The sequence below is a fragment of the Spirosoma daeguense genome (genome assembly GCF_054776875.1).
The window spans coordinates 245182-302852 of sequence record NZ_BAAHBF010000007.1 but is presented as its reverse complement, the minus strand read 5'-3'; the positions used below and the strand labels follow the sequence as shown (position 1 = coordinate 302852).

The window sequence follows — 57671 nt, the reverse complement described above, 5'->3', positions numbered from 1 at the left end:
GAGAAATTTATGTAAATGGAACCTTACGGGCTATTGGTACTGCCAACGCTCCTATACGCCTTTCCCGTTTACAAAGTACAACGGCATCCGTTGCGGGAGGTAGAGTCTATTTGTCGGCTTCCAGTACTAACTCAACTCTCAACTTTGTTACGTTCGACAAGTTGGGCAATACCCAAAATAGCTACGCAGCCTTAGACATAGCTACGGCTAACTTTTCGGCGGGAAACATCACTATATCCAACTCACAAAGTCGGGGACTTCAGTTAGCTAATGTTGGTCAGGCCGCCATTGCGGGGTCTAACTTTTTTGGTAATAAAACGGGGGTCTACGTCAGTAGTGGGCGACCCATTTTTGCGAATTGTAATATTTATTCAAATACTGACTTTGGCATTAACAATGTCAGTAGTGCGGTTGCCGATACAGTCAATGCTCGCAATAGCTACTGGGGAAGTAGTTCAGGCCCGCTGCATCCAACGCGCAACCCGAACGGCACAGGAAACAAAGTGTCTGATAAAGTGCTGTTTACGCCGTGGGTTGAACAGGTAGTCCAGGTAGATCAAACGATTAATTTCGCCGAAATTCAGAATAAGTATGTGGATGATACGTTGGTACTCGCTGCCACCGCTACGTCCTCGCTTCCGGTAAGCTTTTCGATCAATACGCAACCCGTTTCCAACGTAGCACTACTTACTGGTAATACGATCACTTTCCCCGGTGCAGTTGGTCAGGTAACGATTACGGCTTATCAGCCCGGAAATGAATCGTTCAAACCGGCACAGTTGCAGCGAACGTTTACCGTATCGAAGCGGAATCAGAGCATTACGGTCAACGCTATTCCGGCCAAAAAAGTCGGGGATGCACCGTTTAGCCTGACAGCTACCGCCACGTCGGGTCTGCCAGTTAGCTTCAGCATCGTGTCGGGGCCAGCCACGTTGAACGGCAACACCCTCACATTAACGGGGGCCGGGACAGTCGTTATAGAAGCCCGACAAACTGGCGACAGGGTTTACAATCAAGCGTCTTCCGTTCAACAAAGCTTTGGAGTTACGCTACCTACGCTTTCCATCACCAATCTTCCAAGCAGCACCTCGGAAGGGCAGACGGTAACGTTCAACGTAGCGACCAACGTTGCTCCAACCAGCCCATTGACCGTTTTCCTACAATCCAGTAATCCCACGCGTTTCCCCGTCCCGGCATCCGTCACGATTGCAGCGGGTAATCTTTCTACCGCTGTGTCGGTTACGCTGGTACAGAACAACATTCCTCAGATCGACCAGGCTGTTACGATTACGGCAGGGGCTTCAAATAATAACCAGAGTACGGCTACAATTCTGGTAAAAGATGACGATTTGCCCAATCTTGAATTGGTAATTCTACCGACAACAATTTCCGAATCGGCGGGCGCAAATGCTACGCAAGCCATACTTCGGCGAACCTCATCCAGTACTATTGCATTTACAGCCAATCTGTCGGCTAGTAGGCCCAATACGCTCGTGTTACCGAGCACCATTTCGCTGGCGGAAGGTGAAAACGAGAAAACGTTTACCATTGGCGTAGTAGATAATTCTCTACTGGACGGCCAGCGTTTAGTGACGGTTACTGCTTCATTATACGTAGCATCGTGCGGCTGTAATGCGCCTGCTACATCGTCGGGTTCGGTTTCTGCAACGGTCATCGTAAACGATGATGATGGGCCATCTCTTTCATTAACCGGAATCCCACAAACGTTACGTGAGGGATTGGCGAATGCAGGAACGCTACGTATCACCCGGAACGGGCCTACTACATCAGCACTTTCAGTAACGCTTACGTCGTCTGATTTAACCGAAGCTACGTTACCCACAACCACAGTCATACCTGCCGGGCAAACCTTTGTTGATATTGCCATTACCACGCTTGATGATGGGATAACCGATGGTAATCAGACTGTTTATTTCACAGCAACTGCCACTGGACTCGCTGCAGGATCAACATTTGTGATCGTTACTGATTTGAATCTGCCTGATTTACAAATTCCGCTGGTTCAGCTCAGTAGCAACAAAATACAGGCAAGCACTACTGTCAATTATCAGGTTTCGGTTAAAAATAGCGGCTGGACTACCGCACCGGGCGGAACGGTAGTACGAGGGTATCTGTCAACAGACAACGTCATTGACGCATCGGATATCCTGCTTTCGGAAGACACCCTCAGTGAAGCTATTCCGGCCGGTCAAACAAAAATACTCGCTAAGTCGGTGAAGACGCCGATCAAACAGGGGACGTTTAAATTGCTTTACTGGGCGAACCCGAACGAAACACTGAACGAACTCCTGTTTACCAACAACGTATCGGCACCGGTTAGCATCACAATTGACCCGGCCTATACGGTCACAGCCTCGGTGGCTCCCCTGTATTTCCTAAAAAGCACAACTGTTCCCATTACCGGTTCGGCAACAAAAATTGGTGGTTCCCCAGCGGCCAACGTACCAGTTGAAATATACGTCATTACAAATGGTATCAGACGAACGCTTTCCGATACGACGGATGCATCTGGGAATTTTTCTGTACCGTTTATACCGCTACCGAGCGAAGCAGGCCACTACGTTGTCGGAGGCAGTTTCCCCGGATTAAATCAAACAACCGCACAGGATGGATTTGATATTCTCGGGGTTCGCATCAATTCAGGAAATAACGTACTGTTCACCACTACCCAAAACGAACCATTAAGCGGGTACGTAACAGTAGAAAACCTGAGTGGTAAGAGCCTGAGCAACTTCACGCTGGCACCCGTTACGTTGCCCACAGGGGCCACCGTCCAATTCGCGGTGCTGCCAAACGTAGCCGGTACTACGTCCGTTAATCTTGGCTACACGGTTAGCGGGACTGCGCTGACGGGCGGAAATAATTATGAAGAAGCCATTCTCCAGGCAAAATCAGACGAAGGCGTTATCCAGAACGTAAAAACCTACTACTATTGCCAGGCGGCCCGTGCGTTTGTTGTTGCTGACGTAGCGAACATTCAGGCCAGTGTTGCGCAGAGTTCGGGCGAGCGCCGGATCGACGTTAAATTGATTAATAAGGGCAAAGCCGCAACGGGCATTATTACCATTAATCTGCCTACTGTAAACTGGCTGACCAGCGTTACGTCTAAAACATTGACATCACTGGCACCGGGCGATACGGCTGTCGTTGTTCTGAAATTTAGTGCCCTGAGTGAAGTTCCTGTTAACAATCCCATCAATGGAACCATTGGCATCAACGTAGTGAATGGAAACTCCTTCTCCCTTCCCTTCACTTTCAGGAAAGTTTCTGAAGCAACAGGAACTGCACGGATTGTGGTTACCAATCAATACACCTACAACACGAATAATGGAAATGGCCCGAACGTAAAAGACGCGCAGGTTAAAATTACGAATTACTATACTGGTGAGGTATACGCACAGGGGAATACTACTGAACAAGGAGTTTTTATTGGCGCCAACATTCCAGAGGGAAAACATCGCATTAAGGTCGAAAAAGACAAGCACCTACCTTACGAAGATGTCCTGGAGATTAATCCTGGCGCCACAACAGAGTCAACCGTGTTTCTGAATTATCAGGCCATAACCTTTAGCTGGAACGTAGTACCCACAACCGTAGAGGATCAATATGAGACAGTTCTTGAGGCCAAATTTGAGACGAATGTGCCGATGCCGGTCGTTACGATCGAAATGCCTAAAACAATGCCTGAACTGTCGGCGGGGCAATCGTATCAATTCATGATCACACTTACTAACCACGGACTCATCACAGCCGAGGAAGTAACCTTAAACCTACCGACGACGGATAGTGAATATGAATTCATAACCAATTATCTACCGGGTGACCTTTTGGCGAAGCAGAGCATCCAAATTCCGGTTGTGATGCGTAGACGAATTGGATCAGCGGGTGGCCGGTCAAGCGCTCTAGTATGTATAGATTTCGCGGGTGCGGCCTATAAGTACAAGTGTAGTACAATTACCGGCTTATATGATAAGGTTGGTACTCTATTTTCTTACTCAGGCCGCATTTGTCTTGCCGGATCAGGAGGACCATGTTACAACTGCTATCCATTGGGTGGAGGTACAGGAGCAGGATCGGTCACGATACCGAATACGCAGGAGAAAACAAAATGCGAGCCGTGTGCCAAAGAAATAGGGGATGCACTATTTGGCTGTGTACCCGGCTCTACAATACCTCAATTGCTCGTATGTTACGCCACTACACTAATCGATGAATCTAACCTCAATAAAGGATATAGCTTAATAGAGTGCGCGGTTGAGGGAGCAATTAGTCTGATTCCAGTTGTAGGCTGTTTATATGGCGTAGAGAAAGCGTTAAAATGTAAGAGAAAAACAAGCAGTGGTGGAAGATTGGCTGCTGGTGAATTACCTAACGCTGTGCTTGATGAAATATCAGGAAACGTGCAAGTCGTGATAAAAGGATATACTGCACTAAATAGCTGGATGACTGAGTATTTTGGAGATATAGTCAATAAAGAAGGCAGGACCGTTTTATTTCCACTAATAAAAACTTACTTGGGTACACTAACTTCTATCCCTGGCAATGTTCAAAGCAACATCATTGCCGCTATGGAGGGATACGACATACCCTCAGCTACCTTATCGGCATTCTTTACCCGCTGGAATACCTCACTGGAAGCCAAGGCTAATAATGTCCTTGCCCCTAATGCTGCTTACCCCAATATCATCAACTGGAATAAGGTTGATAGTAACGTGGTTGCCTTAATTCAGGCGCACAACTATTCGGTTAACAGAGGGTTTAAAACCATCGATGGGATGCACAAGGAATCAATAAAGTCGCTCAATGAAATTATTGATGGTGAACAAAATGGCGTTTGCGCATCGGTGACGGTTCAGTTCAACCAGCAACTGACCATGACACGGGAAGCATTTGAGGGTACGCTGGAAATCTTTAACGGCCACCCAACAGATGCTATGAAGACGATTTCTGTCAATATTCAGATCAACGACGAAAACGGAACGCCGAGCAACGGACTTTTTGAAATTCAGCCCCAAAACCCGGCAAACCCGGCCGACATCAATGCGCAACAAAAAGGCACAGCCAAGTTCCTGTTTATTCCACGCATAGATGCAGCCCCACAAACGGCAAAGGTGTATAAATTTGGTGGTTCCGTAACCTACTGGGACCCTTACGTGGAAGCTATGGTCACGATGCCGTTAACCCCAGTCCCAATTACGGTTAACCCCAGTCCAAACCTGATGCTCCACTATTTTATGGAGCGGAATATTTTGGGGGATGATGCGCTTACGTCTCAGGAGGTAGAACCTTCGTTACCGGCCGAGTTAGCGGTCATGATCGAAAACAAAGGATACGGCCCCGCCCGCGACATGGTCATCTCATCGGCCCAGCCCAAAATTGTTGATAATGAGAAAGGGTTAGCTGTCGATTTCAAATTGATTGGTTCGAATATACAGGGGCAACCAGTACAATTGGGGCTGACAAATATCAATTTCGGCACGATCGATCCGTTAAAAACGAAAATTGGGCAGTGGTATTTTACGAGTTCGCTACTTGGGAAATTTGTCAGTTACGACGCCAAGGTCGTTCACAAAAGCAGTTTTGGAAACAAAGACCTGAGCCTTATACAAGGTGTTCAGCTCCACGAGTTGACAAAAAGTATCCGGCTTTATGGCGAACTGGAAGATGGCATAACTGACTTTCTGGTCAATGATATTTTCGACGTCAATGACGTACCCGATATCGTTTATTTCTCACAGGGTAACAGAACCGCTAAAGTGAGTCCGGCTACCAGCGGCAGTTTCAATGCACCCGTATCTGGCCCGACGTTTACCAATACCTTAACAGTGACTCCATCCGAAGCTGGATTTAACTACATCAAGCTGCCCGATCCTGGTAATAGGCTTTACGAACTGGTCAGCGTAACACGTAGCGATGGGCAGGTCATTCCTCTGAATAATGCCTGGCTTACATTTGTTACATTGCCCGTACTCCGGTCACCGATTTACGAAAACAAATTCCACATTGTAGACAACTTTGCAACTGCGGCTTCAACGAGTTATACTGTTGTCTGGAAGCCGAAGAATACCAATGGGCCAAAGGTTGATAGCATTGCCGGGGCGCCTACTCAGGTATCGTCAACGCAGATAAAAAATCTCCGGGTTTATTTTAATAAGCGAATTGACCCAGCCACTTTTACCTACGAAGATATGACACTCTCGTTACAGGGTGGTCCTAATATCATGAGTCCGTCAGTTGTCATTACCCAACTCGATTCGGCTTCGTTCAACATAGATCTTACGGCGATTACTACCGGAAGCGGCCAGTATGTATTTACGGCACAGGCAGCGAATGTTAAAGATGTGCAGGGTAGTTCTGGTACGTCGGGTAAGCAGGTCAGTTGGTCACAATTCATTAGTCCGATAAGCTTTACCGGCCTAAATGGCACATATTGTAGCAATGCTACGTCGCAAACACTCGTTGGTACTCCTACCGGGGGAACCTTTAGCGGACCGGGTGTTACAGGTAATGTTTTTAATCCTGCCGTAGCCGGAGTGGGTTCCCACACAATTACGTATAGTAAAGATGGTCAGTCTTTCTTTCAAACGACCGTAATAAGCCCCGTACCTAATCTGGTTATTAGCCCTGCTTCTACTACGTTGACCTGTGCACAGCCCACAGCCAGCCTGACTGCCATTTCGTCGACCACTGGGGTAAGTTACCGCTGGAGTGGGCCGAATAGTTTTACGGCTTCGAGTGCCAACCCAACGATCAATACGCCAGGCATATACTCCGTGACGGCAATGGCGACTGGCGGTTGTAGTAACGTAGCATCCATCACAATCGCATCGAATACAACGACTCCCACTGCAACCCTGACAGCCAGTGGTACGTTGACTTGCGCCCAGACCAGCGTTACGTTGACAGCGGGTGGAGGTACAGCTTATCGGTTCAGTAGCTCGGGGGTGGTAAGTACATCCGCCAACGTAGCAATAGTTAACGCAGCAGGGACTTACTCGGTCACGGTTACCGCTGCTAACGGCTGTACGGCCAGCCAAACTACAACAGTCTTTTCCAATACCAGCGTACCTACCGCTACGTTGTCGGCCAGTGGTACGTTAACCTGCGCTCAAACCAGCGTAACGCTCACCGCTGGAGGGGGTAGTAGTTACCGATTTGCCGGACCAAGTGTAGTCACTATGTCGGGTAACGTAGCGGTGGTGAATGTGGGAGGCCCCTATTCGGTGACGGTGACAGGGGCTAATGGCTGCACAGCTAGCCAAACCACTACCGTCTTCGCCAGCACGACAGCTACCCCGGTTAGTTTAACAACCAGCGGACCATTAAGCTGCTCTACAACCCGTGTTACGCTGACGGCTACCGCCGGTTTCACTACGTACTACTTTAGCCCGGGAGCGACTCAATCCGCAGGGACATCCAGTAATACTGCTCTGGTTAATACCAGTGGCACCTATTCAGTAACAGCCATCAACGCGTCAGGTTGTTCCTCCACGTCTGTCGTGAGTGTCACCTACCAAAACTGCCCGCCTACTGTAGCCAATACCGTCAACCCTCAGTCGGCGACCGTGGGCCAGGCATTTTCGCTGAATATCCCGGCTAATACATTTACCGATGCAGAAACGCCCAACAGCTTGACCCTATCCGTCAGTGGGCTACCAGCGGGGCTGATTTTCACGGCCCCAACTACCATCTCAGGTACTCCCTCCACCACCGTAGGCTCACCCTTCTCGGTGACAGTGAGTGCCACTGATTCAGGAGGACTGACTGTCCGCATCAGTTTTAACCTAACCGTGAATCCGGCTGCCACGGCTCCCACTGGTTTCACAATTACAAGCGTCAGTCTGGTTAGTTGTTCGGCCATCTCGTCTACTCAACGTAGGGTCGTATTCAATCCAGTGTATAGTGGTTTGACAGGACAGCCCATCAGTTTCTCAGTGGTTAATGAACAATTAGTTACCATTAATCCTGGCCCATATACACTGAATCTATTCACAGACAATCCAGTGATTCAACTGCGAGCGGTTCAGCAGGGTAGTCCTCAGCCAGCTATGTATAACTTTAGTTGGTTAGCGGCTTGTACAAATTGCAGCCAGATGGTCACGGTGAAGGCTGGAAGTTGGAACGATCCAAGTGTGTGGTCGTGTGGTCGAGTTCCAGTCAGCACGGATGTCGTAACAATAAGCCATGCGGTGAGCTTACCGGCCAGTTATCAAGGGCAAGCCTTGCGGGTAATCTACAATGCTACCGGGAAGTTATCGGTCAACACAGGGAGTAGTTTAAGACTAAATGGTAACTGATAAAAGCCTGGGCTAGAACACCAGGTTTTCAAATCTGATAGTATAGCCCAAGGTTTTGTTATAGAATCCAGAACTCATAAAATACGATAGATCTCCCCCTAGATACGCTATCGGTTTCATAACACAGAAGCCGTAACTTAAATCAAGTTACGGCTTCTGTGTTATCCGGACTATTATAGAAAACTGACTAGTCTAAAGCAGCTACACCGGGTAGAGTTTTTCCTTCCATGTATTCGAGCAATGCACCACCGCCCGTCGATACGTAACTAACCCGGTCGCCATAGCCAGCTTGGTTGATAGCTGAAGCCGAGTCACCTCCGCCGATCAGCGAAAACGCACCGTTTTCTTCAGTAGCTTTTACGACCGCTTCAGCAATAGCATCGGTACCTTTCGCAAAATTTTCGAATTCGAATACACCCATTGGGCCATTCCACAGAATCGTTTTCGAAGAAGACACTACGTCCGTAAACAACTTAATGGTTTCAGGGCCAATGTCGAGACCTTCCCAACCATCAAGAATCTGACCAGTTTTAACAGTCTGCTTATTGGCATCGTTTGAGAAATCGTCGGCAATTACATTATCGAGAGGCATATATATTTTTACGCCCTTTTCTTCTGCTTTTTTCAGCAACTCGAGTGCCAGATCCTGTTTGTCGGCTTCAAGCAATGATTTACCAATTTGACCGCCCTGTGCTTTCGTGAAGGTATAGGTCATACCACCACCGATGATGAGGTTATCGACCTTATCAAGCAGTTTTTCGATAATCAGAATTTTGTCGGAAATCTTGGCACCACCCATGATAGCCGTGAAAGGGCGTTCCGCGTTTTCCAGAATTTTTTTGGCATTATCGAGTTCGGCCTGCATCACGTAACCCGCTAGGCGATCTTCGAAGAATTGGCCCATTACGGCGGTGCTGGCGTGTGCGCGGTGTGCTGTTCCGAACGCGTCATTTACCCAAACATCGCCCAATTTGGCGAGCTTTTCGGCAAACGCTACGTCACCTTTTTCTTCTTCTTTGTAAAAACGTAAGTTTTCGAGCAGAAGAATTTCGCCGTCCTGTAAGCTGGCAGCCAGATCACTAGCGGATTGACCGATGCAATCGTCCGCAAATTTCACCTCCCGACCAAAAGCTTCTTTAAGTGCAGGCAGCAGGTGTTTTAACGAATATTTTTCTTCAGGCCCACCTTTAGGACGACCCAAATGCGACATCAGAATAGCCGCTCCCCCATCGTTCACGATTTTCATGACGGTCGGGATGGTTGCCTTGATACGTGTATCGTCGGTGATGTTGTATTGCTTGTCGAGTGGTACGTTGAAGTCTACGCGAACGAGAGCTTTCTTTCCGGAAAAATTGTAGGAATCTACGGTTTTCATGCGACTACGTTTGGTCGTTGGTTTGCGGGGCCAAACTTAGCAGTTTTATGTTAAACACCAGCAGTCTACGTGATGAAGAATCGAAGTAATGTGATCATTTCGTCGGCTTCTTCATCATTTCAGTAGCATTAGGATATTTCACGACAGACAAGGTAACCCGGCGATTTTGCTGCCGGTTTTCTGGATTATCTGAACCATCAGGATTCTCGTTAGGCACTAGCGGTTCCTGCTCTCCCCTACCAATTGACATCACAAGACCTTTCATTTTTACATTCTTTTTTAACCAGTCGGCAACGGCAATGGCCCTGCGTTGGCTCAATTTAAAATTATATTGATCATTGCCTTTGGAATCCGTGTGCCCCCAAACATGAAGCTGGTCAACGCCGTGCGTCGTAAAATGCTGTTTCACTTTCTGGAGTAACCCAAGTCCTTCTGGCCGTAAAGTTGCTTTGTCAAAATCGAAAAGAATGTCGGTCGGGAGTAAAATATCGTACTGGTTTTCCTCACCTTTTATCAGAAGGCCGTCCCTTTGGCCCAAACCTGTACCGCGCTGTTGGCTTGAGTCGGAAGGCGTAGCGTCACTCGTATCTGTCTGCGATAATTCAGTAGATACATTTACGGTATCGGTAATAGCTGTTTTCTTTTGTTCCTGCTGACTTTTAGTATCACAGGCGTAAAACATACCGCCCAGTAAACCAATCAGATAGGTCTTTATCCACAAAGTTTTCATACGTTAGCTGTTTTAGATCTCATAACCTCCTCAAAATCAACTTTGTTTTCTGTACCCTCCAGCAGATACTGGTGCTACGTACCTGTATTGTTTTAGACGACCAACCATCAGTACGAGTAATCATTCGTTAGCCATGCTTTTCCCTGGCTATTAACAAACGTTGATGAAAATCAGGACCGTATGAAAAGTTAATCAGCTATTTCGGAGCAGAACTGAGCGGTAGTACGTTTACTTTTGAGAAACATTTGAGTCTCATGTACTCAACCTGCTAATGCCTGTTATTCTGCCAATTACAAGCCCAGAACAAGCCGTTTCGGTCATTCAGTCGGGCAATCGTGTTTTTATTCATAGTGTTGCACAAACACCTCATACGCTCATCAATGCAATGGTTGATCGGGCCGATGAGCTACGTAACGTAGAAATCTGTCATATTCACACAGAAGGCCCGTTGCCGTATCTGGACAAAAAATACCAGTCGTCGTTCCGGCCGAATTCGTTTTTTATCGGTGCCAACATGCGCAAACAGCTCAATCAAGGCATCGGCGATTACGTGCCTGTTTTTTTGAGCGAAGTGCCACTGCTCTTTCGCCGAAAAATTCTGCCTATCGACGTAGCGTTGATTCAGGTTTCTCCCCCCGACGCACACGGTTTCTGTTCACTCGGCCCTTCGGTCGACGTATCACTGGCAGCCATTCAATCGGCAAAGTACGTAGTAGCACAAATTAATCCGAGGGTGCCTCGTACGCATGGCGATGGACTGATCCCGGCATCTATGTTTCATGCTGCGATTGAAGTCGATGAGCCGATTTACGAAGTTTTGCCCGGAGAGATTAGTGCTGAAGACCGTAAAATTGGTCAGTACGTTGCCAGTTTGGTTGAAGATGGCGCTACGCTGCAATTGGGTATCGGCGGCATTCCGAACGCTACGTTGGCGGAGCTAATTCATCACAAAGGATTAGGCATTCACACCGAAATGTTTTCGGATGGCGTCATTGATCTGGTAGAACGGGGCGTTATTACGGGCGAGCATAAAACAGTGCTCCCGCATCGCATTGTATCGGCATTTGTGATGGGTAGTCAGCGGGTTTACGATTTCATTGACGACAATCCTGGAGTGGCTATGAAACAGGCCAGCTACACCAACGATACAGCTATTATTCGACGAAACCCGAAAGTAACGGCCATTAACTCAGCCATCGAAATCGATTTAACGGGTCAGGTCTGCGCCGATACGATTGGTACGTATCAATACTCAGGAGTGGGCGGGCAGATGGATTTTGTGCGGGGCGCTACGTTGTCGGAAGGCGGAAAACCCATCATTGCGTTACCATCGACAACGAGTAAAGGGCTGAGTAAGATTGTTCCATTTCTGAAGGAAGGTGCGGGTGTTACCACCACGCGGGCTCACGTGCATTACATCGTAACCGAATACGGCATTGCTGATCTATACGGCCAGAATTTACGTCAACGAGCGCGTGCCCTCATCAACATCGCCCATCCCGACCATCGTGAAGAACTGGAACGGCAGGCGTTTGAGCGGTTTGGGACGATTTGAGCAAAGGGTTTGGGGTAAAGGGTAAAGCATTGTTTATTTTTCACCCTTTACCCTTAGCCCCAAACACTTTGCTATATTACACCTTCAATTTTTCTACGTTTTTGTAGCTGATGGCAATCGATTCGAGTGGCGGTAATTTGCAAACATCCTGCTCCACAAAATAGTGTTTCAGTCCAGCCGTACTCTTAGCATCGAAAATCCGCTGGAAATTTATCGAGCCCGTACCAACTGGTGCAAAAGCGCGTTCGGCGGTTTTTTCCATGTCTTTGATGTGCCAAAGCGGAAAACGTCCGGGATGTTTTTTGAACAAGGCTACCGGGTCTTGTTCGGCGAAAGTTGCCCAGTATAAATCGAGTTCGAGTTTAACCAGATTTTTGTCGGTTTCGCTCAGCAATACGTCGTAGGGTATTTTTCCATCCATCGCCTTAAATTCAAAGTCGTGGTTATGGTAACAGAACTGAATACCAGCCGCTTTACAGACTTCGGCCGACTTGTTAAAAAGTTCGGCAAACTGTTTGTAATCATCTAGTTTAGTACGTTCGTCGGGAAACAGATACGCGCAAACCATATATTTCTGACCAATAGCAGCGGCATCGTCAACGGCCCGTTTCCAATCTTTTAGCAGCGTTCCTTTGGCATTCGGCATCGTCTTCCCAGTGACGTAGTGGCCGCTTGGTGCCGATAAACCGAGGCTTTTCAGGAAATCACTGTATTCTTTTGGTGTTTTACCAAAGAATTTTCCATCGCCATATCCAAACGATTCAACTTCTTTATAACCAATCTGGGCTACTTTTTTCAACGTACCATCGGGGTCTTTTGCCATCAGGTCACGTAGCGTATAGAGCTGAAGACCAACCGTTTTGGCCGATGCGGCAAATGTATCGAATGAGGGTAGTAAGGCTGCCGATGTAGCCAATGCACCCAATTTGAGAAATTGTTTCCGAGTGATTTTGTCAGAATAATTCATAGACATAGGTTACAGATAAATAACTATGGGCAATATGCTCATGCTAGTAATGGCAAAAGATAAGTGTGGTTTGGGTTTACTGTTTACCGATATTCCGTAGCATCCTGATTACACTATGCTACGTATCAAAACAGCACCCTGCCACATATTTATCTGCCTTACCTGCTATAGATTGTCTTCGCTATGATAGGTTTATTTTTCATCTTTTTTCGGTTCAATTGTGATATTCCCGGCTTTCGTGCGAATAATTAAGCAGCAATCAACCAGAACGTTAACCAGCACACCAATCACTTGACTAAGCAGGATCACTTTATTGCCATGATCAGCGCCAACAAAGGCATCATTTACAAGGTGGCCAATGTCTATTGCGAGAACGCGGAGAATAGAAAAGATCTGATACAGGAAATAATGGTGCAGTTATGGCTCTCTTTCGACCGATATGACAACCAGTTCAGACATTCCACCTGGATTTATCGAATCGCCCTGAATACAGCCATTTCGTTTTATCGGAAAGACCACCGCCGAAAAACCATTTCGCTACCCGTGTCAGACGACAGTCTACTATTCTTTGCCGATAACGACTCGGACGAAACCGAACCAAACCTTGCTTTATTACACCAATTCCTGACAGAACTTCATGAATTGGATCGGGCACTCATGTTGCTTTATCTGGAAGAAAAAACCCATCTACAAATCGCCGAAATTCTGGGAATTACAACAACAAACGTAGCGACTAAAATTGGTCGGATTAAAGAACGACTGAAACGTAAATTTTCAAGCAAAAACAACTAAAATGGACGATAAACAACTCATTGCCCTCTGGCAATCGTATGACAAAAAGCTAGACGAAAGTCTGGTGCTGAATCAGAAAAACGCGGAAGATATTACTACGATAAAAGTTCAGCATCTAATTAAATCCATGAACACTACTAAACTGATTACAATAGCGATAGGCGTTATTTGGGTCAGTGCAGGTACGCTGCTTGTTGGCAACCTTTTCCTTTTCGCGTTTGACCAAGTCAGCAAGTTCTTCCTGTTTTCAGCAGCTATTCAACTGTTGCTAACGCTAATCGCTATAGTTGTTTATCTATATCAACTTATCCTCATTCATAAGGTAAATAGTGATGAGCCTATTATACATACACAGGAAAAATTGGCCCGCTTAAAGGTATCTACGCTGTGGGTTACGCGCATTCTTTTTTTGCAATTGCCCGTCTGGACTACGTTCTATCTGAGTGAACGAATGTTTATAAACGTCGGCGCAGTATTTTACGTAATACAGATTTTTATTACGTTAGTGTTCTCCTACGTAGCGGTCTGGCTTTTCCTGAATATCAAGTATGAGAATCGCCACAAAAAGTGGTTTCGTCTGATTTTTGACGGCAAGGAATGGACGCCCCTCATGAAGTCGATGGAGCTATTGAGTCAGCTTCACGATTATCGGAACGTAACGGATAGTAAGCTCAGTCAATAGTTTATCTGTCTTATGATACATCAGTTATTCTTTGTGATAGAAATGGCCTTCCCAATCGGTTATCTACCTGATTAGTAAGGCCATTTCTATCAATCCAAAAAGTAAGCTTTATTTCTTTTTCGAAGCGGTAGCTGATTTTTTAGCCTGCGCTGAGCCGTTATAACTGATTTTGAACAACGTACCATTCAGGTCGTCGGTTACGTATAGTGAGCCATCGGGACTTTGTGCCAATCCGCAGGGGCGGTGCTGAACAGGGCCAGTCGGTTTTTCCAGATCAATACCGGCAAAGTTATCGGCGAAGATTTCCCATGGTCCAGATGGTTTCCCATTTTTAAATGGTACGAAACCAACCAGATAGCCTTTTTTCAACTCCTGTGATTGACCGTGAAAGGCGATGAACGCACCATTCCGATAGCGCTCAGGAAAAGCGGTTCCCGTGTAAAATAACAATGCATTTGGGCCCATGTGTGCCGGGAAAGCAGATACAGGATTGATAGCTTTTTCGCCACCCGTTTTCTTTCCATCACCACCATATTCGGGAGCCAGAATTTTCTTTTTCTGGATATGGTCGTAATACACATATGGCCAGCCAGCATCATCTCCCTGATGCAATTCATACATCGTTTCGGCAGGCAACGTAGCACTTTGTTGTGGTGTATAATATTGCGGATAAAAATCATCGAACTTGCCCCGACCATGCTGTAGCACGAACAATGTATTGTTTTTGCTGTTCCAGTCCAGCCCCACTACGTTCTTTAATCCTTTGCCGTAGTGAACACCGTCGGAAGGCTTCTGATTAGGTACATCCGCTTTAAACTTCCAGATACCAACTGTATCGAGTAGAGGGCAGGGCATCATACCTTTTCCGGTTCCGGGTTGGCGGCACGGGTCGTTGTCGGATGCTACATTGACGTACAGATTCCCCTGATTATCCAGTGCAATAGACTTCGATTTATCGCGATCTTTTTCACGCAGTCCCGACACAAGCAGTTCTGGTTTTTCAGCGTCGATAACTTCCTGTTTATCATTGAGTTTATACCGATACACGCTGCTATTCGACGAGGTATAGAGGTAATCTTTCTGGATTAAAATACCTGTTCCGGGATAATCGCCAAAGCCAACCCGTTCGTCAATCTTGCCGTCGTTATCGGTATCGCGTAAACGATAAACACCTTTACCATCTTTCAATTTATTGAGTTTCACGTAAATATCACCAGTCTTCGAAATGGCGATATGCCGTGGATTGCCCAACTCTTCAGCCACAATCTTGCCGGAAAATCCAGCGGGTAATTTTAAAGCAAGGGGCGGAACATCTTTTTTGGGCAAATGAGTAGAGGGTTTACCGGGATTTCCACCAAAACCATGTACAGTTACGAGTAGAGCCAGAAGGCTTGTCAGACCAGAAAGCGGTTTATTCATTGTTTGTCAGTAGAGTATACGTTTTCGCAGGCATTTGCAATACGTAGCGTTTGCCGACAAAAGCGTAATAGATGCTTCAGATACTTACAACCTACGTAGCATCTGTGAATCAGTAATTTTCAGTAACTCCTGACTCTTTACTACGCTAAACCTTACCGAATCATGAAACGACTCAAACGGTACGTACTGCTTTTGCTGGCAGTTGCTGGTTTTCTGGTTGCCTTTCGGCAGGATACCCTACCCGAACCAACGCCGGATGAACACCGATTTCGAAAGGTTTTTCTGACCGGAAATATGCCTGATTTGATTGAAATGGACATTGCACCCAATGGCGATGTGTATTTCATCACAATGACCGGGGGTGTATGGGTCTATAACATTCGGCAGAAAGACGCCCGATTGCTAACAAAAATACCCGTCAGCATGTCGACCGAAGCGCGTATGCAGGGCATTGTGCTCGACCCGAATTTTAGCCAGAATCGTCGGTTGTATTTGTATTATGCTCCTTTAAATCAGGGGAAAGTGAATCGGGTATCGCGTTTTACGTTGCAGGGCGATTCACTGGCTCGATCAACAGAAAAGGTAGTTATCGAAATTCCTGATTCGCAACATTGCTGCCATGCCGGTGGCGGTATGGCGTTCGATAAACACGGTAATTTGTACATTGCTACGGGTGATAACACGAATCCATTCGGCACCAATTATTCACCCAGCGATGAGCGAACCGGCCGGGAAGAATATGACGCGCAACGCTCGTCGGCAAACACGAATGACTTACGCGGGAAAGTGCTACGTATTCACCCCGAAGATGATGGTTCATATACCATTCCGCAGGGTAATCTCTTCGCGAAAACCGACAAAACCAAACCCGAAATCTACATCATGGGGTGCCGCAATCCATACCGCGTAACCGTTGACCGCGACACCGATTTGTTGTACTGGAGCGAAGTAGGCCCTGATGCCAGCGATACCGATGCTCGTGGACCGCGCGGTTACGACGAAATCAATCAGACGTCGAAACCGGGTTTTCATGGCTGGCCGCTGGTGATTGGTGACAACGAACCTTATGCCAAAGTCAATTTCGATACGGATTCGATCCGTGAACGTATCGACCCAGCACACCCGATAAATTCGTCGCCCAACAATACGGGATTGCGCGAACTGCCACCGGCTCAGAAACCAATGATCTGGTACCCTTACGATAATTCGACCCAATTCCCAGAACTCGGTGCCGGTGGACGTACCGCTATTATGGGGCCGATTTATTACTACGATGCCAAAAATCCGTCGTCCAGCAAGTTTCCGGCTTATTTCGACCGTAAACTATTTATTGCCGACTGGATGCGGAATTGGCTAAAAGTGGTATCGCTCGATGAGCAGAAGAAGCTGAGTCGCATCGATGCGTTTATGCCTTCTGCTACGTTCCGCAAACCGATGAGCATGAAATTTGGCCCCGATGGTGCGTTCTACGTTATCGAGCATGGTTCGCTTTGGGGTGGTAATAAAGATTCTCGCTTGGTACGTATCGACTACATTTCGGGCAATCGCCCGCCAATTGCCAAAATCACTACGTCGGCCGATGCGGGACCATCGCCGATGCGCGTTCATCTGTCGGCCCGACAATCGCTTGATTACGATCAAAATGACGCTTTAACGTATCGGTGGTTTGTCGATGGAAAAGCATTAACCCAGCAATCGTCTGACTTGAACCACGTACTAACCAAGCCGGGAAAACATCGTATCAAATTGGTTGTTCGCGACAAATCTGGTGCTACGTCTTCCTCTGAAACCGATATTCTGGTAGGCAATACGCCCCCAACGGTGCAGATCGACGTAGCAAATACGGGATTGCTCAAGAGTACGCAGGTAACGTATCGGGTTCGCGTAACAGACCCGGAAGACAAGCAGATAGACCCTAAAAACGTAGCGGTAAAATTGACGTATTTACCGACCAGCCGAGCGTTGAAGCAATCGTCAACCGGATCTATTCTTTCTGAACATCAGCGCGGACTGACGTGGATTGAAGAAAGTGATTGTAAAGCCTGCCACGCCCTGATGTCGAAATCAGTGGGACCGAGTTTTCAGATGATTGCCGAACGATATAGTGATCAGAAAAAAGCGCCTGAGTTGGTGGCAAGTCTCGGTCAGAAAATTATCAAAGGTGGACATGGCGTTTGGGGCGAATCGAACATGAGTGCCCATCCGCAACTCGCTCCGGACGTTACCGACGAAATGGTGCGATACATTCTTTCGCTGACAGACGATAAACCCGTTGAAAAAAAGCTGAGTCCAGAAGGTCAATTTGCCGTAGATCTTGCTCAACCGGGTACGTATGTGCTGACCGCCAGCTATACCGATCTAGGCACAAAATCGACAAAACCGCTTTCGCGCCAAACGACGAAAGTGCTACGTTCTCCCGTTTTTCAGGGACAGGATTTTGACAAAGGAATTGAGTTACACCGTGGCGCTACGTTGCAGGGTATCAATAACTTATCGTATGCGATGGCGCAACAGGTAGATATGACAGGAGTTCGTGAGTTAGTTTTCCAGTTCATCACCGAAACACCGGGAACCACCATTCACATAAAACGCGATAGCCCTACGGGCGAAACACTGGCCGACGTAGCAGTGCCTGTTGGCAAATGGAAAAACTGGCAGGAACGTAGCGTCGCCATCAAACCCGTTACCGGTCGACACGATATTTACCTCTGCTTCGAAAACCGAAACAACATTTTCAATCTGGCCGAAGTAAAATCCGTTACGTTCAAGTAAATGAAAAATGGATAATGATTTGGCTGACTTAACTGCCTTCATTATCCATTCTTCATTGTACATTGTACATTTTGCATTTAAACCAGACCTTTCTTCATCGCTTTCACGGCATAATCGGCTGCGCGAGCGGAGAGAGCCATATAGGTTAACGACGGGTTTTGTGTGGACGTTGATGTCATACAGGCACCGTCGGTGACGAATACGTTTTTGCAGTGGTGCATCTGATTCCATTTGTTCAGAATCGACGTTTTAGGATCTTTTCCCATCCGAGCACCACCCATTTCGTGAATATCCAGGCCGGGGTTCCGGTTGTCGTCGCGAAGGCGGATATTTTTGAAACCAGCTTCGGTAAACATTTCGGTCATCTGCTCCTGATAATCCTTCACCATTTTATCGTCGTTGTCGTCGTAGGCAACCGAGATTTTTAATTGAGGAATACCGAACGGATCTTTCAGCGATGAATCGAGTGCTACGTAGTTGGTTTCTTTCGGGATGGTTTCGCCCATCATGTGCGAGCCAACATGCCAGCCGCCCAGTTTGGGATTCAGCAAACTCTCTTTCAAATCGGCCCCTACTCCACTCTGATCAGATCGGGAAATTCGGCCAGCCGAAAAACCAGCCGCATAACCTCGCAGGAAATTGGTTTCCTGCTTCAATACGTTGCGGAACCGGGGAATGTAAGGGCCATTTGGCCGACGCCCATCTGTTGTCGAATCGAGAAAGCCGTCAAATTCACCCGTAATACCCGCCCTATAATTGTGAAATGCTACGTATTTACCCAATACACCACTATCGTTGCCAAGACCGTTCGGGAACCGATTCGAGGTTGAGTTCAACAGAACGAGGTTGGAATTCAGCGCGGCTGCATTGAGGAAAATAATACGGGCGTAGAATTCCTGCATTTGTTTAGTTTCGGTATCAACCACACGTACGCCCGTAGCGCGACCTTTCTTCTCGTCGTAAATAATCGAATGCACCACCGAGTTCGGACGTAGCGTCATCTTCCCAGTTTTAGCCGCCCACGGAATTGTAGATGAATTACTACTAAAATAGCCCCCAAACGGACATCCCCGCTCGCAAATAGTCCGATGCTGACACTGAGCTCTACCCTGCTGATAATGAATGGGCTGAGGTTGTGTAATGTGAGCAGCACGACCCATAATAACGGGCCGATCTTTGTAACGAGCGGCTATTTTCTGCTGAAAATGTTTCTCCACGCAGTTCCACTCGTGTGGGGGTAAAAACTCGCCGTCGGGTAACGTAGCAATGCCGTCTTTATTCCCGGTAATACCCGCGAATTTCTCTACGTAGCTATACCACGGAGCAATATCCGCGTAGCGAATTGGCCAGTCGACAGCAAATCCATCGCGGGCGGGGCCTTGATAATCGAAGTCGCTCCAGCGTTGGGTTTGCCGTGCCCACATCAGCGATTTTCCACCCACCTGATAGCCACGAATCCAGTCGAACGGTTTTTCCTGAACGTACGGGTGTTCGGCGTCTTTCACGAAAAACTGTTCGGTACCTTCATAGAAAGCATAACACTTACTGATAATCGGGTTGGCTTCCTTCACCTCACGCCGAAGCTGATTTCGGTGTTCAAACTCCCACGGCTGCTTGTTGGTAGTCGGATAGTCTGTTACGTGCCGAACATCACGTCCACGCTCGAGAACCAGCGTACGTAACCCCTTTCCCGTCAGCTCTTTGGCAGCCCAGCCTCCGCTTATACCCGAACCAACTACAATGGCATCGTAGGTATTAAGCGCCTGAGCATCAATATTTAGATAAGACATAGGTTTGATAATCGGGAGTCAAAAGTTAGTAGTCGCTACGTTGTTACGTCCGACCGGAGGCTAATGACTAACGACTCTTAACTTGTTTGGATTGATCAACAGTTTTTTTCTTCACAGGCACACAGCCGTTGTAATGACCGGGAATGAACTGGTAATTCGTCAGGTTGGTCATTACATATTCCGAGGTCATATACCCCCGAACAGTAAGCGCTTTCACCACCGAATAAAAATCTTTCTGAGCCGCATCGTCCGACTTCGACAGTTGTGCCAACAAGCCCGTCCGTTGTGCTACGTCTCCCTCACGAAACGACTTACCAAACGATTTCTGCGCCCAGCTATCTAACGAATCAAGACCGCTTCGGAATGTATCCTGCGCTTTCGGTTCGTAGCAGTCGGCTATCATTTTCTGAACAAACTGATGAATATTCAGCGCTTTAGCTCCCGGCGTATCGGTAGCCGGAATAATTGTTTCGACCATTTCGGTCAGGACTTCGGCCTGAGCGCTGGATAAAATTTGTCGGCCCAAACGAACCGTTTCAGTTGTCCAGCAATTGGCCCAGGCAGGCAGACTTATCAATCCGCCAACGGTACCGACCATCGCTTTCAGCGCGTTACGTCTTTCCACCGATTGCTTGTTTTAGTTATGTTTATTCTGCCAAATATACTCACAAACAGTCATATTTTAGCGCGTTTACCCTGCTATGAAGACAGAAATACCACCGATATGTGAGCAACGTAGCGTCTGTTTTCCATAGAAATCGGGCAAAATTTTTGAGTTGATTTTGGTAAGCGATTTATTCATATAAAGCATCAATATTTCGGCAAAAAAACGAACGTTCAGCCTTATCCGTGTGTTTTACTTGTGTGCAACAACTCACGCATTTCATTTCCTGCAAATCAGTGAGTTATCTATTCACCGAGCGCTTATTTCCTACTGCTACTCTCACGTTTTCAGGCGTATTTCCCAACCATTCCGGAAACCTTAACAGGCTGCCTCGGTCTGTTAAATAGGTATTAAATCACAACCGACGTAACCAGTACATGCAACAAACCGTCTACTAACTACGTAAGAGTGTATAAGTTCACCGATTTAATTATTCGATTAACTCTATGGAACAACCAGTTATGAAACGTATGCGCACAAACCTCAATTGTCATCGATCGATAAAATCATTGCTCGGAATGGTTCTGGCCGGGTTTATAATTTCTCTTTCTTCCTGCCAAAAGCCCGTAGCCGATGACGTTCCTCCGCAAACGAATACCAGTACATCAACGTCAGATAATCAGACGATAAACGACTGGATTCTGGAAAACATGAAGGAGGTGTATTACTGGAACGATAAAATTCCGGCCAATCCAGATAAGACGCTGACGCCAGATGCATTCTTCGAGTCACTCCTTAACAAATACGACGTAACAACGAACCCCAATGGCGACCGTTTTTCGTGGATACAGGAAAGTGCCAGTGATCTTCAGGCCAGTCTGAGTGGACAAACCACAACTACGGGCATGGAGTATAATCTTTACCTTCGGTCGTCGGGCAGTTCAGATGTGATTGCACAGGTATTGTACGTATTACCGGGCTCACCAGCCGAAAAGGCCGGCATAAAACGGGGCGACATTATTTCGAAAGTGAACGGACAAGGGCTGAATACGACAAATTATGGGAATCTGTTGTTTTCGGGTACTACGTATACATTTGGGTTCGCTACGATGAGCGGACAATCGCTCGTCGATTCAGATCAGACCCGGACGGTAACGGCTACGGTTTTTCAGGAAAATCCGGTCTTTCTTGATTCGGTTTACACTGTGGGCAGCAAAAGAGTCGGTTATCTGGTCTATAATCAGTTTGTGCCGGGCGCCAATGGCAGCAGTGCTGACGAATACGATGCACAGGTAGATGCCGTTTTTAGTGATTTCAAGGCCAAAGGTGTTAACGAGCTTGTGCTGGATTTACGGTATAATCCGGGCGGTTATACATCGTCGTCGGCTAATCTGGCCAGTCTGATTGGCAAAGGCGTTAGTTCTAATACGTTGTATTTTCGGGAAGAATGGAATGCTACGTTAATGCCTCAACTGCAACGCGAATACGGCAGCAGCTTTTTCACCCAGAATTTTCTCACGAAAGCCCAGAATATCGGTGGTAGTCTCTCCCGCGTGTTTGTGCTGACGACCGATCATACTGCTTCAGCCAGCGAGCTAATCATTAATGGACTACGTCCGTACATGACAGTTACTACGATTGGTAGCACTACGTATGGTAAAAATGTGGGTTCTATTACCATAAGCGACGATTCGGGTAAGATCAAGTGGGGTATGCAACCCATAGTCTTTAAATCGTATAACAGTCTGGGGCAGTCGGATTATGCTACAGGCTTCAAACCTTCTATAGAAGTAGACGAGCCCCTCAACTTATTACAATTGGGCGATACCAACGAAGCTATGCTACGTACTGCCCTGAATCAGATAACGGGTAGTGCTACGACAGGACGGCAGGGAATTGCATCAGGCAATACGTTACCGTCGGTGGGTTCTTCGATTCAGCGCAAAGCCGGTAATCATTCCATGGTTCGGGCACTTAAAACGTTGAATCTGTAAGTTTTTCAATAACGGAACATTTTCCAACGACTACGGCACAAAGAGGGTCTTTGTGTTGTAGTCGTTCCGGTTTTTCGGTCTAATTCATACAATGACAACAACAATTAAGAATTTTTATGACACCAACACGTTATTAACTAACAGGCATTTGGCGTAATTTTGCCAGACGAGATTACTTAATCAGGTGCATCCTGCCAGCATCTGAAGCCAATAAATTCAGTTTGCTACGTGGCTTCTTCAACGCAGTGGTTTCGGGCAGGAAGAGTAAAAACATCGTTCTTAACGCAAATTGGTATAACTTTACGTTTCAGTTTTTTTTGTACACGCTAACTTTCATGATTCATTTCCCATTTCGATTTTTTTCGGCAACTGAATCTACGCCGAAATCTATATCCTCAGAGACAGCTCTCTTACCCACCGGTCAAACACCTCAAAATCATCGCCGGAACCAACGTATCAACTGGGCATTGGGCGTGCTCTGCCTGGGCTGGGCTAGCGTACTAGTTGGTTGTAATGGCTCAAGCAGTACTGTATCGACACTCGGCGACTGGGTAAAACGGTCGGACCTTGAAGGAGTTGCACGATATCAAGCCAGTGGATTTGTGATTAATAACATTGCCTATATGGGCACGGGTACTAATACCAGCAACGAACGCTTACAGGATTTCTGGGCCTACGATCCAGCTCGTAATGCCTGGACTCAAAAAGCTAACTATGGTGGTGGAGCCCGTTATGCAGCCGTTGGTTTTTCAGTAGGTTCTAAAGGATATCTCGGAACGGGTGTTGATGTAAACAGCAATCGCAAAGCTGATTTCTGGGAATACGATCCAACTGCCAATACGTGGAAAAAAATAGCTGATTTCACGGGCACAGCTCGTCAGGCAGCAACAGCCTTTACAATTGGCAACAAAGGCTACGTAACAACAGGCTTTGACGGTAATTACCTGAAAGACATGTATTCGTACGATCCGGCCACTAATGCCTGGACTAAAGTAGCCAGCTACGGTGGTGCGAAACGAATTGGTGCCATTGCGTTTGTTATCGACAATAAAGCCTATGTCGGCACAGGTAATAACAACGGGGTTCCTCAGAAAGACTGGTATGTATACGATCCTGCTCAGGATTTGTGGACTCAAAAAGCTGACTTTATTACCGACCAATCGGCCATTGCCCGGAGTTATGGTGTTGGCTTTTCTATTGGCAGCTACGGCTATCTAACCTTAGGTGATAGCAACGTGAAAGATGTATGGCAGTATAATCCTGCTACAGATACCTGGGCTACTTTAGGTACATTTGAAGGTAGTGCCCGCGCTTACGCCGTTGGTTTTTCGATCAGCGGAAAAGGGTACGTAACAACAGGTGGCAGCGGCTCGGCTCGTTATGACGACATCTGGGCGTTTGATCCTACTATCGAGCAGGTAACTGAATAATACGGATGTCTGCAGTGGCAAACAATAACGGGCCTCGGTCGAAGACTAAACTTGTCCGAATCGGATTATTGCTACTGCTGACAGTTCTGGCTATTCTGACCGCTATTTTTATCTATCAGCGCCAACCGCACTATGCAGTTCAGGTGATAAAAACACCGGGGGGCTGGGGATACGACATTTTAAATAACGGTACGCTATTCATTCATCAGCCGACGATACCGGGGCAATCGGGTATCGTCGGTTTTAGTAGTAAGGAACAAGCGCGCCGGGTTGGCGAACGGGTAGTAGAGAAAATAGAACAGACGCAGGCCATGCCTACGTTAACGAATGATGAATTACGCCAGTTAGGCGTCCAGATTCCCTGAATTATTTGCTTATGCGTACTTGCTGGTACGCCGGTTTGCTTTTGCTCACCGGTATATTTTTATCTGCCTGTCAATCGGGGTCACTCGATATTGGACAGTCAGTCATTAATCCTCAGCAAATGCTGATCCAATCCGTTGATTCTGTGACGGTTCAATCCGCTACGGTAATGCGGTCGGATTCGTTTCCGACTTGGGGTGATGCGGATTTGGTTGTAGGAGGCTGGTCTGACCCACAAACGGGAAAACTGACAGCACGAACCTTTACGACACTCGATTTCAACAACAATCCACTGGCCGACCAGACGGTCTTTCAGTTCGATTCGCTGGTACTTGAGTTAGGCTATTCATTTGCTTTCGGCGATACAACTTCGGCTTTTACAGTTAATGTACATCGCTTAAATAAAGTACTTCCAAGTCAGGTTTATTATAACACGAGTTCGGTAGATTACGAAGCCACGCCATTTTTGCAGGCAACCGTTATTCCTCAACCGAATAGCCGTACGAAACAAATTCGACTCCGTTTGCCCGATGCACTTTCCCGTACATTTTTCGACAAACTGATTAAAAACGAAATCTCCGATGCGAATACGCTAAACAATTTCCTGACTGGATTCGCTTTTACAGGTTCTTCCAGAACAAATGCCTTTGTTGGATTTGCAGCGGCTGCTACAGGCAGTGGGCTACGTCTGTATTACCACAATACGTCTGGCACCGACGTAAGTACATCGTCTAGCTCAATTCAGTTTCCATTTGGTGCTATGCACTTCACACAGTTACAGCGTGACTTTACTGGAAGCCCACTGAGCGGTTTAAAAAATAAATCGGATGCTATAAGTAGCCAACAAACAGGCAATTCTACATTCGTTATTCCAGGTGCTGGCATCCAGACACGTATTGAGTTACCGTATCTGAACGACTTTCCCCGGCCTGACAAATTTGCTGATTTAAACAGTGCTGTACTTGTGTTGGGGCCTATCCGTCGTGATTTCCGCGATAATTATGCACCACCAACACAGCTTTCTCTTTATTTCGGTAATAACCAGAACGAAATCTTGTCAGGCGTACCCGGTGGAACAACGGGTGGCACTCAGGCTGTGAGTACGTATGTGTATGACCCAAACGCCCTAACGCAGGCCAATTATTACGCCTTCGATCTAACCTATTACATCGGTCAGATTATTAAGCGTAAAACATCGAATCGTTCGATGCTTCTTACCCTGCCAATTGATGCCAATGGAGCAGCTCCTTCGCTACGTTCGCTGATTCAGCGTGTTGCTATCGGCGACCGTTTTAAGGCAAACGAGCGGCTACAGTTGAAATTATTCATTACGTCGGGAATCTAACGTAGTGCTTTTTCGGAATAAACAGGAAATGAAAACGGGCAGCCAATAGGTCTGCCCGTTTTCATTTTTATAACCCTGTCACTACGTATGCTTTTCCTTTTTGGGTTGGGAACGACGTAACGTAGCCAGTTTCCGTTTGTTTCGATTGCACCTTTACGTCTTTAACTTCAATGGGTCTGCTTGTTCGGATTCGGCAAACATCGCCCGTCAATGAGCTAACTTTTGCGGATGTTAGCCGACGGTTTTTCCAGCTCATATCCACAGTAAATCCGCCACGTGCTTTCAGTCCTGTTACGTTCCCATCTTTCCAGGCATCGGGCAAAGCTGCCAGCAAATGAATATCATTTAAATGGCTCTGAATCAGCATTTCAGCAATACCAGCAGTTCCACCAAAGTTGCCATCAATTTGAAATGGTGGGTGCGCGTCGAAGAAATTTGGATACGTACCGCCCCCCTGACTCATATTCACACCTGACTGGCTTGTGTAAGTCAGTAATTCACGTAACAGTCGGTAAGCATGGTTTCCATCGAGCAATCTTGCCCAGAAATTGATTTTCCAGGCGCGGCTCCAGCCAGTTCCGGCATCACCTCGCATTTCGAGCGTTTTTTTGGCCGCAGCCGCAAAATCTGGCGTAGTGATTGGCGCTATTTGTCGACCCGGGTGTAGCCCGAACAAGTGCGATACGTGCCGATGTTGCGGGTCAACATCTTCCCAATCTTTATTCCATTCCTGCAAATTCCCTTTACGACCAATATGAAGCGGATACATTTTTTTGCGTTTCTCGGTCAATAGTTGTCGAAAATCCGGCTCTAAATTTAATACGGCCGACGCATCGATCAGGTTGGTGAATAAATCCCAGATAATCGACATGTCCATCGTCGTAGCTACCGAAATCGGTGATGGTTTTCCTTTTGCGTCGATAAAATCATTTTCGGGCGATACCGATGGCGATACAATCAGGTAACCTTCTTTATCTTCGATCAGCCAGTCAAGGTAAAATTCGGCGGCACCTTTCATGAGCGGATAAGCCGTTTCCTTCAGAAATTTTTTATCACCCGTAAACCGATAATGCTCCCACAAGTGCTGACATAACCAGCCTGCGCCCTGATTCCAGTTCGCCCATTTCGGGTCGCCCTGCCCTTTGTCTCCTACAGGATTTGCTATTGCCCAGATATCGGTGTTATGGTGGGCAACCCATCCACGCATATTGTAAAACTCCTTAGCGGTCATTTTGCCGTTTTTCGCCAGAGAGCCAAGGAAACTCAGCAACGGCCAGTGCATTTCCGACAGATTTGTAACTTCTACCGGCCAGTAGTTCATCTGCGTATTGATATTGATGGTATAATTAGAACTCCAGGGTGCTCGCAGTTCTTTGTTCCAGATTCCCTGAAGATTAGCCGGAACGCCCGGCACCCGCGAGCTTGAAATCAACAGATAACGACCATATTGCCCATAAAGCGTCTCAAGACCCGGATCATAAGCACCTTTCGTATAACCGAGCAAGCGTTGATCTGAAGGCAGCGCTGCGTTTGAATTATTCGCAATTGTATCGGTAATCTGAAGCGAAAAACGGTTAAAATATTTCTGATAATCTGCTACGTGTCGATTCAATAACGTTTGAAAATCACTACCAATGGCTCTACGTATTATCTCTTCAGCGAGTTTGTTTTCATCTTTCCCGTCTTTATCAGGGCATTTGTCATACCCGTTGAAACTGGTTGTGGCCGTCACTAGTAACAGCACTTCCGATGCATTCCGAACGTGAATTCCCGACGTATCGCTTTGTAACGTACCGCCTTTGTTTATGGCTTTCATTCGCAGTTGAAAACGCATGCCTTTACAACCCGCTACGTCCTCATAAATTACGTGTTCGCGATCTTTCGGATTGTAATAATTAGGATCAACCTGCGCCGGGGCTTTTCCTTTCATTATCCATTCAGCACTGTTACTTGCTACGTTCTGGAAACGTAACTGACTCCGGGTTGTGGCATCGAAACTTAGTTGCCCCGGTTTGCTGGCTCTCAGACGAATAACCATGAGCTGATCAGGAGCGGATGTAAAGATTTCGCGAGTAAATTCGGTTCCGTTTGCCGTGAAGCGCGTAGTAGCAATCGCTTTCTGAATATCGAGGTCGCGGTGATACGTAGTGGGAGTTGCTCCTTTTAGGTTATGTCTGATAATCAGGTCACCTAACGGCAGATATGACTGTGTATATAGCCCCTGCATGTTCTTTACAAGTGCTACAGCCTCACTATATTCTTCCCGTTCCAGTGCCTGACGTACTTGAGGCAGATAGGTTGGAGATTCGGGATTTACGGGACCGCTTACAGGCCCCCCCGACCATAATGTACATTCATTTAGTTGAATCAATTCTTCCTCGACGCCCCCAAAAACCATTGCCCCGATACGTCCATTTCCAACGGGTAACGCTTCGGTCCAGATGGAAGCAGGTTGCTTATACCATAGTTTCAGATTCGACGGGGAAAACCCTATTCGTGAACAAGTAAGCGCGAAAACAAGTAAACAAAATTGTTTCATAAAAACGGTACGTATCAATTGCCATAAAACATAACTAAGGCAACGTAACGATAAAGAAAAAATGGCTGAATTTATCATCAGTCAGCCCGTATTTCTCTTCCAATAAATAGTATGTAAATTTCATTCGTTACGGTAATATCTAATTTCTCCGATTATTCTCCGGCACTTTCTGGCAATTCACCGCACGTAGTTAGGCCATTGCAACGTATCAGTACACTATAGCGTATTAGCAGAAAAGCCACGAATCAGGCTACGACACCACTATGCATCTGATCAAGTTTTCCTGCATCGCAGCTTTGCTGTGGATAGGATTTTCATGCCAACCCAAAAGCCCTGACCCCGATGGTACCGGCAGTACTACAAATGCCGACTGGACAGCCGAATCGCACGGGGGCGATGCGGAACCGAACTATGCCGTAGCTTTCTCACAAACCGAAGTTAAGACTCTAGAAATAACTATGACCGCTACCCAATGGCAGTCGATTCAGACTGATATGGCGGCCAAATCGTGGGGCAATTTTGGCACTAACAGTGGCAGCAACGGTAATCCAGGTGGGAATCCGGGTGGTGGCGGTGGTTTCGGGCAAGATCCAGCTTACGTAGCACTTCCCGTTCGTATCAATGGGAAACTATGGGAAAATGTCGGTTTCCGGCTTAAAGGTAATTCGAGCCTTTCATCAGCCTGGCGTTCGGGTACGTACAAATTGCCGTTTCGACTGAAAATGGACGAATTCGAAGATACACATCCAGAGATTGACAACCAGCGCTATTACGGTTTTAAAGAGTTGAGTATGTCGCCAGGCTATAGCGACAATTCACTGTTACGTGAGAAAATTGTTGCCGACATTTTCCGGCAGGCAGGCGTACCAGCCGCTCAGACGGCTTTCTATCGAGTATATATTGACTTCGGAGCGGGCAAAAAATACTGCGGAGTGTATACCATGGTTGAGGTGATTGATGATACGATGGTGAAAACGCAGTATGGGGAGAAGAAGGGAAATATCTATAAGCCCGAATCATCTTTCCAAAGCTTCATTCAGAGTCAATTCGAGAAGAAAAACAACGAAACGAAAGCCGATTATTCTGACGTACAGGCTTTTATCAACGCTCTTAATGCCACTAACCGAACCACCGATGCAACCAACTGGCGCAGCAATCTGGAGCAGACATTTAACGTAGACCATTTTCTGAAATATCTGGCTGTCAACAACACGATTGTCAATTGGGATTCGTATGGGGCGATGGCGCACAATTATTACCTATACAACTCCCCCACCAGCAAACTAACCTGGATTCCATGGGACCATAATATGTCGATGACCAATACGTCGGGAGGTGGTGGTAATATGGGCGGAAATAACGGCGGTATGAGCAACCGGGCCGTATCGCTCGAAATGACCGAAGTTGGCACAGGCTGGCCGTTGATTCGCTACGTAGCACAGGACCCGGTTTACTACGCCAAATACAAGCAGTACGTTAAAAAATTTACGGAAATGGTGTTTACAACGGCCAATATGAATAACCTCATCGACCAGAATTACAACCTGATTGCACCTTACGTAACCGGGGCCGAATCAGAACAGAAACCGTATTCGTATCTGAACAGCACTACCGACTTCACCACAGCTATTACCGCACTCAAAAGTCATGTAATAACTCGTAATCAGGCCGTTAATGCTTTTCTAAGATAATCCTATGCTCTTTCTGCAAGTTCCTGTTACGCCCGATATTATTCATCATTTCGGAGGGCTGGATTCGTTTTCCAGCGATTTTCTGATACGTATCGTTCTCGACGTAGTGGCAGTCGGGTTATTGATTCGTCTAGTCTACTACCCTATTTACCGTCGGTCGGACCTGTTTCTGACGTTCTTCGGCTTCAACTTCGTCATCTTCCTGATTACGTACCTGCTCAATCAGGTGCAGATGTCGATTGGAGCCGCTTTCGGGTTGTTCGCTGTCTTTTCAATGCTACGTTACCGAACGCAGGGAATTTCGGCTAAGGATATGACGTATCTGTTTATGGTGATTTCGATTGGGCTGATTTCGGCAATCAGTCAGGGCGGCTGGTTTGCGCTGGTATGCATCGATGTACTGATCCTGGGAAGCGTTCAACTGCTCGAAAGTAATTTGTTGTTTCAACGGGAACTGAGTAAGGTCATCAATTACGACCGTATCGATCACATCCGTCCTGAAAAGCTCACAGCGCTACTAACGGAATTACAGCTTCGTACAGGACTTCCTGTTCACCGGATCGAAATTCAAAGCATCGACTTCGTGAAAGAATCGGTACAACTCATCATGTATTACTACGCTAATCAAATCATTCATGCTACGTCTACCACTCCCCCAAAAGCAGCAATTCAGCAGGCTATTGTGGCCGAATAAATGGCTGTTATCGCTAGGCTTTTTCTCTCTGATAATTTCTTCAGGTTGGGCGCAGACGGGCACAATGGGTCTCTGGACGGGCGTTAGTGCCGAGCTAAAACTCTCGAAAGCGTTTTCGATACAGGGAAATAGTCAGCTACGGTTCAGCAACAATATTTCTGTTACTAATGCTTATCTGAGCGAGCTGGGCCTATCGTATAACTTAAACAAACACTGGCAATTGAGTGGCTATTATCGCTACGTTGGTCGGCGCAGGTTCGATAAGAGTATCGATGAATATTATTATCGCCCTTATCATCGGTTCTATGGCGAGCTTTCGTATGACCATAAGCTGGGCAAACTTGTAAAATTTGAGTATCGACTTCGGTACCAGAACCAGTTTAAAGATGATGCAGAAGGGATAGTAGCCGACAAAAGTTACCTACGTAACAAAGTCGAATTGTTGCTGAACACCCGTTCGCGTTTCAGTCCGTTTGTGTCGGGTGATCTATTTTATCGCCTTGGCGACGAAACAAATCAAGGCTTGTTCGATCAGGTACGTTTGAAGGCGGGCCTAGGCACCGACTTAAGTCGAAGTGGTTCGCCAATTCGTCATAGTATTGATTTAAGCGTGTTTAACGACGTACCACTCAACGGCAACGAAGCCAGCGAAATTATTGTCGGTGTTACGTATAAGCTGAAAATAGATGCTCGCCAAAAGAAGAATTAACAGATTTTTATTCAGCGTGTATCACGTTCTGGCAAAATTTAACGGGTCTTTCGGTTGATATAAGCAAGCTGGTTGCACTTACTGCTTACTACGTATGGCACCCGAATTACAAGTAAAACATGCCCAAACGAACCACATTATTGGGTTTAGTCTGAACGTCGAATTGAAGTTGGGTTCTCAGGCTAGAAAAGAGAAGAAGCAGCATACTATTCCGCCGTTTTGAGTATAAATTAGTAAGTCGTAAGTTCTTAGCTTACTGTAAGTTGAGTCAGATTGTTTAGTATAAATTAAGTTCAGTTTAGTGCATAGTCGTAGTGAGTAACCGAGTGATGATTTTAGAACGACAAATTTATGCGCATTTCTACCTTTCAGAGTCTATTATGGTTCCTGGTGTTAGCTATACCACTATCATCACAAGCTACTCATCAGGTTGGTGGGCAGATTGAAATGAAGGCGGTTGGTGATGTGCCCGGCCATTTTCGAATTATTGTTACCAATTATCTAGAAGACGGAACCCGTGGAGCCGCTAGTCAGGCCACGTCCGGTACGGTAGGAATATACCGAAAGCGCGATAATTCACTGATGATCAGTTTTGTCGTTCGCCAAACCAGCGGCCGGGAAAAAGTTATTTATGCCAATGAATTTTGTGCCTCCCAGCAAAAACTGAACTTTATTGCGCTGACCTACGAAGCTGATATTCAGTTAGCTCCTAATACGTATAGCGATGATCTGGGTTATTATATGTCCTATCAGACGCGTAACCGGAATGCGGCCATTTCCAACATTAATTCACCCGATCAAACTGGCTTTACGTTTTACCTAGAATTTCCGTCGCTTCTGAAAAACGGTTTATATTTTCAAAATTCATCCCCTCATTTTGGAGCCATCAATGGCGAATATATTTGCATGGGTGCTCCCTTTACGTTTCCGTTTGGTGGCACTGATGCCGACGGTGATGAACTTCGGTATTCAATGGTTACACCCTTGAATCAAAAAGGAGCGACAAATGGGAATGGCAACGGAAATGGGAACACGCAGAGTATTCTTTCGGGCGGCCCCTACCCCGAAGTAAACTGGCTTTCAGGCTTTAGTGCCACAAATGCGATTCCGGGAAGTCCTACGCTAGAGGTAGATGCGCAGACAGGTCAGTTGTCGGTAACGGCTACTAAATTAGGATTATTTGTATTTGGGGTAAAGGTAGAAGAGTATCGTAACGGGGTGAAAATTGGCGAAGTTCGGCGGGATTTTCAGTTTCTGGTTATCGAATGTCCCCCTCAAACGGTTCCAGACCCAGTCGCCCAATTTAGAAGCACGCCAACTGAGCAAACTACCACTATATGTCTTGGAGAAGCGACCACATTGCAGGCAACGATTAATGACGCATGGAATTACCAATGGCGTCGGGATGGAATCAATATATCAGGTGCGACGAGTTCGTCAATGGTCGTACGCGAACCCGGCGAGTACATGGTTGTGGTTTCGCAGAAAGCAGCCTGTAGCAAGACCGGGAATTCAGAAAATTTGCGGGTTAATGTTATTGGCTCAGCCGCCCGTCTGAGCCAAAGTGGTCATTTATGTGCTACAACCGGTTCAGTGCAACTCCTTGCTAAAGGCGATGTCGACGTAACATATCAATGGTTTCGGGATGGGAAGGCAATAGCCGGTCAAACGGCAGATTCGATACGTACCGAACAACCGGGCCGATACTGGGCCGTTTTAACTTACAATACGTATGGTTGTAAAGCCAATACTGATACGTCATCGCTTGAACGGTCAGCAGCAGTACAGGCCGTTATTAAGTCATCGACAGGACAGAATCGAATCTGTCCACAAGATTCTCTTCAGTTACTTGGCAGTGGCGGCACAAGTTATAGCTGGCAACGCGATGAAAACGTAGTGGCAGGCGGAAGTGCTGGTCAATACGTAACCAGCCAACCGGGTAGCTTTGTGGTAACGGCCACCGATCTGTTTGGCTGTACGGGAACCTCGGCACCAGTAGTCATTACGCAATTGGCGCCAATTACGGTGACAATGGACTCCATTCCTGATGTTTGTGGAGCTAACACCCCTGTTTATACACTAGTAGGAAACCCATCTGAAGGTATTTTTGCGGGGCCGGGTGTACTTGACAATCAGTTTGATCCAAAATCAGCTGGTGTTGGCAATCACCAGATAACCTACACCGTAAAAGTGGCTCCCGAATGTCGAGGAACGGTTGCAACGCGTATGGCTATCGTAGCGCCTATTCCAACAATAGAGATGAAGGACTCGCTTACTACGTATACCGGCAATACGTTCACCCTTGATCCTGTTTATACAGGCAGCCCAAACCAGTTTCAATGGGCATCCGCTACGTATCTCGATAATCCGGCCTCAGATAATCCGTCGATCATGAAAATCGAGAGCGACATTACGTATACCTTAACTGTACAAAACAAATCGGGTTGCGTAACAAAGGACACAATTCATATTACGGTTTACGCGCGCGTGTGGGTGCCCGACGCTTTTTCTCCCAATGGCGATGGGCTTAATGATATCTGGGATCTCCCTGGTATCGAGGCATTTCCCGACGCAATCGTTACGGTTTTTAATCGGTGGGGAGAAATCGTTTATTCGTCAGATAAGGGATATCATAATCCATTCGACGGTACGTTGAACGGTACGTCTTTACCAGCCGGTCTGTATGCTTATACAGTACGTACCGTTCCGGAAAAGCCTATTCTGAGAGGCAGTTTGATGTTGGTTCGCTGAAGCGATTTCAAATAAAAACTCCCTGAGAAGGTGATCCTCAGGGAATTCTGTACATCAAATTTCTTAATTTATGGGCAATCGATAACGTTTAGCAGATTTGTTAACCAAACAGATTGGTTCAATGCTTTTTAAGCCTGCTTCGTTACCTGAATATTCAATACGAGTTTTACGTCGTCACTAACAACAACGCCACCTGCTTCGGTTACTCCATCCCACGTAAGACCAAATTCTTTCCGTTTGATGGTACCGCTTATTTCAAAGCCAGCTTTTGTTTGACCGTAGAAATCCTGCATCTGTCCGCCGTATTCAACGTTCAACGTAACAGGTTTGGTTGTTCCGCGAATGGTTAGATCGCCAGCAAGTTTATAGGTCTCATCGCCGGTTTTGGTCATGCTGGTCGATACGAACGTCAGTTTAGGATGCGTAGCAGCATCAAAAAAGTCAGCTGATTTGAGGTGACCATCTCGTTGTTCGCTACCTGTATTGATGCTGTCGATATCGGCAGAGAATGAAACTTCTGCGTTCGAGAAATCGTCGCCCGTCGATTTAATTGTTCCCTCATACGTACCAAACGAACCCGTTACGGTTGAGATAACAAGGTGTTTCACTTTGAATTGTACTTCTGAGTGCATTGGGTCAATTACCCAGGTAGTATCGACGGTTGTTTGCGTTGCCATGATTATGTATGTGTTTTAAATTTCGTACGTTAACATTTTATGTATATACATTTAATTTTTCAAAAATGTTCACCGCCTTCTAATTTTTTTCATTCTGCCTGATCTATTTCAGAAATCAACTACCGTAAAACTTACCAGATTTACTGACACAAACGCCACCCTGCATAAGCTCACGCAGAAAACGGCGGGGCGTCATTCCTAAAAAATACTGAAAGTCTTTAATTAGATGGCTATGGTCGTGATAACCAAACTCCTGCACAATTGCCAGCCAGTCAATTGAGTCTGTAGTTTGTTGGCTGAGATGGTTAATTACTTTCTTGAAGCGCAGAAATCGAATAAGCTCTTTAGCTGAATACCCCAAATACGTTTGAAAACGAGCCTGAATACGTCGCGCCGAAACCTGATGCCGTTCAGCCAACGCTTTGACAGGATCGATCTGCATCTGGTTGAAATACGGAATACTATCGAGCAACGAATACGCTCCTTCATCAACAGGCGACAGATTGGCTGCAATGTGTTGACTAATCCGTTGTAATCGTTCTTCCTGCCCATCGATTGAGGCAATCTGCTGCCATAACCACTCAAAGCCAGTGGCATCCAGCAATACATCGGCATTTGCCCAATCGGTTGCTTTAAACTGATTCATGGGAACACCGAGAAGACGATAAAAGCCGTTTAGGGTAAAATTTACGACAATCAGATCGGCGGCCGGTGGTACTACGTAACGTAGCAGATTTTGTAAAGGCCCTACCACTGCCGTCCGCTGAAGTACATACTGATTATCTCCCAACGAAAAAGATATTTCTGCGCCAAAATTCAGCACCAATAACATCTCGTAATTCGGCAATAGTTGCTGAATAACAGGAGCTGCGTGGCGTGGCTGCTGAACGCAGTAATAATGGCTGAATACCATGGCAAGCCGGCTGTCGGCCTCAACGATCTGGCTGTTTATCGGTGTCGCTATCTCGTTCACGCTACGTTCGTTTTCTTACAATTTTCGGCCAGCCAATCGTCAGACCTTTGTTATGCTAGTAGAGCATATATAAACAAATTTAGCCGTCAATCGCATGAAAACGAACGAAATTTCTTCACCACAAATTGAGTCGACAGTCACTCAATCCAATGTACCAACAATTCTTATTACAGGCGCCACCGGGGCCATTGGTACCGAATTAACTAAACTACTATCGGCTCAGGGTATTCCCTTCCGGGCTATGGTGCGTTCTTTGAAAAATGCGCAATCACTTAGTGAACTTACTGGTGCCGAGCTTGTTGAAGGTGACTTCAATGACCCAATCTCTCTTACACAAGCCCTGACAGGAATTAAGCGGGCTTTTCTGTTAACGAACTCCTCTGAGCAGGCCGAGGCTCAGCAACTTCGTTTTGTTGCCACAGCAAAGCAGGCAGGTTTGTCGCATCTGGTTAAATTGTCGCAACTAGCCGCCAGTCCGGATTCTCCTGTGCGGTTTCTGCGGTATCATGCAGTTGTGGAGCAGGTCATTCAGGAATCAGGAATGAATTTTACGTTTTTAAGGCCGAATCTGTTTATGCAGGGACTGCTCGGGTTTCGTTCATCCATTATCGAACAGGGCAAGTTTTTTGCCACCATCGGTGATGCCCGAATTAGCCTTATCGACATCCGTGATATTGCTGCGGCAACCGCAGCCACTTTAACCGAATCAGGTCACGAAGGGAAAACCTACACCCTCACAGGCCCACAAGCGTTGACGCATAGCGAGATAGCCGACCAGCTTTCGTCCGTTTTAGGTAAGCGCGTTACGTTTGTCGACATTCCGGCAGATGCCATGCGGGAAGCGCTTATTGGCGTCGGTTTTCCTACATGGCAAGCCGATGGTTTACTGGAAGATTACGCACATTACAGCCGTAATGAAGCATCAGCCACTACGTCGACAGTGCAGGACGTAACAGGTACAGCAGCGCGAACGTTTGCTGATTTCGCGCTTGACTATGCCCCAGCGTTCCAGTAGTTTATTTCATGAGCATAATCGACGCCATAATCTCGATACCATCCCACAGATACTGCACCTTAACATTCTCATTCTCTGCGTGCTGATTGTTGTCGTAGTTCACAACCGGTACCGACACTACGTTAGCTTTCAGCACGCTTTCAAACAAATACAATGGTAAACTCCCTCCCGACGATGGCGATATCACAATGGGTTCGTCGGTGGTTGACTGAACAGCGGCAATAACCGATTGTGCAATAGGCAAATCAAGCGGGGTACGTTGCGCATTATAACCATGTCCGGTTGTTATTTTGATCAGTTTTGGGTATTGCAATCGTTCGGCATCTGTTGGTTCATGATCGATGATATGAAAGCCCTGAGTCCTAATGTGTGCCCTAACGCGCTCAAGCTGTCGTGCTACGTCGTTTCCACGCACAAGCCGCAGGTCGAGAACGGCTTCGGCTTTCGCCGGAATCACGTTACCGGCCATTGCTCCAACGTTAGCACTCTGAATGCCATTGATATTCAACGTAGGACGCATTAGTAGCTCAACAAACGGTGTACCGTTACCATCGGGCTGAGCAATGCCCAATTCTTTCTTCAACGCTGCTTCCATATTTGGTACGTTGGAAAGTGCTTGTTTTTCGGAAGCAGACAAAGGTGCTACGTCATCATAAAAGCCCTTGATAAGTACGTTATCGTTATCATCTTTCATGCTGGCGATTAACTTGACCAGTTTCATAGCCGGATTAGGAGCCCAGTTACCGTAGTTGCCACTGTGCAACGGTCGTTTTGGGCCGTAGACTGTAAGGTGCATATTTACATCGCCCCGAACACCAAACTGCACGATACGTTTCCCCGATACGTGCCGGGGACCATCAGCAATAATCCAGAGATCACTTTTAAGTTTATCGCGGTGTTTTTCAAAAATTTCGCCCAGATGCGTCGAGCCAACTTCCTCTTCGCCCTCAAAGAAAAATCGCAGATTCACTTTAGGCGCAATTCCACTTTTCTTCAGCGCATCATAGGCATTCAGGATGGTCATCACACCGGCTTTATCATCGGCGCTACCTCGCCCAACCAACCGCCAGTTCGGGTCGATGGTATCACCTGATTTGTAGGTCGTTACCAGTTTACCACCTTGCTCTACTGGTGCCGTGATAAAATCAGGCGTAAATGGTTGTAAGCCATCGGCCCATTGCTTTGGGTTTACCGGCTGACCATCGTAATGCGCGTAAAAAATGATTGTTTTCTGAGCACCCAGTACGTTTACTTCGGCAAAAACAGCCGGTGTTGTGCCCGGTTTTGGCCCGTTGAGCAACGTTGGCTGAAGACCTCGCTGCTTCATCATCTGCATGATAAAATCCGCATTCCTACGAATATTCACCGAATCGCTCGATACGTTCGGAATCGACAAAAACTGCCGATATTCTTCCATTAGCGCGGTTTCATTCGCTTTTCTATGTTGCCGAACGCGTTCCTGTGCCGACTGTGCATTAGCCGAAAATGTGGCAATACATCCCAAAAGTAAAATTGGTTTAATGGTCATTATTTTCTGGTAGGTTGTATACGTCTGAACAAGTTCTATATTGATGAATCGTTTGCCAAATACCATCCGTTTAAGGAACGTATTTTCCAGATCGTCCTGAAATCCCATCAACTATTCCTCTAATAATGAATCCGATACGTTCACGGCGATTGGTTTGTACAACGGCTACTTTAACCAGTTCTTTAATCAGGAGCTTCACCATTTTATAGATAAAAACGGGATGTTCTTTCACTAAAATCAACCCATTACGCACCATATAGTACTGCCTTACAGGTTGTCGGGAAACGTAGTTAACACCCCATTTTTTTCCTGGCTCTCCCACAAGCTGATATAGATGTATGCCTGGCAATTCAATAATGGTATAGCCAGCCTTACCAAGCCGTAGGCCATAATCATGATCGACATGGTCGATGAAAAAGTCTTCCCGAAAAGAGCCAACCGCCTGATAAGCTTTCAGATTTAGCAGGTTTCCAGACGTCATCGTATAGAAAACAGCCGTTGGCTTATCCGTATGATACGTACTTCGTGCATGGGCTGCCGACAGAATGCCGATTTGATTTGGGGATGGCTGACTTTCAATAAATTGCATCATTTCAACAATCATATTAGTCGGTGCACCACTATCGTCGTCCATCGTTAGTAGATAATCGTATCCTTGATCGATGGCTCGTTCGGCAGCCTGATTCAAAGCCTGAGCGATACCCTGATTACCAGCATTTTGGATATATTGTACGGCTGGTTTCCTTTTTAGCTCATTGATTAGTGGCTCTTGAAATATATCGGAATTATCTACTATAAACAGCGTATCTATCTGAGATAAATAGGTTTCAATATTTTGTACAATTTTGGGATTGTTATAAAGAACAACTACACCTGCAATTTTCATTACTGTACTAAAAATTTGCCTGAATCAACGAATGTATAGTAACAGCATGAATCACCGGGTCGATACGGGTTTATCTGTTACGTTGTCGGGTACTCTGGTCAGTTCCATGCCGGCACTATTGAGTTTAACTACTTTACCATGCGTATCAAGAATAAAGCTAACCGGGTCTTTTCCATTCCAGAACTGGTCGTACTGGAGCCGGAACGTATCGAAATGCCAATGATCGAGATAGCCCGTTAGTAGATTATTGATCGCGATGTGTAGTCTATTATCCTTAAGCGATACGTCTACTTTGCCATATAGAGGGTCTGTGTAGGCGCCAACATAGGCAGTCAATGCCAACGAAGGTTTTGTATTCGGCACACGGGTACTGTCTATTTTTTGCTGCGTCCGTCTATACTGCTGATGAAGGTTTCCGTACAATTGATATAAATCCCGGCTCCAGTCGCGGCTGATACCAAGTCCGCCAAATTCATCAAACGCACGATACATTATCGCATGACGTAACTCAGTATGGTCGAGGTTTCCCTGCACATATATGGCCAGTTTCTGATCGGGTAATTGTCCGTGAATGGCAATCATACCCGTTAAACTACCCGTATGAAAATTGACCCGATGTCCCCGATAATCATGCTGAAACCAGCCCAATCCGTAGGTTTTCCAAACAGGTTTTGTTAACTGTTGGGTTGGATAAAACTGGCCGTCGGTCACTAGGGTCTGAGGTTTGAACAGTTCAGCCCACGTAGCAGGTTTGAGTAAGGTTTTACCATTATACCGGCCACTATCGAGCATACACTGCATCCAGGCTGCTACGTCGTCGGGGCAAGTCCAGACCGAACCAGCAGGACCTACAGCATCGACCAATCCTTCCTCCGTTACGTTATCAACGCGTCGGATTGTGTCGTTCACTTCTACGTGTGGTTTTGCCCGATTGGGGTCTGTTACGTCCCTAAATAGAGCTTTTGTACGTTGCATACCGAGTGGTTCAAAAATGCGCGTTCGGATAAATACGTCCCAGGGCATTCCACTTACTTTTTCCAGCACTTTACCTGCGGCTAAGTACATGATATTCTGATAAATAAAACCGGAACGTAGTGAATATGACGGTTTTATCAGACGCATTCTCCGCAAAATTTCATCCGACGAAATCTGCATGGCCGACCATAACACATCGGCATTTCCAACACCCGTATTATGAATGAGCAAATCACGCACGCGCACCTCACGGGTAACCGCCGGATCATAAAACAGAAAATCGGGCAGGTAATTGACAACTGGATCATCCCAGCGCAGCTTCCCTTCATCAACAAGCATTCCCAGACAGGCCGCTGTCATGGCTTTGGTTGTCGAAGCCATCGCAAAAAGTGTCTGCGAATTAACAGGTTCCGATTTTCCACCAGCTAGTGCAGGCATTTCCCGAACGCCGTAGCCTTTCTTAAGCAAGACTTTTCCATCTTTCACAATAGTTACGGTCAGGCCGGGTACGCGCCAGTCACGAACGGCCTGCTGCACATACGTATCGAATCGGGAAACGGGATCAGGCTGATTTATGGACGATTGGGCGAGAAGATGCTGGCCTACACCCAGCAGGAAAAATAATACGGCGGAGATTTGTTTCATGACAGGTTGATGGTTGCTCTAAGATAAGCTTTTATCAGCTTGCTGAAACGCGAATACAGGCGTATCTGCGTAGATTTGCTTTATTTGGCTATCGTCTTACTTATACAACCATGATAAATCGGAAACATCAGAACCTCTGGCAAGCCGCACTTTTTCTGCTGGCTTTTTTCAGCCTGAATACCAGTTGGGCGCAAATTAAGTCCAGCGCGGTAGCGGCCATCAATGAAAAGGATATTAAGCGCGATCTTTTTGCCCTCGCGGGCGATCACTTTCGAGGTCGGGAAGCCGGTACACTCGATGAATTAAAAGCGTCGGTCTGGATTGCCGATCAATTGCGGGCAATGGGCCTGCAACCTGCTGGTGATGATGGTACGTTCTTTCAATTCTTTCATATTCAGCGTACACGCATCACCGAAACCAGCCGTTTGAGCATTGGCACTCACCAGCTTACGCATGGTCAGGATGCGTTTATTCTGGCTCCCGCTATCGCATCGGTCAATGCTCCGTTAGTTTATGTTGGTCAGGGAACACCCGACGAACTGGCGAAAGTTGATATAAAAGGGAAAGCTGTTGCGCTGGAGTTTTCGGGGAAAGGACCATCCGAAATTAGCTATCGACGTTTTTTGTTTGGCACCATGAACAGCCGAGCTGCCGAACTGGTGAAAGCTGGAGCGTTGGCCGTAGTCTGGGTATCAAACGCCGATGCGCAATCTTATTTCGAACGCTGGACAACGAGCCTTGAGCGCGGTCGTTACGATTTGCCCGGAGGAACCAATACGCGCGTATTTTCGCAGGCACCAACGGTCTGGTTGCCAGCCAGTGCGCTCGACTGGGTAAAACAACCGGGTCAGCAGTTTACCAACGTAGTAAACGTAGAAAGTTTCAATTATCCGTCTGTCAATATTGTCGCAAAGGTTCCCGGCACCGATCCTACACTTAAAAATGAGCACGTATTGTTCAGTACGCATCAGGACCACGACGGCGTTCGTCGGGCGGTAGCGGGTGATTCGATCTGGAACGGCGCCGACGATAATGCCAGTGGTTGTGTGGCCACGATGGCAATCGGGCGTGCTTTTGCGCAGAAACCCGGCAAACGGTCGGCTCTGTTTGTGTTTCATGGAGCAGAAGAACGTGGTTTGTTAGGCTCTAGATACTACGTTGAAAACCCGACCGTTCCCCGGTCGTCAATTGTTGCCGTACTGAATGCCGAAATGATTGGCCGAAACGCTGCTGACAGCGTTTGTATTCTGGGCCAACAGCCTCCGCACCGGAATTCAAAGGATTTAGTTGACGTAGCGTTGTCGATCAATAAGGCCGAAACGCACTTCAAACTTGATACGTTGTGGGATAAACCAGCGCATCCCGAAGGCTGGTACTTCCGTTCTGATCATCTCCCCTACGCTCGCGCTAACGTACCGGCCATCGCATTTACAAGTCTGCTCCATCCTGATTATCACACGCCTAAAGATGAGCCCGAACGTATCAATACGGCCAAAGTGACACGTATTGCCAAATGGATTTACCTGACCGGCTGGGACGTAGCAAATCGGCAGAAACGTGTGCAACTGGATAAAGATTTTAAACTGGAGCGATAAGATATCTTTATGAAAACACAACTAATGCGACTGCCAACGTACTATTTGCTGGCGCTGGCTCTGCTAACGGCCTGTCATCGCCCACCCGCCAAACAAGCCGTTTATTTTCCGACAAAAGGCAATTGGGAACAACGGACTCCGGAACAGGTCGGCATGGATGCTACGTTGCTGTCCCAGGCTGTAGACTTTGCCAAAACGCAGGAAACCAGGCAGATGCCCCGCGACTTTTCGACCCAGGAAGAAATTTTCGGTAAGCTACTCGGGCCGATGCCGTCCACTCGCGCAACGACAAACGGGATCATTCTACGTCACGGTTATATTGTGGCCGAATGGGGCGAAACCCAACAGCCTGACCCGACCTATAGCGTTGCCAAAAGTGTTTTATCGACCGTTGTCGGTATTTCCGTTGACAAGGGGTTGATTCCCGATATTCACGACCCGGTTGCCAAACTAATCCACGACGGTGGCTATGATTCGGAACAAAACCGGGCCGTTACGTGGGAACATCATGTGCAGCAAACCAGCGAATGGGAAGGTTCGTTATGGGGCAAAAACAGCGATTTTGTTGGAAAAGAAGCCTTTGGTCGAGGAGAGCGAAAACCACGTCAGCTTCAGAAGCCCGGTTCGTTTTATGAGTATAACGACGTACGTATCAATCGCATGGCGCTTTCGCTGCTACGTTTATGGAAAAAGCCAATACCGGATGTAGTGCGCGACGAAATCATGAACCCAATTGGTGCTTCGGATACATGGCGCTACGTTACGTATCCGAATGCTGTGGCAGAGGTTGATGGAAAACAAATGCCGTCAGTTAGTGGTGGTACACGCTGGGGCGGTGGTCTCTGGATAAACTCGCGCGACGAAGCCCGGTTTGGTTATCTGTTTTTACGTCAGGGACGCTGGAATAATAAACAAATTGTATCGTCGGATTGGGTAAAACAAGCGACCAAGCCTAGCCCGCTTGGGCCCGATTATGGCTATTTATGGTGGCTCAATACAGGAACCAGTTCAACCGGTAAGAAAGCGTGGCCCGATGCCCCTGCCACGAGTTTTGCCGCTATCGGTGCCGGGTCAAATCTTATCTGGGTCGATCCAGAACACGATTTGGTGATTGTGTGGCGTTGGCACGATGACAATCCGAACGAGTTTCTAAAACGGGTACTGGCGGCTGTAAAACCTTAATCCGGATACTTACTGTTCACTACCCGCATTACGTGCCATGCCAAACTGATTTTCATATTCGCGTAAATCCTCGGGGGCGGTCATACCTCCCGCTCCCGTTGGCCATCTGCATGCCACTAGCTGGTTCATACTTTTGGCAGTAACTGAAACCTGATTACTCTGGTTGCCGCCAAGAATGGCCAACGATTTTCCAATTTTTCCGACAACGAAACCAACATGACCTCCACCTTTGCGTTTAAACCGAGCTATACAGCCGAAGACTGGTTTATTTTTAGAAGTTTGCTGCCCATAGTCATCAAAACTACTTGATCGGGTAGCAGCTATACCAGTAGCCGAGAGCGGTAATCCGGCCTTGCCTAACACCCAATTTACAAAGCTGGCGCACCAGGGCACTTCATCAGTTTCTGCGGAAGCATAGCCGGCATGATGATATTCCATCACTTGTGAATCGTGCTTTTTACCGACAATTTCACTAACACCTACTTCCTGAAACGCAATACGAACCCAATCGGGAATTGCTAACGTTCCGGGGTCAACCGTCCAGGCATGTCGTCCTGTTTTACGATCAACCACTAGCACACGCCGGTAATGGTTACCAAAGTAATAGAAATCCGTTTGATTGCGTCCACGTTCACTGATTTGCCTAATCGCTAACCCATCATTAATATGAATAAAACCCTTCTGTGGTAACGCCTGAGTTGTATCTATATACGCTTTGAAACTTGGCGTCATCTTTTCGCCCCGCTTTGGGCGTTGGCCAGGTTTAAGGTTAGTCCCGTCCATCTGCGCAGCCTGTACTGGAGTCATTTTATAAACCCGCTGCAATAAGCTTTGCGCCTGAAGAGTGTGAGCAGGTTGAATCGTCGTTTGGTCAATGTACGAATGGTTACCCTTTCCAAGCATCTCGACAAGAAAATGAGCCATTGCTTCAACAGTATCACTGGTGTTATTATTAACTCTATATTCCATAGTAAAATCTTGTTTTAAGCACAAAATTCCACCAGCCCGGCCACGTAGCAGACAAAAAAAATGTTCACTACCAAAGCATTTCAGGCCTGATAGTGAACAAGTTAATACGTATAAAACAGTTACTGGCTAAGCTTTTATTAAGCGGTAAAGCAAAATTAGGCTTCGGCTATTTCTCTATACTTACCGGCTCAACCTGATATTTGTACCTATACTCAATCAGATCAGCCACCAAACCTGTCCAGCCAGTTTGGTGACTCGTTCCCAAGCCCATACCATTATCGCCATTGAAGTATTCGAAGAAGAGATAAAGATCCTGAAAATGAGGATCTTTCTGCATCTTTTCATAAGGCCCATACGCAGCAATATTACCATTGGCATCACGCCGGAAGATGTTAATGAGTCGTTCGGCTACCTGAACGGCAGCTTCTTTCACACTCATAACATGACCTGAATTGGTTGGATATTCAACTTCGAAATCGTCGCCATAGTAGCGGTAGAATTTCAGAAGTGAGTCAATCAACAGAAAGTTTACCGGAAACCAGATCGGTCCACGCCAGTTCGAATTGCCGCCAAACATGCTCATTTCCGATTCGGCTGGTACGTATTTCACCTGAAATATTTCGCCGTTTAACTCAAATTGGTACGGTGTTTTTTCGTGATGTTTCGACAACGCCCGAATACCGTAGTCTGACAGAAACTCCGATTCATCGAACATCCGTTTCAGAATCATTTTCATCCGGTGACCACGTAACAAACTCAAAAGGTGCGTTTCGCCTTTACCGGGTTCGTGCCAGCGCGAAACCAGCGATGCCAGATCGGGCCGGTTGGTCAATACCCACTCCACACGACGCTTAAAATCAGGGAGTTTCGAGAGCAACTCCTCGTCCAGAATCTCAACGGCAAACAACGGAATCAGCCCTACCATCGACCGGATTTTCAGCAGTCGGGCATTGTGGTCGGGCATGTGTAATACGTCGTAATAGAATTGGTCGATTTCGTCCCAGAGGCTAATATTCTGACGACCCAGATTATTCATGGCCGACGCAATGTGCAGGAAGTGCTCAAAAAACTTACTCGCCATATCCTGATAGCTCGGCCGGGTCAGGGCAATTTCACAGGCAATACGTAGCATGTTGAGCGTGTACATCGCCATCCAGCCTGTACCATCAGCCTGCTCAATACGTCCACCCATCGGTAGCGGCTGACTCCGATCAAATACTCCAATGTTATCCAGCCCAAGGAATCCACCGCCAAATATATTGTTGCCCGATACGTCTTTCCGATTCACCCACCATGTAAAATTGAGCAGGAGTTTATGGAAAATACGTTCCAGAAAATTCACATCGCCAACGCCGTTCTGTTCTTTATCAATTTCGTACACCTGCCACGTAGCCCAAGCGTGAACGGGTGGGTTTACATCACTAAAATTCCATTCATAAGCCGGGATCTGACCGTTCGGATGCATGTAATACTCCCGCAGAACAACGGCCAACTGGCGTTTGGCAAAGTGGGCATCGAGCCGGGCCAGTGTAAGTGTATGAAAGGCTAAATCCCAGGCCGCAAACCACGGATATTCCCATTTGTCGGGCATCGACAGGATGTTTGCCGTATACATATGCCGCCAGGTTTCATTTCGGGCATATACCCTCCCCTGAAAGGGAACCGGCATTTTAGGATCTCCCTTAAGCCACTCGTTTACGTTGTAATAATAAAACTGCTTGCTCCAGAGCATTCCGGCATACGCCTGCCGCTGAATTTCCCGCAATTCCGGATCAGTTACGTTTTTCTGAAGATCGGCATAAAAGGAATTAGCTTCGTCCAGCCGCTTGTTCCAGATATCATCAAAATCCTGAAAAGGATGGTGCAGCGTTGTTTGTTCACTGAACCGAAGCCGGATGGTAACACTCTCGCCCGGCGCAATTTTTTTGACGTATTGTGCGGAGGCTTTCGTTCCAATCTGATTCGGATTGATATACCCTTTCTTCCCGCCCGACGTAATGTAATTGTTGATACTGTCTTTGGGGTATTTCGCTACGTTTGGCCGACCGTAGAGCCGTTCGGTATTCGTATCGTTATCGCAGAACAGCAGCGCATCAGCATCTTCGCAGTAGAGTTTGTATTTTCCCAACTGCTTATGATTCACCTCAATCTGATTATTAGCAATGCCATTCAACATCGGGCGAGCGTTGTATTGCTCATAGCCCCAGGCCCAGGTATTTCGGAACCAGATCGTTGGCAATAGCGTAAGCGGAGCCGTTTTATCTGACCGATTGTGGGCGGTTATCTTCACCAGCCAATCGTTCTGATCGGTTTTGGCGTATTCAATGAAAATGTCGAAATACTCATCTTTATCGAAAATGCCCGTATCCATCAGCTCAAATTCAGGGTCCTGTCGCCCCCGGCGCGATGATTCGATAATCAGCCGGTTGTACGGAAACTCCTGCTGCGGATACTTATAAAGCATTTTCATGTACGAATGCGTAGGGGTGCTATCCAAATAATAGTATAGCTCTTTTACGTCTTCGCCATGATTTCCTTCTGGCCCGGTAAGCCCAAAAAGCCGCTCTTTAATGATGGTATCTTTATGATTCCAGACCCCTAACGCAAAGCATATATGGCCTTTATTGTCTGAAATACCACCAATACCTTCTTCACCCCAGCGATAGGCGCGAGAGCGCGCCATATCGTGCGATACGAAATTCCAGGCATCACCATACGGGCTATAATCTTCACGGACAGTGCCCCAGGAGCGTTCGGAAAGATAGGGTCCCCATTTTTTCCAGCCTTTATTGTCGGCTCGTTCGTAAATGCGTTCGCGTTCGGCAGTAGGCATAAAGCTTAGTAATAGTCAACTACGGTAGGTTAATGTAGGGCTAAATCGATTAACCCGCAAAATAGGCATCAAATATAGTATGCGTGCCGAGTATTTGGCCGAAAAAAATAGGCCAGATTTTACTTTTTACACGCTTGATGGTCAGATCAATAACCTTCATTGATGCGCTGAGGTTTTCTCAGTACAAATTTCGACGCACAAATCTGGCAGAAGTCATTTATCAAAATGGACCTTTTGCCTCAATCCGATCCGCTTTTTTCGCTGCCCCCGGCATTTCACCCCGCTTATCTTTTGCAGGAAGTGGCGTTCCTTGCTCTCGGTCATACCAATCGGGAGTTAACTGTTTCGGCACGGTATCGCCCGTCTGGTTCTGCCACGTTTTCAATACGTTACGTAACGTATTGATGACCGATGCATACGTAACATCCTGAATACGGTTCTGAATTTGCAGTGAATCGACACGGTTATCGTAGAATTCTTCATGAGGGCGAGGCACTACAAATACGTCTTCCTGCAACGTAGTAAGTTTTTGAACTTTATGCACTTTTTTTAGCGAAAGAGCCGCCGGACTCTGATTGCCATCAATCGGCCCACCGTTGTCCAGTGCAGTACGTTCGTTCAGAATGTATAGAAAATCTTTGGTACGTACCGAACGCTCATACGCTTCGTAATCGTGCCAGTTATGTTCGCCAAATACGTATTTCCGAAATTCCTTTTTCGGATGCGTCAATAATTCCGCAAAACTGGTGCCCTGTATACTGGAAGCAGGCCGAATACTTGCCAGCGAAAGTAAGGTTGGGGCCAGATCAACACTACTAATCAAGGCATCCACTACGTTTCGTTTGGGAATACCTACGGGCCAGCACATCAGAAATGGCGTTTTTAGCCCCCGATCCTGCAAACGGGTTTTACTGCCGGGAAAAGGCCGGGCGTTATCGGCCATAAACACAATCAACGTATTTTCGGCAATACCCTGCCGCTTGAGTTCCTGTTGCAGTTCGCCAACGTAGTGATCGAGCCGACCGATCTCGTTGTAATAAGAAGCCATATCCTGACGCGTTTCTTTGGTATCAACCAGCGTTGGCGGTATTGTCACGTCGGTTTCGGGCTTATGCGCATTTGGAAACTTATCGGCCGACCAGTTGCGGTGGGCGTCGAAAGGAGCCAGCCAGAAGAAAAAAGGTTTGTTTTTCGGACGGACACGTAACACGTTCAGCCATTGATCTTCGCCACCGGGGCCGTTGAGTTTTTCACCTGCCAGCAACGTATCATAAGCGCGCTTGGTGGCGGGGCCTTCGTGCCATTTCCCCAGCAGAGCCGTGTAATAGCCCGACAATTTCAATTGCTCCGGAAAAAAAGCCAGATGGGCAGGCAACGGGCTATGCAGTTCGGCGGCACCAGTATTGTGCGGGTATCGTCCGGTAAGAATACTCGTCCGACTGGGGCTACACGAACTCGACGTTACGTACATATTCGTAAAGCGAAGACCTTCGCGAGCGAGTTGGTCGATATGTGGCGTTTTTACGGTTGGGTTGCCGTAACAGCCAATATCATCCCAACTAATGTCGTCGCCAATAATCAGGATAATATTGGGCGGAGTGCGCTCCGTTAGCGTTGTCGAATGGATAAACAGAATTCCTGCAACTGCAAGCAGAAAGCTGACTACCAATACATTAAAAATCCGCTTTTTCAATAATCTGGAGAACGTAACCATCAGATCTCTATTTCGTTAAACGTTACGTACTAATCAAACTGACTCCTTATTTTTTATATGGAAATTTCAAGATATACCCCTTTTTACCATCGCCTTCACTGGCTATAAATAAATCGCCGTTGGGGGCAAAACAAATACCTTCGGGCTGACGAAACAGTTTAGGATCAAGTGGCTCGGAATAAATGACTTTAGCCCGTCGGCTGGTGATAATCAGTCGTTTCCCGGCTGATGTCAGTACATACCATTCGCCTGTGATTGGATGCACCGCAATGCCCGACGGTTTATAATCTTTTGGCGAAATACCAGCGTCTTTCAACTGCTCATCGTTCAGGCTCATATCCTTAAAAACCGCCCGATTTAGCAAATCGAAGGAATAGACCGCTTTATCACTCGATTCGCCACCACCATTTTTTACGGCAATGAGTAGACGCTTCGTTTTAGGGTCGTAACCAAGTCCTTCTACTTCGGTTTTTTTTGGCAGGTCAGTTTTGGTACGTCCAATCTCCTTCGATTCGGGCTTGAAGCGAAACAGATTACCATTACTTTCCAGTACATAAACCTCATCGTTTACGTATTCAATACCCTCAAAATCACCGTATCCACCAAAACCGAACTCGTTGGTTACTCTACCTTTACGTGTATCAAATTCATAAACAACCGCTTCTTCGTCCTGAACACAGAGCAATTTTTCGTCCTTGTAATACGTCAGCCCTGATATTTCCTTCAATGCTTTAGGGAGTGTGTATGTTTCGGCTGGTACATTGAGCTGATATGGCAATTGAAATGGCGCGGCAATGACTTCAGTTTCAGGCTTATCGGTCTTTTTTGATGAAGGGCCACAGCCAGCAGCCAGCAGTGCCAGCATCCAAGTAATACGTTTCATAGGCAATAGGATTTAAGGTAAAGGTACAAGGCATCCACAAACTTTCGAATCCAACTTATCTCACCATTCTCATTGCGTAAAAATCACACAATAAGAAGCGCCATTCATACACCTGAAATCCAGACTCATAGCCCAAAAAACGGCATTTAGCAAGAATGATTTTACGGGGCAAAAATGCCGATACAACTTTGCTACGTCAAACGAAAACAACATACCACTATGAAAAAAATAGCCATTCTGATGCTGGGCCTGACCATTGCTACAGCATCGTTCGCCCAAGCTACCGAAGCCCCTGCCACTAGCGTTTCGATTACAACCGATCAGAAACTGAAACTCATTGTCGACAAAGAATCGGCTGTAGCAACAGTTCGTCTCCGCGATGCAGAAGGCCACGTTCTGTACTCCGAAAACGCCAATTTAACCGACGGCCTCCGGCAGATTTTCGACCTTACTCAACTGGATTATGGTACGTATCAGCTCATCGTTTCGGTTGGCAAGCAGCAGGTTGTGAAAGAGTTTACAATTGGCGATGTGCCTTCCCAGAAAATAATTGAGGTTCGCTCATAAGGCTGAAGAAGGCATTCGCCCAACCAAAACCGGCATTCCGCCGGTTTCTTTTTTGCCAAATGAACAGGATGAATAGTTTTGTATAATGACCGCATCCACCTCCACATACCGTCTGACTACTGCTCAGCGATGGCAACTGGCTCTGAGCGTATTTGTCATTTACTGGCCCATCCGCATGTATGTCAATGGCGCGTCGCTGAACTGGCTTTTGATGCCACGTAATATTCCATTCTGGATTCTTCAGATTATTGTCAGCATTCTGTTTTTATATCTGTGGATCAATGTAATGGAATGGCTTCAGCAACGCTACGTTACCCGGTTTGGCGATGGCTTCTTCATTGAGTTCAAAATTCCAGCCCAGATTGCTACGTTGTTTATAGCCAGCATTTTAGCCGTTACGTTCAACGTCGTTTTCACCTCATTATGGCATAATCTGGACGAAGTGCTGGAAAAGCAATATGGTTTCAATCAATTTCAGGAAACACGCCCACCACGCCCCCAAAGTCCAACCCGTTCTCCGGAAGAACGTCGTCGAAATCGCGACCAGCGGGGCAGGGTCAATAACGGCCTGACGGTAATGGCCATGATATCTACCTTTTATCTGGCCGCCAACCGCCGGGCCAATCGCCGACTGGAAGATGTACAGGTTAGGGCCGAACGCTTGGAAAAAGAAAATTTACAGGCCCAATTTGCTGCGCTCAAAAGTCAGGTAAACCCTCATTTTCTGTTTAATAGCCTGAGTATTTTATCATCGCTGGTTCATGCCGATGCCGATTTGTCGGAGAAGTTCATCGATCAATTATCACGAGCGTACCGTTATATTCTCGAACAGAAAGACAATGAACGGGTCTTACTGAAAACGGAACTAGAGTTTATTCAGGCGTATCGGTTTCTGCTGAACATCCGGTTTGAGAACAAATTCGACATCAGCATCGACGTACCGAAGGAAGCTCAAAACCGATACAGTATTGCGCCATTAACGTTGCAATTGTTGGTCGAAAATGCAGTTAAGCACAATCGCATGTCAACCAAAGAACCACTGCACGTATCGATTCAGATCGAAGACAATTGTCTGGTTGTAAAGAATAACCTGCAACAACGCCCACAAACCGAAACGTCGACCGGCGTTGGCTTGCAAAATATCATTAACCGCTACGCCTTGCTTACCGATCAGCCGGTTTGGGTAGGCGAAAGCGACGGAAATTTTGTTGTAAAAGTCCCACTATTAAATGGCGAAAGAGCGAAAGAATGAAAGAGCGATAGGTTCTAACGTAGTGCTATTTACTAGCCATTTCCTGTCGCTTTTTCATTCTTTCGCTCTTTCGCACTTTACCTTATGAACGTTGTAATTATTGAAGATGAAAACCTGACAGCCAAACGACTCGAAGGCTTACTCCATAAATACGACCCCACTATTACAGTTCTGGCCCGCATTCCATCAGTGGCCGAAGCAACGGTCTGGTTTAATGAACCCCACCCCACCGTCGATTTGGTGTTTATGGATATTCACCTCGAAGATGATCTCGGTTTTCGCATTTTCGAGCAGGCCGAGTTAACTACTCCGGTTGTTTTCACCACGGCTTATGATGAGTATATGATTCAGGCTTTTAAGGTAAACAGTATCGATTACCTGCTGAAGCCTATCAATTACGATGAACTGGTAGCCGCTATCGAAAAATTCAAAGCCCTGAAGAAGCAATTCGGGCAGGATGCTCCCGCAAATCCAGATATCGAAACCTTATTGAATCTGATCGGAAAACCTCGGGAAACTGATTATAAAGACCGATTTATGATTACGGTCGGCACAAAAATTCGAAGTATTCCAACAACCGATATTGGCTATTTTTATTTGGAGGAAAAGGTGGTATTTCTCGTAACAAAAGACGGGCTGAATCTACCAGTCGACTATAGTCTCGATAAGCTCGTTCAATTATTAAATCCCCGGCATTTTTTCCGGATCAGTCGTCAGTTTCTGGTATCGCTTCCGGCCATCCAAACAATTCATACGTTCTCAGCAGGCAAGCTCAAACTCGAACTGCAACCCAAGGCCCGTCAGGAAGTCTTCGTCAGTGGCGACCGCATGACGGAATTTAAGGAGTGGCTAGGCAAATAGATCCTATGCTGACGTATCGGGCCTGAAATCGCTACGTTAACGGCTAGTATTTTCCTTCGCTTCCACCACCGCCAAAATTACCCCCACCGAAACGCAGGTCATTTTGGTGCGATTGCTGGGCTGTACCCGTAGCATGGACTACGGCGGCTGTTGCTACGTTCGTTAGAAATTCGTTGGGCGAATCTTCGTCAGGAGCGTCTGTAAAGCCGAATTTTGGTTTCTGAAGATACCGTATTCCGGCCACGGCAATGCTTATCAGAAGCAGACCGCCGATGGCTAGTGCTACGTTGAGGGGCACCAATGCTACGTATTCATGCAGGGTTATTACAGCGGCTATCAACCCTAAGGCTCCCAGAATAATCAGCATTCGATTCCGCTTCGTTAGTCCCTGGCTTAGGTAGATGCCCGGAATCAGAAACGTAAGTAGCCAGAATAAACTCGAAAGCGAAATTTCGGGCGTTCCGCCTAACGTACCATTCCGAATTTCGGGGCCGCTAAGTAAACCATTCAGTTCACGAACAACGAAATAGTTTCCGCTGGCAGCCAGTACGATAAGTGCAATCCACTGGACCAAATTAAGCGGATCGACGTAGTACGTTTCGCGCGGATAACGTTGAAAAAACTGCCGTACAGCTACGTACAACAGCCCTGAAATAGCCATCATCACGAACGGCAACACGTCTTTACCCCAGTCGTATTTAATCAGGCTATCGAAAACAAAAGCGTAAAAAACCGACAGAGCAAAGAACGCAATCAACGTATCGCCGTAGTACCAAAGCACCAGAAGAAGCAACGGCAACGTAACCAGGCAATGTGTAGCTACCGACAAACTATCTGGCAACAGTTGATTAAGACCAAACGCCAGAAAACCAGCTAACGTAGCAACAAACGCATTGTCGATGCCATTTCGATAAAGTAATCTGCGATTAATGAGTAATTGCCCGATGAAACCGGTAACTACACCCGCCACCAGATTGAAAATGGCATAGGCTTTCTGGTCGGAAATAGCACCCCAGAAAATGCTGGCAGGCAACATATAACAGGCCAGAATAGCTACGGTTGTAAACAGAAACAGACCAATTTCAATGAACCCATTCGTTTGTCTGAAATCAACCGGATACGCTTGCTGAACCTGAGCCACCTGTTCATCCGACAAAAGTCCCTGCCTGTGCCAACGTTCGGCCTGTTCAACAATCGAGCGATTATAAATCCATTGTTTATTATATGCTTTCATAGGCAATAAGGCATGAGTAAGTTAACGCTACGTTGTTGACTTACGCTTTCTTACGTTTGGGTAACTGACTCATTAGATAATATACTACACCGATTCCGGTCAGGATAAAATACCAGTAATACGTATCGTCGGTATCAGGTCTCAGGTAATGAAAGAAAAGATACGTAACACCAATGTAACCGTAAACTACGCTCATCAGCAGAAACAAAAATGATTGATCTTTTCGGGCGTATCGGTCAAGGACAATGCAGGAAACAATCAGGCCAGCTGCAAAAAATAGCCGCATCTCCTCGAAATTAAACAGCCCCCCCAACAGTGCCACCATAAGCAGGTTACCAGCCATTGTGAGGTAGGTGTAGGTAAAATGAGGTTTGATACGTCGATGCTCCAGCCAGAAGGCCGTACCGAGTAATACCAACGCTAATCCGATTGCCGAAAAAACGGTTGTCTGATCAAAGAAGTTGGTTTTAAAATACAGTTCGAGCGGCCTTACCGTTACGCCAACCCAAGAAATCAGCGCTGTCAGGGCCATTCCCAAAACACCCCGATGATCGAAGCGATAGGCCAGTGGCAAGAACAAAATAGCCGGAAGTAACGTAACTAGCCCGTAACGTTCGCCAAATACGTTATACGCATATTGGGCGTAACCTTCGAGCGTCAGGAAAAGCAGGCAACCTAGCACAAGCGCATAATCACCGAAAGTTGAGCGGCTTTTTGTTTCTGCTGGCGACCAGTTGGGCCGGAACCGCCAGGCGAAGTAAAAGCAACCAACACAGGCAATAGCGATGGCTGCCAGTAACGCGCCGTGGCCAATCTGATCGAAATTATCATATACCAGCAGGCCCACTCCGGAACTGAGCAGCAAAATACCAATATAGAGCATCGACCGAAGTTCCCAGTGTATAGAAAACGGTCGGTTCTGCTCTATTTCGGCAATCTCCGCTTGTTGTTTAGCCTCGATAAAGCCTTGTTTATTCAGCTCGTTTAGTACGTCGGTTGGGGACATAAACGGTTGTTTTTTTGTTTATTAATTATGGTCGGACGACAAAAAATTATCCTAACCCCACGCTATTATCTCGACAATTTCCGCTACGTGCTGGATTTTGTAAAACGTCTGTACGGTGGTTTATTAAACAACGCCGAATGGGACTTTGTACGTCGATTCGAAGCACTGTCGCTCGATGCGCAGTGTCTGTACGTACGTTTTAGTAACCGCAAAGGACTATTTTTTCGCATTAACAAACTACAGTATGCCGAAATAACTGACTTAGCGGCAGCCGTTAATGAATTAATAACTGCGGGCTTTGTTGAGCCGTTGTTTGCCCAGCACGAAGCTATGGGCGACGATGCACTCAGCGTATTTACAAAACCCGAATTATTGGAATTACTCCCGCTAGAACCCGAAGAAATTCGTCCACTAGGTAAAGAGAAAAAGGAAGGCGTAGTAAAATATGCGTTGCAGGAGCTTGATTTCGGCGAAATTGTGACGAGTCTTACCACATACGAAACGGTCGTTAAAATGAATTTCGAGGCCGAAGGTATGATGATCAAATACCTGTTTTTCGGTAATCGGGGGGCCAATATGACCGAGTTTGTGATACGTGACCTCGGCATGGTCAATTTTGAGCGATACGACGAAAGCAAACTAACGGCCCGTTTCCGTAACCGTAAGGAAGTTGAAGATAAACTGCTCATTTCCCTGACAAGCGAGGAATTCTACGACTTAAAGGAGAGCGAAACTCCGCCCGACGATATTTATAATTGGTTTCTGAACTGGAATGAAACCCGCCCCGAACTGAGCGAAATTGCTATTCCGGGCTATCAGAAGCTGGTTTGCCGAGTAGGAGGCTACCTCGAACGGCAGAAATTACCCGAACAGGCTTTATCGGTTTACGAACTTTCCGACCGAGTACCTGCCCGCGAACGGCGGGTACGGCTGCTTTTCCGAAATGGTTCTGTTGACGAAGCATTGGCACTCTGCGACGAAATTGCACTGAATCCACTCAATGCCGAAGAACGATATTTTGCCAACGATTTTCGAGACAAAATTTTAGGAGCGGGCGAGAAGAAACGGCCCCGAAAAGCCACAACGCGCTTTTTGTCGGATGCCGATAGCGTAAATATTCCGGCGGCTTACCGACACCATGTCGAAGCGGGTGTGATGAATTATTACCTGGAGCAGGATTATGACGCGGCTTTTACCGAAAATTATCCGTGGCGCGGACTCTTCGGACTCGTTTTCTGGGACATTATATACGATGCCAACGTATCGGCTATTCATCATCCGTTGCAACGCGCTCCGTCGGATTTTTACCTGCCCGATTTCTACCTCAAACGCGAAGAACTGCTCAAAAAACGACTAACCGAACTCGACTCGAAAGGCGATTGGCGACGGCACATTGGCCGAATGTTCAATGCAAAATTTGGCATCACCAACGTATTGGTCGATTGGTCGGACGAGTTGCTGACACTTGTACAGCGTATGATTGACCTGCTCGACGTAGTGCAATTACGGCTTATATTGCTCGAAATGGCCAGAAATCTTCGCGAGCATACACGTGGTTTCCCGGATTTGCTGATCTGGAACGAACATGGCGAGTATGAATTTGTCGAAGTCAAATCACCAACCGACCATCTTGGTCCTCAGCAACTGCACTGGCTGGAATTTTTTCAGACCATCGGTGTTCATGGCAAAGTAGTCCGGGTAATCTGGGAATTATAAATTCGATACTCGTCTGAGATACAAGCGCGGACGAGTATCAGAAGCAGCTCATTCAATGAGAAGTAGAAAACAAATCGTTGCCATCATTGGCAGTGCGAGCCAAAACTCATCGAATCTAAAACTAGTACAGCACATTGCCGAGCGGGTTCAATCGCAATTCGAAATCATCATTTTCGACCGACTGGCCGAACTTCCCCATTTCAATCCTGAACAATCAATTACTGATACACCAGTCGAAATTGTTTCCTTTAGGCAAGCCATCCAGCAATCCGAGGGGCTGCTAATCTGTACTCCCGAATATATTTTCAGTATTCCAAGCGGCCTGAAAAACGCCATTGAATGGTGCGTGTCAACAACTGTTTTTTCTGGCAAACCGATTGGCCTGATAACTGCTTCAGCCAATGGGCAACTGGCACATAACGAATTGAAGCTCATCATGAAAACAGTAGAAACGGTTTTCACCGAAGATACTACGTTGCTCATACAAGGTATCAAGGGCAAAATCGACGTAGCAGGCAATATAATTGATGCCAACACGCAGACTTCACTAAACCGTTTCATTCAGGCTTACACCAATTTAGTTTTCACAAATCAGCCAGCAACGTAACGCTTATTTATGGATTTGGCCGATACGTAGAAA

The 57671-nt window shown here is 46.7% G+C and carries 40 protein-coding genes (2 of these 40 only partly in view); 21 read left to right on the top strand and 19 right to left on the bottom strand.

Annotated features, from left to right (window positions below):
• A protein-coding gene (locus tag ACYVD4_RS22900; RefSeq protein ID WP_460949706.1) for a putative Ig domain-containing protein crosses the window boundary here: on the top strand, nucleotides 1–8318 show its 3' portion. The gene continues 1681 nt to the left of window position 1, outside the view; only the last 8318 of its 9999 coding nucleotides appear in the window; the start codon falls outside the window, past its left edge; its stop codon occupies nucleotides 8316–8318.
• 187 nt (nucleotides 8319–8505) lie between these two features.
• Here the strand turns inward: ACYVD4_RS22900 and ACYVD4_RS22895 are convergent, their stop codons facing one another.
• Nucleotides 8506–9693 carry a phosphoglycerate kinase gene (locus tag ACYVD4_RS22895; RefSeq protein ID WP_460949705.1) on the bottom strand — a complete coding sequence of 396 codons (1188 nt, stop codon included), beginning with the start codon at nucleotides 9691–9693 and terminating at the stop codon, nucleotides 8506–8508.
• A 94-nt stretch (nucleotides 9694–9787) separates the two neighbouring features.
• Nucleotides 9788–10423, bottom strand: a complete 636-nt coding sequence (locus ACYVD4_RS22890) for an OmpA family protein (RefSeq protein WP_460949703.1) — start codon at nucleotides 10421–10423, stop codon at nucleotides 9788–9790.
• 271 nt (nucleotides 10424–10694) lie between these two features.
• On the opposite strand from ACYVD4_RS22890, the gene ACYVD4_RS22885 reads away from it, so the two are divergent.
• A complete protein-coding gene (locus ACYVD4_RS22885; RefSeq protein WP_460949701.1) occupies nucleotides 10695–11978 on the top strand; it encodes an acetyl-CoA hydrolase/transferase family protein in 1284 nt (427 codons plus the stop codon).
• A gap of 76 nt (nucleotides 11979–12054) precedes the next feature.
• On the opposite strand, the gene ACYVD4_RS22880 is transcribed toward ACYVD4_RS22885, so the two are convergent.
• On the bottom strand, nucleotides 12055–12945 hold the full coding sequence (locus ACYVD4_RS22880; protein ID WP_460949699.1) for a sugar phosphate isomerase/epimerase family protein: 891 nt from the start codon (nucleotides 12943–12945) through the stop codon (nucleotides 12055–12057).
• A 291-nt stretch (nucleotides 12946–13236) separates the two neighbouring features.
• Between ACYVD4_RS22880 and ACYVD4_RS22875 the strand changes: the two genes are divergently transcribed.
• On the top strand, nucleotides 13237–13737 hold the full coding sequence (locus ACYVD4_RS22875) for an RNA polymerase sigma factor (protein WP_460949698.1): 501 nt from the start codon (nucleotides 13237–13239) through the stop codon (nucleotides 13735–13737).
• 1 nt (nucleotide 13738) lies between these two features.
• Nucleotides 13739–14419: a hypothetical protein gene (locus tag ACYVD4_RS22870; RefSeq protein WP_460949696.1), complete on the top strand. Its 681-nt coding sequence runs from the start codon at nucleotides 13739–13741 to the stop codon at nucleotides 14417–14419.
• 108 nt (nucleotides 14420–14527) lie between these two features.
• Here ACYVD4_RS22870 and ACYVD4_RS22865 read toward each other — a convergent pair whose 3' ends face one another.
• Nucleotides 14528–15838: a PQQ-dependent sugar dehydrogenase gene (locus ACYVD4_RS22865; RefSeq protein WP_460949694.1), complete on the bottom strand. Its 1311-nt coding sequence runs from the start codon at nucleotides 15836–15838 to the stop codon at nucleotides 14528–14530.
• A gap of 162 nt (nucleotides 15839–16000) precedes the next feature.
• On the opposite strand from ACYVD4_RS22865, the gene ACYVD4_RS22860 reads away from it, so the two are divergent.
• Nucleotides 16001–18610 carry a PQQ-dependent sugar dehydrogenase gene (locus ACYVD4_RS22860; protein ID WP_460949692.1) on the top strand — a complete coding sequence of 870 codons (2610 nt, stop codon included), beginning with the start codon at nucleotides 16001–16003 and terminating at the stop codon, nucleotides 18608–18610.
• Nucleotides 18611–18687: 77 nt separating this feature from the next.
• Here ACYVD4_RS22860 and ACYVD4_RS22855 read toward each other — a convergent pair whose 3' ends face one another.
• The gene (locus tag ACYVD4_RS22855; RefSeq protein WP_460949690.1) at nucleotides 18688–20400 is read right to left on the bottom strand and encodes a GMC oxidoreductase; all 1713 of its coding nucleotides are present in this window, start codon (nucleotides 20398–20400) and stop codon (nucleotides 18688–18690) included.
• Between the two features lie 67 nt (nucleotides 20401–20467).
• Nucleotides 20468–20998: a gluconate 2-dehydrogenase subunit 3 family protein gene (locus ACYVD4_RS22850; protein WP_460950078.1), complete on the bottom strand. Its 531-nt coding sequence runs from the start codon at nucleotides 20996–20998 to the stop codon at nucleotides 20468–20470.
• A gap of 584 nt (nucleotides 20999–21582) precedes the next feature.
• Here ACYVD4_RS22850 and ACYVD4_RS22845 point away from each other — a divergent pair.
• The 4 genes from ACYVD4_RS22845 to ACYVD4_RS22830 all read left to right on the top strand — a co-directional run bounded on the left by ACYVD4_RS22845 (nucleotide 21583) and on the right by ACYVD4_RS22830 (nucleotide 26136).
• Nucleotides 21583–22998, top strand: a complete 1416-nt coding sequence (locus ACYVD4_RS22845; protein ID WP_460950077.1) for a S41 family peptidase — start codon at nucleotides 21583–21585, stop codon at nucleotides 22996–22998.
• 335 nt (nucleotides 22999–23333) lie between these two features.
• Complete coding sequence (locus tag ACYVD4_RS22840) at nucleotides 23334–24428, top strand: Kelch repeat-containing protein (protein WP_460949688.1); 1095 nt, start codon at nucleotides 23334–23336, stop codon at nucleotides 24426–24428.
• A 5-nt stretch (nucleotides 24429–24433) separates the two neighbouring features.
• Entirely contained in the window at nucleotides 24434–24793 is a 360-nt protein-coding gene (locus ACYVD4_RS22835; protein WP_460949687.1) for a DUF4907 domain-containing protein, read from the top strand.
• Between the two features lie 11 nt (nucleotides 24794–24804).
• On the top strand, nucleotides 24805–26136 hold the full coding sequence (locus tag ACYVD4_RS22830; protein ID WP_460949686.1) for a DUF4270 family protein: 1332 nt from the start codon (nucleotides 24805–24807) through the stop codon (nucleotides 26134–26136).
• A 67-nt stretch (nucleotides 26137–26203) separates the two neighbouring features.
• On the opposite strand, the gene ACYVD4_RS22825 is transcribed toward ACYVD4_RS22830, so the two are convergent.
• The gene (locus tag ACYVD4_RS22825) at nucleotides 26204–28675 is read right to left on the bottom strand and encodes a glycoside hydrolase family 95 protein (RefSeq protein ID WP_460949684.1); all 2472 of its coding nucleotides are present in this window, start codon (nucleotides 28673–28675) and stop codon (nucleotides 26204–26206) included.
• Nucleotides 28676–28938: 263 nt separating this feature from the next.
• Between ACYVD4_RS22825 and ACYVD4_RS22820 the strand changes: the two genes are divergently transcribed.
• The 4 genes from ACYVD4_RS22820 to ACYVD4_RS22805 all read left to right on the top strand — a co-directional run bounded on the left by ACYVD4_RS22820 (nucleotide 28939) and on the right by ACYVD4_RS22805 (nucleotide 34520).
• On the top strand, nucleotides 28939–30366 hold the full coding sequence (locus tag ACYVD4_RS22820; protein ID WP_460949682.1) for a CotH kinase family protein: 1428 nt from the start codon (nucleotides 28939–28941) through the stop codon (nucleotides 30364–30366).
• Between the two features lie 4 nt (nucleotides 30367–30370).
• A complete protein-coding gene (locus tag ACYVD4_RS22815) occupies nucleotides 30371–31060 on the top strand; it encodes a DUF4956 domain-containing protein (RefSeq protein ID WP_460949681.1) in 690 nt (229 codons plus the stop codon).
• Complete coding sequence (locus tag ACYVD4_RS22810; RefSeq protein WP_460949679.1) at nucleotides 31002–31769, top strand: DUF2490 domain-containing protein; 768 nt, start codon at nucleotides 31002–31004, stop codon at nucleotides 31767–31769. Before ACYVD4_RS22815 ends, ACYVD4_RS22810 begins: the two co-directional genes overlap by 59 nt.
• A 351-nt stretch (nucleotides 31770–32120) precedes the next feature.
• Entirely contained in the window at nucleotides 32121–34520 is a 2400-nt protein-coding gene (locus ACYVD4_RS22805) for a gliding motility-associated C-terminal domain-containing protein (protein ID WP_460949677.1), read from the top strand.
• A gap of 128 nt (nucleotides 34521–34648) precedes the next feature.
• Here the strand turns inward: ACYVD4_RS22805 and ACYVD4_RS22800 are convergent, their stop codons facing one another.
• Both ACYVD4_RS22800 and ACYVD4_RS22795 read right to left on the bottom strand, forming a co-directional pair.
• Nucleotides 34649–35197 (bottom strand): YceI family protein, encoded by a 549-nt coding sequence (locus ACYVD4_RS22800; protein ID WP_460949676.1) that lies wholly within the window; start codon nucleotides 35195–35197, stop codon nucleotides 34649–34651.
• A 115-nt stretch (nucleotides 35198–35312) separates the two neighbouring features.
• Nucleotides 35313–36170: a helix-turn-helix domain-containing protein gene (locus tag ACYVD4_RS22795; RefSeq protein ID WP_460949674.1), complete on the bottom strand. Its 858-nt coding sequence runs from the start codon at nucleotides 36168–36170 to the stop codon at nucleotides 35313–35315.
• Between the two features lie 94 nt (nucleotides 36171–36264).
• On the opposite strand from ACYVD4_RS22795, the gene ACYVD4_RS22790 reads away from it, so the two are divergent.
• Nucleotides 36265–37185 (top strand): SDR family oxidoreductase, encoded by a 921-nt coding sequence (locus ACYVD4_RS22790; RefSeq protein WP_460949673.1) that lies wholly within the window; start codon nucleotides 36265–36267, stop codon nucleotides 37183–37185.
• 1 nt (nucleotide 37186) lies between these two features.
• Here the strand turns inward: ACYVD4_RS22790 and ACYVD4_RS22785 are convergent, their stop codons facing one another.
• From ACYVD4_RS22785 to ACYVD4_RS22775, 3 genes are read right to left on the bottom strand one after another with little or no spacing between them, the layout of a single operon-like run.
• Nucleotides 37187–38821 (bottom strand): M20/M25/M40 family metallo-hydrolase, encoded by a 1635-nt coding sequence (locus ACYVD4_RS22785; RefSeq protein WP_460949672.1) that lies wholly within the window; start codon nucleotides 38819–38821, stop codon nucleotides 37187–37189.
• A complete protein-coding gene (locus ACYVD4_RS22780) occupies nucleotides 38784–39599 on the bottom strand; it encodes a glycosyltransferase (protein WP_460949670.1) in 816 nt (271 codons plus the stop codon). The genes ACYVD4_RS22785 and ACYVD4_RS22780 overlap by 38 nt, the downstream gene beginning before the upstream one ends.
• A 51-nt stretch (nucleotides 39600–39650) precedes the next feature.
• The gene (locus tag ACYVD4_RS22775; protein ID WP_460949669.1) at nucleotides 39651–41219 is read right to left on the bottom strand and encodes a serine hydrolase; all 1569 of its coding nucleotides are present in this window, start codon (nucleotides 41217–41219) and stop codon (nucleotides 39651–39653) included.
• Between the two features lie 110 nt (nucleotides 41220–41329).
• On the opposite strand from ACYVD4_RS22775, the gene ACYVD4_RS22770 reads away from it, so the two are divergent.
• Together ACYVD4_RS22770 and ACYVD4_RS22765 are read left to right on the top strand one after the other, a co-directional pair.
• On the top strand, nucleotides 41330–42814 hold the full coding sequence (locus ACYVD4_RS22770; protein ID WP_460949667.1) for a M28 family peptidase: 1485 nt from the start codon (nucleotides 41330–41332) through the stop codon (nucleotides 42812–42814).
• A 9-nt stretch (nucleotides 42815–42823) separates the two neighbouring features.
• Nucleotides 42824–43996 (top strand): serine hydrolase domain-containing protein, encoded by a 1173-nt coding sequence (locus ACYVD4_RS22765; protein ID WP_460949666.1) that lies wholly within the window; start codon nucleotides 42824–42826, stop codon nucleotides 43994–43996.
• Between the two features lie 9 nt (nucleotides 43997–44005).
• Here the strand turns inward: ACYVD4_RS22765 and ACYVD4_RS22760 are convergent, their stop codons facing one another.
• The 4 genes from ACYVD4_RS22760 to ACYVD4_RS22745 form a co-directional block, all read right to left on the bottom strand.
• On the bottom strand, nucleotides 44006–44965 hold the full coding sequence (locus ACYVD4_RS22760; RefSeq protein ID WP_460949665.1) for a TIGR02594 family protein: 960 nt from the start codon (nucleotides 44963–44965) through the stop codon (nucleotides 44006–44008).
• Between the two features lie 166 nt (nucleotides 44966–45131).
• On the bottom strand, nucleotides 45132–47798 hold the full coding sequence (locus ACYVD4_RS22755) for an MGH1-like glycoside hydrolase domain-containing protein (RefSeq protein WP_460949663.1): 2667 nt from the start codon (nucleotides 47796–47798) through the stop codon (nucleotides 45132–45134).
• Nucleotides 47799–48018: 220 nt separating this feature from the next.
• Nucleotides 48019–49512 carry a sulfatase family protein gene (locus tag ACYVD4_RS22750; protein ID WP_460949661.1) on the bottom strand — a complete coding sequence of 498 codons (1494 nt, stop codon included), beginning with the start codon at nucleotides 49510–49512 and terminating at the stop codon, nucleotides 48019–48021.
• Nucleotides 49513–49558: 46 nt separating this feature from the next.
• Complete coding sequence (locus ACYVD4_RS22745) at nucleotides 49559–50395, bottom strand: SdiA-regulated domain-containing protein (protein ID WP_460949660.1); 837 nt, start codon at nucleotides 50393–50395, stop codon at nucleotides 49559–49561.
• A gap of 219 nt (nucleotides 50396–50614) precedes the next feature.
• On the opposite strand from ACYVD4_RS22745, the gene ACYVD4_RS22740 reads away from it, so the two are divergent.
• The 3 genes from ACYVD4_RS22740 to ACYVD4_RS22730 all read left to right on the top strand — a co-directional run bounded on the left by ACYVD4_RS22740 (nucleotide 50615) and on the right by ACYVD4_RS22730 (nucleotide 53075).
• Nucleotides 50615–50962, top strand: a complete 348-nt coding sequence (locus tag ACYVD4_RS22740; protein ID WP_460949659.1) for a T9SS C-terminal target domain-containing protein — start codon at nucleotides 50615–50617, stop codon at nucleotides 50960–50962.
• An 85-nt stretch (nucleotides 50963–51047) separates the two neighbouring features.
• A complete protein-coding gene (locus ACYVD4_RS22735; protein WP_460949657.1) occupies nucleotides 51048–52214 on the top strand; it encodes a sensor histidine kinase in 1167 nt (388 codons plus the stop codon).
• Between the two features lie 84 nt (nucleotides 52215–52298).
• Entirely contained in the window at nucleotides 52299–53075 is a 777-nt protein-coding gene (locus ACYVD4_RS22730) for a LytR/AlgR family response regulator transcription factor (protein WP_460949655.1), read from the top strand.
• Between the two features lie 43 nt (nucleotides 53076–53118).
• Here the strand turns inward: ACYVD4_RS22730 and ACYVD4_RS22725 are convergent, their stop codons facing one another.
• Both ACYVD4_RS22725 and ACYVD4_RS22720 read right to left on the bottom strand, forming a co-directional pair.
• Nucleotides 53119–54309: a hypothetical protein gene (locus ACYVD4_RS22725; RefSeq protein ID WP_460949654.1), complete on the bottom strand. Its 1191-nt coding sequence runs from the start codon at nucleotides 54307–54309 to the stop codon at nucleotides 53119–53121.
• 40 nt (nucleotides 54310–54349) lie between these two features.
• On the bottom strand, nucleotides 54350–55315 hold the full coding sequence (locus ACYVD4_RS22720) for a DUF2157 domain-containing protein (protein WP_460949653.1): 966 nt from the start codon (nucleotides 55313–55315) through the stop codon (nucleotides 54350–54352).
• A 27-nt stretch (nucleotides 55316–55342) separates the two neighbouring features.
• Here ACYVD4_RS22720 and ACYVD4_RS22715 point away from each other — a divergent pair, with 27 nt between their 5' ends.
• Nucleotides 55343–57031 carry a VRR-NUC domain-containing protein gene (locus ACYVD4_RS22715; RefSeq protein ID WP_460949651.1) on the top strand — a complete coding sequence of 563 codons (1689 nt, stop codon included), beginning with the start codon at nucleotides 55343–55345 and terminating at the stop codon, nucleotides 57029–57031.
• Between the two features lie 55 nt (nucleotides 57032–57086).
• Complete coding sequence (locus tag ACYVD4_RS22710) at nucleotides 57087–57638, top strand: NADPH-dependent FMN reductase (RefSeq protein ID WP_460949650.1); 552 nt, start codon at nucleotides 57087–57089, stop codon at nucleotides 57636–57638.
• Between the two features lie 3 nt (nucleotides 57639–57641).
• Here ACYVD4_RS22710 and ACYVD4_RS22705 read toward each other — a convergent pair whose 3' ends face one another.
• Nucleotides 57642–57671, bottom strand: the 3' end of a protein-coding gene (locus tag ACYVD4_RS22705; protein ID WP_460949648.1) for a class I SAM-dependent methyltransferase. It continues 714 nt past the right edge of the window; the window shows 30 of its 744 coding nt (coding positions 715–744); its start codon lies beyond the right edge, outside the window; it ends in the stop codon at nucleotides 57642–57644.

Coding starts and splice junctions, on each gene's coding strand:
- ACYVD4_RS22825 (WP_460949684.1), bottom strand. CDS start 28,675: ATGAAACAATTTTGTTTACTTGTTTTCGCGCTTACTTGTTCACGAATA.
- ACYVD4_RS22790 (WP_460949673.1), top strand. CDS start 36,265: ATGAAAACGAACGAAATTTCTTCACCACAAATTGAGTCGACAGTCACT.
- ACYVD4_RS22895 (WP_460949705.1), bottom strand. CDS start 9,693: ATGAAAACCGTAGATTCCTACAATTTTTCCGGAAAGAAAGCTCTCGTT.
- ACYVD4_RS22765 (WP_460949666.1), top strand. CDS start 42,824: ATGAAAACACAACTAATGCGACTGCCAACGTACTATTTGCTGGCGCTG.
- ACYVD4_RS22745 (WP_460949660.1), bottom strand. CDS start 50,395: ATGAAACGTATTACTTGGATGCTGGCACTGCTGGCTGCTGGCTGTGGC.
- ACYVD4_RS22750 (WP_460949661.1), bottom strand. CDS start 49,512: ATGGTTACGTTCTCCAGATTATTGAAAAAGCGGATTTTTAATGTATTG.
- ACYVD4_RS22755 (WP_460949663.1), bottom strand. CDS start 47,798: ATGCCTACTGCCGAACGCGAACGCATTTACGAACGAGCCGACAATAAA.
- ACYVD4_RS22885 (WP_460949701.1), top strand. CDS start 10,695: ATGCCTGTTATTCTGCCAATTACAAGCCCAGAACAAGCCGTTTCGGTC.
- ACYVD4_RS22840 (WP_460949688.1), top strand. CDS start 23,334: ATGATTCATTTCCCATTTCGATTTTTTTCGGCAACTGAATCTACGCCG.
- ACYVD4_RS22780 (WP_460949670.1), bottom strand. CDS start 39,599: ATGAAAATTGCAGGTGTAGTTGTTCTTTATAACAATCCCAAAATTGTA.
- ACYVD4_RS22775 (WP_460949669.1), bottom strand. CDS start 41,219: ATGAAACAAATCTCCGCCGTATTATTTTTCCTGCTGGGTGTAGGCCAG.
- ACYVD4_RS22870 (WP_460949696.1), top strand. CDS start 13,739: ATGGACGATAAACAACTCATTGCCCTCTGGCAATCGTATGACAAAAAG.
- ACYVD4_RS22880 (WP_460949699.1), bottom strand. CDS start 12,945: ATGAATTATTCTGACAAAATCACTCGGAAACAATTTCTCAAATTGGGT.
- ACYVD4_RS22810 (WP_460949679.1), top strand. CDS start 31,002: ATGCTACGTCTACCACTCCCCCAAAAGCAGCAATTCAGCAGGCTATTG.
- ACYVD4_RS22855 (WP_460949690.1), bottom strand. CDS start 20,400: ATGTCTTATCTAAATATTGATGCTCAGGCGCTTAATACCTACGATGCC.
- ACYVD4_RS22720 (WP_460949653.1), bottom strand. CDS start 55,315: ATGTCCCCAACCGACGTACTAAACGAGCTGAATAAACAAGGCTTTATC.
- ACYVD4_RS22835 (WP_460949687.1), top strand. CDS start 24,434: ATGTCTGCAGTGGCAAACAATAACGGGCCTCGGTCGAAGACTAAACTT.
- ACYVD4_RS22760 (WP_460949665.1), bottom strand. CDS start 44,965: ATGGAATATAGAGTTAATAATAACACCAGTGATACTGTTGAAGCAATG.
- ACYVD4_RS22820 (WP_460949682.1), top strand. CDS start 28,939: ATGCATCTGATCAAGTTTTCCTGCATCGCAGCTTTGCTGTGGATAGGA.
- ACYVD4_RS22730 (WP_460949655.1), top strand. CDS start 52,299: ATGAACGTTGTAATTATTGAAGATGAAAACCTGACAGCCAAACGACTC.
- ACYVD4_RS22850 (WP_460950078.1), bottom strand. CDS start 20,998: ATGGTCGGTACCGTTGGCGGATTGATAAGTCTGCCTGCCTGGGCCAAT.
- ACYVD4_RS22785 (WP_460949672.1), bottom strand. CDS start 38,821: ATGGGATTTCAGGACGATCTGGAAAATACGTTCCTTAAACGGATGGTA.
- ACYVD4_RS22725 (WP_460949654.1), bottom strand. CDS start 54,309: ATGAAAGCATATAATAAACAATGGATTTATAATCGCTCGATTGTTGAA.
- ACYVD4_RS22865 (WP_460949694.1), bottom strand. CDS start 15,838: ATGAATAAACCGCTTTCTGGTCTGACAAGCCTTCTGGCTCTACTCGTA.
- ACYVD4_RS22890 (WP_460949703.1), bottom strand. CDS start 10,423: ATGAAAACTTTGTGGATAAAGACCTATCTGATTGGTTTACTGGGCGGT.
- ACYVD4_RS22805 (WP_460949677.1), top strand. CDS start 32,121: ATGCGCATTTCTACCTTTCAGAGTCTATTATGGTTCCTGGTGTTAGCT.
- ACYVD4_RS22830 (WP_460949686.1), top strand. CDS start 24,805: ATGCGTACTTGCTGGTACGCCGGTTTGCTTTTGCTCACCGGTATATTT.
- ACYVD4_RS22860 (WP_460949692.1), top strand. CDS start 16,001: ATGAAACGACTCAAACGGTACGTACTGCTTTTGCTGGCAGTTGCTGGT.
- ACYVD4_RS22740 (WP_460949659.1), top strand. CDS start 50,615: ATGAAAAAAATAGCCATTCTGATGCTGGGCCTGACCATTGCTACAGCA.
- ACYVD4_RS22735 (WP_460949657.1), top strand. CDS start 51,048: ATGACCGCATCCACCTCCACATACCGTCTGACTACTGCTCAGCGATGG.
- ACYVD4_RS22845 (WP_460950077.1), top strand. CDS start 21,583: ATGGTTCTGGCCGGGTTTATAATTTCTCTTTCTTCCTGCCAAAAGCCC.
- ACYVD4_RS22715 (WP_460949651.1), top strand. CDS start 55,343: ATGGTCGGACGACAAAAAATTATCCTAACCCCACGCTATTATCTCGAC.
- ACYVD4_RS22770 (WP_460949667.1), top strand. CDS start 41,330: ATGATAAATCGGAAACATCAGAACCTCTGGCAAGCCGCACTTTTTCTG.
- ACYVD4_RS22815 (WP_460949681.1), top strand. CDS start 30,371: ATGCTCTTTCTGCAAGTTCCTGTTACGCCCGATATTATTCATCATTTC.
- ACYVD4_RS22710 (WP_460949650.1), top strand. CDS start 57,087: ATGAGAAGTAGAAAACAAATCGTTGCCATCATTGGCAGTGCGAGCCAA.
- ACYVD4_RS22800 (WP_460949676.1), bottom strand. CDS start 35,197: ATGGCAACGCAAACAACCGTCGATACTACCTGGGTAATTGACCCAATG.